General features: G+C 45.0%; 27 protein-coding genes and 2 pseudogenes. 20 read left to right on the top strand and 9 right to left on the bottom strand.

From position 1 onward, the window contains the following. Positions 1 to 14 precede the first annotated feature (14 nt). Positions 15 to 236: pseudogene (locus tag DW096_RS14525) on the bottom strand (carboxypeptidase-like regulatory domain-containing protein); the annotation flags it as partial. Positions 237 to 765: 529 nt separating this feature from the next. Beyond that, positions 766 to 2004 (bottom strand): VapE domain-containing protein, encoded by a 1239-nt coding sequence (locus DW096_RS14515; RefSeq protein WP_369904492.1) that lies wholly within the window; start codon positions 2002 to 2004, stop codon positions 766 to 768. A gap of 351 nt (positions 2005 to 2355) precedes the next feature. On the opposite strand from DW096_RS14515, the gene DW096_RS14510 reads away from it, so the two are divergent. The 5 genes from DW096_RS14510 to DW096_RS14490 all read left to right on the top strand — a co-directional run bounded on the left by DW096_RS14510 (position 2356) and on the right by DW096_RS14490 (position 8963). Beyond that, positions 2356 to 2994 (top strand): DNA-binding protein, encoded by a 639-nt coding sequence (locus tag DW096_RS14510; RefSeq protein ID WP_025836403.1) that lies wholly within the window; start codon positions 2356 to 2358, stop codon positions 2992 to 2994. 139 nt (positions 2995 to 3133) lie between these two features. Further along, entirely contained in the window at positions 3134 to 6178 is a 3045-nt protein-coding gene (locus tag DW096_RS14505) for a SusC/RagA family TonB-linked outer membrane protein (RefSeq protein WP_255421218.1), read from the top strand. A gap of 18 nt (positions 6179 to 6196) precedes the next feature. Further along, on the top strand, positions 6197 to 7705 hold the full coding sequence (locus DW096_RS14500; RefSeq protein WP_120028808.1) for a SusD/RagB family nutrient-binding outer membrane lipoprotein: 1509 nt from the start codon (positions 6197 to 6199) through the stop codon (positions 7703 to 7705). A gap of 35 nt (positions 7706 to 7740) precedes the next feature. Continuing rightward, the gene (locus DW096_RS14495) at positions 7741 to 8445 is read left to right on the top strand and encodes a BT_2262 family domain-containing protein (protein ID WP_158589302.1); all 705 of its coding nucleotides are present in this window, start codon (positions 7741 to 7743) and stop codon (positions 8443 to 8445) included. Between the two features lie 5 nt (positions 8446 to 8450). After that, positions 8451 to 8963 carry a lipid-binding protein gene (locus DW096_RS14490; protein ID WP_025836286.1) on the top strand — a complete coding sequence of 171 codons (513 nt, stop codon included), beginning with the start codon at positions 8451 to 8453 and terminating at the stop codon, positions 8961 to 8963. Between the two features lie 172 nt (positions 8964 to 9135). On the opposite strand, the gene DW096_RS14485 is transcribed toward DW096_RS14490, so the two are convergent. Continuing rightward, on the bottom strand, positions 9136 to 9966 hold the full coding sequence (locus DW096_RS14485) for a hypothetical protein (protein ID WP_118931082.1): 831 nt from the start codon (positions 9964 to 9966) through the stop codon (positions 9136 to 9138). Between the two features lie 129 nt (positions 9967 to 10095). On the opposite strand from DW096_RS14485, the gene DW096_RS14480 reads away from it, so the two are divergent. Further along, positions 10096 to 11526, top strand: coding sequence for a CCA tRNA nucleotidyltransferase (locus DW096_RS14480; RefSeq protein WP_118931096.1), 1431 nt, complete (start codon positions 10096 to 10098; stop codon positions 11524 to 11526). Between the two features lies 1 nt (position 11527). On the opposite strand, the gene DW096_RS14475 is transcribed toward DW096_RS14480, so the two are convergent. Then, on the bottom strand, positions 11528 to 13780 hold the full coding sequence (locus tag DW096_RS14475; protein ID WP_118931095.1) for an inorganic phosphate transporter: 2253 nt from the start codon (positions 13778 to 13780) through the stop codon (positions 11528 to 11530). Positions 13781 to 14501: 721 nt separating this feature from the next. Here DW096_RS14475 and DW096_RS14465 point away from each other — a divergent pair. The 7 genes and pseudogenes from DW096_RS14465 to DW096_RS14435 all read left to right on the top strand — a co-directional run bounded on the left by DW096_RS14465 (position 14502) and on the right by DW096_RS14435 (position 22601). Beyond that, a complete protein-coding gene (locus DW096_RS14465) occupies positions 14502 to 15443 on the top strand; it encodes a helix-turn-helix domain-containing protein (RefSeq protein ID WP_055205176.1) in 942 nt (313 codons plus the stop codon). 126 nt (positions 15444 to 15569) lie between these two features. Then, positions 15570 to 16691, top strand: a complete 1122-nt coding sequence (locus DW096_RS14460; RefSeq protein ID WP_055205177.1) for a site-specific integrase — start codon at positions 15570 to 15572, stop codon at positions 16689 to 16691. A gap of 236 nt (positions 16692 to 16927) precedes the next feature. Further along, positions 16928 to 17749 carry a hypothetical protein gene (locus tag DW096_RS14455; protein ID WP_055205178.1) on the top strand — a complete coding sequence of 274 codons (822 nt, stop codon included), beginning with the start codon at positions 16928 to 16930 and terminating at the stop codon, positions 17747 to 17749. Between the two features lie 197 nt (positions 17750 to 17946). Next, positions 17947 to 18321: a helix-turn-helix domain-containing protein gene (locus tag DW096_RS14450; RefSeq protein WP_055205179.1), complete on the top strand. Its 375-nt coding sequence runs from the start codon at positions 17947 to 17949 to the stop codon at positions 18319 to 18321. Between the two features lie 5 nt (positions 18322 to 18326). Next, complete coding sequence (locus tag DW096_RS14445; RefSeq protein WP_055205180.1) at positions 18327 to 19466, top strand: AAA family ATPase; 1140 nt, start codon at positions 18327 to 18329, stop codon at positions 19464 to 19466. Between the two features lie 195 nt (positions 19467 to 19661). After that, positions 19662 to 20761, top strand: a pseudogene (locus DW096_RS14440) (DUF6371 domain-containing protein). A 373-nt stretch (positions 20762 to 21134) separates the two neighbouring features. Beyond that, complete coding sequence (locus DW096_RS14435; protein WP_182422626.1) at positions 21135 to 22601, top strand: mobilization protein; 1467 nt, start codon at positions 21135 to 21137, stop codon at positions 22599 to 22601. Positions 22602 to 22609: 8 nt separating this feature from the next. On the opposite strand, the gene DW096_RS14430 is transcribed toward DW096_RS14435, so the two are convergent. From DW096_RS14430 to DW096_RS14410, 5 genes are read right to left on the bottom strand one after another with little or no spacing between them, the layout of a single operon-like run. Further along, positions 22610 to 23260: an MgtC/SapB family protein gene (locus DW096_RS14430; protein WP_055205182.1), complete on the bottom strand. Its 651-nt coding sequence runs from the start codon at positions 23258 to 23260 to the stop codon at positions 22610 to 22612. Positions 23261 to 23284: 24 nt separating this feature from the next. Next, positions 23285 to 24433: a hypothetical protein gene (locus DW096_RS14425; protein WP_055205183.1), complete on the bottom strand. Its 1149-nt coding sequence runs from the start codon at positions 24431 to 24433 to the stop codon at positions 23285 to 23287. Beyond that, positions 24434 to 25321 (bottom strand): glycine betaine ABC transporter substrate-binding protein, encoded by an 888-nt coding sequence (locus DW096_RS14420; protein WP_055205184.1) that lies wholly within the window; start codon positions 25319 to 25321, stop codon positions 24434 to 24436. A 25-nt stretch (positions 25322 to 25346) separates the two neighbouring features. Further along, positions 25347 to 26162, bottom strand: coding sequence for a proline/glycine betaine ABC transporter permease (locus DW096_RS14415; protein ID WP_055205185.1), 816 nt, complete (start codon positions 26160 to 26162; stop codon positions 25347 to 25349). A gap of 20 nt (positions 26163 to 26182) precedes the next feature. Continuing rightward, positions 26183 to 27418, bottom strand: coding sequence for a glycine betaine/L-proline ABC transporter ATP-binding protein (locus tag DW096_RS14410; RefSeq protein ID WP_055205186.1), 1236 nt, complete (start codon positions 27416 to 27418; stop codon positions 26183 to 26185). 510 nt (positions 27419 to 27928) lie between these two features. On the opposite strand from DW096_RS14410, the gene DW096_RS14405 reads away from it, so the two are divergent. The 7 genes from DW096_RS14405 (at position 27929) to DW096_RS14375 (ending at position 41985) form a co-directional block, all read left to right on the top strand. Continuing rightward, positions 27929 to 29047: a peptidoglycan bridge formation glycyltransferase FemA/FemB family protein gene (locus DW096_RS14405; protein ID WP_055205187.1), complete on the top strand. Its 1119-nt coding sequence runs from the start codon at positions 27929 to 27931 to the stop codon at positions 29045 to 29047. 491 nt (positions 29048 to 29538) lie between these two features. Next, the gene (locus DW096_RS14400) at positions 29539 to 31197 is read left to right on the top strand and encodes a DUF6377 domain-containing protein (protein WP_035449344.1); all 1659 of its coding nucleotides are present in this window, start codon (positions 29539 to 29541) and stop codon (positions 31195 to 31197) included. Between the two features lie 296 nt (positions 31198 to 31493). Then, on the top strand, positions 31494 to 34529 hold the full coding sequence (locus DW096_RS14395; RefSeq protein ID WP_117680579.1) for a TonB-dependent receptor: 3036 nt from the start codon (positions 31494 to 31496) through the stop codon (positions 34527 to 34529). A 42-nt stretch (positions 34530 to 34571) separates the two neighbouring features. Beyond that, a complete protein-coding gene (locus tag DW096_RS14390; protein WP_022401142.1) occupies positions 34572 to 36371 on the top strand; it encodes a RagB/SusD family nutrient uptake outer membrane protein in 1800 nt (599 codons plus the stop codon). A 116-nt stretch (positions 36372 to 36487) separates the two neighbouring features. Continuing rightward, positions 36488 to 37882, top strand: coding sequence for a C4-dicarboxylate transporter DcuC (gene dcuC / locus DW096_RS14385; protein WP_118931267.1), 1395 nt, complete (start codon positions 36488 to 36490; stop codon positions 37880 to 37882). A 15-nt stretch (positions 37883 to 37897) separates the two neighbouring features. Next, the gene (gene iadA, locus DW096_RS14380) at positions 37898 to 39043 is read left to right on the top strand and encodes a beta-aspartyl-peptidase (RefSeq protein ID WP_118931266.1); all 1146 of its coding nucleotides are present in this window, start codon (positions 37898 to 37900) and stop codon (positions 39041 to 39043) included. Further along, a complete protein-coding gene (locus DW096_RS14375) occupies positions 39040 to 41985 on the top strand; it encodes a M14 family metallopeptidase (protein WP_118931265.1) in 2946 nt (981 codons plus the stop codon). Before iadA ends, DW096_RS14375 begins: the two co-directional genes overlap by 4 nt. Positions 41986 to 42019: the final 34 nt, after the last annotated feature.

Genomic DNA, 42019 nt, shown 5'->3' with positions numbered 1-42019 from the left:
GTCTGCTACAGTTGTTGCAGAGTCTTTGCGGAACTTGGTACACCGGGAATTGTGAACTTGCCATCAATATCCGTTACGGTTCCCAAAGTGGTACCTTGAACTAATACTGATGCTCCTACAACAGGTTCGCCATCTTCCTCGGAAGTCACAACTCCCGAAACGGTAGATGTCTGCGCTGTCACAAAGCCTATGCTCACGAAGAGACAGACTAACAACAACATTAATTTTCTTTTCATAAATTCTCTCTTAAATTTAACCTATTAATATCAATTTTAAACCTAACACGGTGCAAAGGTATTTAACTTTTTTAAATAGCAAAAGAAAAACAGATAAAACATGTCACAAAGATTACGTTTTTAACAATAGCATGGATAAAAATCAGTTATCATATATACAAAATATCAAAATGTCACACTTTGTAAATTCTTTAATACAAATTGGTTTGTTCGACTACCGGATAGATACTGGCTTATTATAGATATTTTATGCCTTTTCATGGTATTTCTATTCTTTTGTCCGTACACTGCAAAATATTTGTAATAGTCAACGATAATTTTAGTTTTAACATCAATTAGTAAGTCCGGACAGCCTTGATGGATAATTATTCTACTGAACACGATGACAAATTGCATGAGGTTCACCGCATTCATCAACCTGCCGCAAACGCCTTGTAGCAGCAGGATTCAGGGTGAAGGAGGAATGCTTGGGGATGTTTCCTGAAGCATTCATCGCCTTCACCTCGGAAAGTCAAAGGAAAAATATCTGCTACTTCCGGACTACCAAATAAACATTTCCATATTTGGTATGCTTCCGTATCGCTCCGGTTGCCGACAGAACTTGTCCGAAGGTTGCCGGGTTACTTCCACGCATCGCGGCGGAATTATAGCTCTTCAGAACCTTATAGATGGTGGCTGCGGAAAGCGATTCGCATTCCTCGCCGGGTTTGGCCGGACGAAAGCATGCGTGAAACACTTCCCCGGCAGGACACGTCTGATAAAAAGCACTGTTGCGGTGTTGCAGTTCGCGTTCTTCCTCTCCCGTGAACCAATATCGAGCACCCTCATGCAGTTCGGCTTTCAGTTGGGCATATATCTGGTCATGCTGCATGTTGTCGCAATCTATCACGTGCGTCACTTCTATACAGATGAACCGCCGGCTGCCACTGGGGTCGCTCAGTAAGTCCGAACGGTTGGACGTTCCGATGAAAGAAGCTATCCGGGGCAAGTTGCGGAAATTCCTCTGATAAGCCTTGCAGATGTTGAGGCTCGACATTTGCATCAGATTCTTCAGCATCGGCATCTTCTGTGCACCATATTTATCAAATTCATCCATATTCAGCAAGCCCATTTCCGCCAATAACCGCTCCGGATTACTTTGTGCGGACAGCTTCAGGTTGTCGGAATAGTAACGTCGGAGCGCCGGAGGCATCAGCGCCCTGCAGAAAGTGGATTTCTGCCGTCCTTGTTCACTGCTGATGAGGATAGGGGCAACGCTGTTGGCATGTATGTCCTGCATACCTGCCCATTGGGCAGTCAAGGCAAGCATCCAGAGATGGAAACTTTTTACCCAGAACGGATCTGATGAAACACGATTTGCCAAGGCTTCCAGGCGGTCGTGCCCATCCCATGCGGGCAACTCTTCCATATAAAGAAGGAACGGGTGATAGCCGGGTATATAAGCGGAGTTGACATATCGGCTCAAGTCTTTGTCCCAGCAGGAAATGCCCTGCTCGTGAGCTTCGATGCAGAACGTGTTCAATTCCCGCTTACCGACGGGTAGAAACGGAGTGTTGCTTTCTCCGGCAGAGCGATACTCGTTTTCTTCCGTCAGCAGGTTGTAGCGGAAATCGTAGTTCGATTTCAAGAAATCACTCACTTGCCGTGCCAGCAGAGCAGGTTGGCCGACGTTCTTCCGGCGTTCTGTTTTCAGTTCTCTTTTGTCCGGCTCCGAATTTGTCATCAGCCGTTTTACTTCTCTGAAGAGGTGATGTTGCTCCAATGTCATTGTTTTCTTTTTCATTTCAATTAGTTTTTTTTAATGAGTGTGTAAAATTAGTTTTGTCGGTACCGATGCCACGAAGTTACTATTGCCGGGAGGCGTTTTGCAAGTGTTTCCCCAAGTTTTTCCTAAAAAAAGGCGTGCATGAAAAAAAAGGCTTTTTAGGGTGCCGGGCATTTGTTTTTATTGTATCTTTGAAGGCAGTTCAAGAATGACTCACCGGAGTGAGTCGGACGAATCACTTAAGTTATTCGGCTGAAACACTTGAGTGCGCCAAGTGAATCACTTGAGTCATCCGGGTAGAAGAAACTCCGGAGAAGGCAGGGAACAGTAATCTTTTAAACGACAAACAATAGTATGGCTATAGTATTCGACTGGTACGAGAATCCCAACGCTTCCGAAGAGGAGGGAGAGAAAGGTTTGCATCCTCGCATCTTCCTGAACGGGAAGGTGGACACCGACAAACTGTGCAGCATGATTCATGCCCGCAGTTCGCTGACGGTGGGTGATGCGCAAAGTGCCATCAGCACCTTGGCAAAGATTTGCAGTGAAGAGCTGCGCGACGGACGTGTGGTGCACATTGACGGCCTGGGCTACTTTGCACCCACACTGGAAAGCACGCAACGGGTGACGCGGAGTACGCCCAACAAAAGCGCGAAGCTGAGGCTGAAAACCATCAGCTTCCGTCCGGACATCAAGCTGAAAGCGGAACTGGCAGGTATCAGTGCCACGCAAGCCAAATACACACGCCATTCGGCACAACTGTCCGAAGTGGAAATCGACATCCGTCTGAAAGAGTATTTCGCGGAGCATTCCATCATGGTTCGTTATGACTTTCAAGAACTATGCGGGCTGACGCGTGCCACTGCCAACCGTCACCTCCGTCGCCTGCAGGACGAAGGCAAACTGAAGAATGTGGGAAGGCGCACACAACCCATCTACATGCCTGCACCGGGATACTACGGAGTGTCGAGGGATGCCGTGCAAGAGCGGTGAAAGTATTGAACGCTTCCACTGGAATCGTGCTTTCACCCTGCATCCCCCTTGTACACGGCAATACCGGTACTCCGGTGAATGAGTGAATGCAACAGAAAGCAGCTTTTTTTCCGAAGGATTGTCATTATAAGTATTACATATTGAAAGCGAACGACTTCAACCAAGTTCCGCAAAGACTCTGCGCGTTTCGTTCGTAGGAATGCAGCAGCAAGAAGTTCCAATTAAACAGGGATTAATGAAAATTACCTTGAAGCCGGACACCGAAGTGTTGGACGAGGTCGTGGTGACGGCGATGGGCATTTCCCGCTCGGAAAAGACATTGGGCTATTCTGCCACCACGGTGAAGAGTGACGAGATTATCAGCGCACGTACAACGAACGTTGCCAATGCACTTTCCGGCAAGGTGGCCGGTCTCCAGGTAAGTTCCACTTCTTCCGATCCGGGTTCGGTAAGCAATATCGTTATCCGTGGCTTCAGTTCCATCAATGGCAACAACCAGCCGCTGTATGTAGTGGACGGGGTGCCTTTGCAGAACAATATGTTCTCCGGTTCCGGCAAGAATGTGGCGACGGGCGGTATCGCCAATGTCTCTTCGGAAGACATTGAGTCCATGACTGTGCTGAAGGGTGCTGCTGCCACCGCATTGTATGGTAGCCGTGCAGCCAACGGTGTCATCATCATTACTACAAAGACCGGAAAGAAGGGAGATGGCCGGAACTTCTCCATCAGCTATAATGGAAGCTTGCAGGCACGTCAGGTCTCTTTGCTGCCCGAAATGCAGAACGAGTTCGGACAAGGATGGAACGGCGGCCAGACATTCATCGAGAATGGCTCCTGGGGGCCTGCCCTTGACGGTTCTCTGCAGGTATATGGCCCGGTCTGGAATCATCAGCAACTGATTCATGAATATAGTGCCAAAAAAGATAATGTGAAGGATTTCTTTGATTTGGGATGGTCTCAAAACCACAATATCGCACTGAGTGGTGTTTCCGGTGACAGCAAGATGAACTACTACCTTTCTTATTCTTACTCCAATGATGACGGTATCATGCCGAAGGACTATGATACATTCGAACGTAATACCATCGCTTTCCGTGGCAGCTATGATGCTGCCGACTGGCTGAAGGTGTCTTCTTCCCTTAACTTTGCACGCACGGCTACCGATGCCGTCGGCAGCTTTCAGGGAACTTCCGTTATTGACGGCTTGTTTGAGATGCCTCGTGATATCTCCATTGTGGATATGAAAGATACAAGTTCGCCTTTCAATACTCCGGAAGCTTACTTTACTCCTTACGGCATCACCAATCCTTATTGGTCATTGGAGAATAACTACAATCATACGGCTTCCAAGCAGATTTATGGTAAAATCCAGGCAGACATCAAGCCAATCAAAGAATTGACATTCTCTTACCGTATGGGATTTGACTACACCGACTATGATGTGAAAATAGGGTCACCGCAGATTGCACTGGATGATGCCTTGATTGACAATGACTATGGTTACGCACCTTCTAACATGAACCAAAGCGGGTATGTGTATGCGCGTTATGGACGTCATCTGGAGTTGAACCATGACTTTCTTGCCAACTATGCCGATAAGTTTCTGGACAACAGACTGGATGTAAACATCAATGCGGGTGTCAACATGAATGAACGTTCATTTACCAGAATAACCGGACAGACGGATGATTTGACTTTCCATACCGGATTTTGGGATTTGAGCAACGGTGCCACGAAAACCACTCTTGGAGAAAGCCAGAACAAGCGCCGTTTGGTGGGACTCTTTGGAGATGTCACGCTGGGATGGGACGATATGGTTTACCTGAACCTGACTGCCCGTAACGACTGGTCTTCCACATTGCCCATCGACAAGAACAGCTTCTTTTATCCGGGCGCTACACTGAGCTGGATTTTTACAAGGCTCATTCCGGAAAACAAAGTGCTCAGTTTTGGTAAATTGCGTCTGGCATATGGTAAGACGGGTAATGATGCCGACCCTTATCAGACGGGAGTCACTTACATTCAAGGCGTGGCAAACGGCTATTATGGAAGTGGAATAGCGCAATTCCCGATGAATGGCTCCAATGCGTTCCAGGCCTCCAACACGAAGGGCAGTTCCACGCTGAAACCGGAAATGACTTCAGAATTTGAGGTGGGCTTGAACTTGCAGTTCTTCAACGGTCGCCTCGGTATCGATGCTTCCTACTACAACCGTACTACGAATGACCAGATTTTCACATTGCCGGTCGACCCCTCAACCGGTTACAGCTATATGGTGACCAACTTCGGTAAAGTCCGTAACAGCGGTGTCGAACTGGTGCTGAATACAGTGCCCATCCAGACAAAGGATTTCCGCTGGAATCTGGACTTTAACTTTGCCAAGAATAATAACAAGGTCATCGCACTTCCGGAAAGTCTTGAGGGTGGCAAAGTGTCCATTTATAGCTTCTCGGCCGGAAATGATGCTGTCTATATGTATGCGGAAGAGGGCAAGCCAATGGGACAGTTCTATACTTACTTGCCTAAATATACAGAATCCGGACAACCCATTGTGGATGCCAACGGGCAGCCGGTATTGGGGACTTCGGTTGAAGATACCGGAAAAAACATGAACAATGACTGGACCGGCGGTGTAAATACAGCCTTTACTTACAAAGGCTTTACCTTGAGTGCCGCACTTGATATCCGTAAGGGCGGCTATATGTTCTCACGCACCAAGAACCTGATGCAGTTTACCGGCAATGGAATTGCTACAACCTACAACGGCCGTCGTCCGTTCATCATTCCCAATTCTGTTGTGGACAACGGAGACGGTACTTATTCGGAGAACACCACTCCCATCTATCAGCACAACGGCAGTTACCAGACCTACTTCAATGACTATGGATATGGCGCCGGCGGCGAAGCCTACCTGCTTGACCGTTCTTTCGTCAAGTTGCGTAACATCAGCTTGACTTGGGATGTGCCCAAGGCATGGGTACGTGCCATCTCACTGAGCAGCCTGGCACTGACCGTATTCTGCAATAATGTATTCACATGGACGGCTTCGGACAATAACTTTGTCGATCCGGAGTCGACTACAGTTTCCCAGGCTACTAACGGTGACTTGGCTACGCAGTTCGGTGAGCTTTACACCAACCCGTCTTGCCGTACATTCGGATGCAGCCTCAGCGTTAAATTCTAAAAATAGGAGAAATCAGATATGAAAAGAATATTACTAATATCGACTGTGGCATTGAGTATGACTCTTGCTTCCTGCGACAGTTACTTGGATATCAATGAAGACCCGAACTCGCCTTCGGTAGACAATATCGAAACGGGCATGCTGATGCCGGCCATCGAGATGAACGTGGCGGCAAGCTATGGCGATTTCCTGCGCATTGCCGGTGGCTATCATGCACAGCAGTATGCCCAACTGAACGGTACGAGCAACTATGTGGACTATTCGCAGTTCAACATGTCTGCTACCCGCAGCAGCGGTACTTACACCCAGTTCACCCAAAAAGCGTTGCTGAACTTGAAGACGGTACTTGAAAAGTCGCTGGCAGAAGAGGATTGGGGGACTTATCTGGCTGCCACTACCTTGCGTGCCTTTGTCTACGAAGCTTTGGTGGACTGCTATGGTGAAGTACCCTATACGGAAGCACTTAACTCTGACAATGCTACTCCGAAGTACGACGACGGGCAAGTGGTTTATGAAGGGGTGGTGGCCGAACTTGATGCTGCCCTTGCCAATGCCTCGAATTCAAGTCCGGTTTGTGCCAACTTCCTTTATCCGTCTGCTACGGCAGGCCGATGGATACAGTTTGCCAATGCACTGAAACTGAAAATGCTGATGCGTATGGCCGACGTGAAGAACGTGCAGGCTGAAGTTGCCGCTTTGATTGCTGAAGATAACTTCCCGACGGCGGACGTGAGCTATGTGGATTGTTGGAGTAACGAACCCGGACAGATGAATCCCTTTTACTCCGAGGAATTCAGCTCTGCTTGGGGCTCTACCCAGACAAACGTTGCTGCCAATCTGGCCATCATCGGAACTATGCAGGTGAAAGATGCTGAAGACAACATCATATATCAGGATCCGCGCCTTGCCGCATTCTTTGCACCCAACAGTACGGGAACATATATCGGCGGCATTTCCGGAACCAACTATCCGGGTTCTACAAGCAAGCTGCAAGACTGGTGCCGCCCGGTAGTGAACTACAACTCTCCGGTCTGCTTGATTTCAGTGGCGGAAGTCGAATTCTTCATCGCTGAATACTATGCACGTTATGGCACGGCTACCGAGGCCGCTGCCCATTATGCCGCTGCTGTAGAAGCTTCGTTCTCATCAGCAGGTGTAGCTGGAGCCGCAGAGTATATAGCCCGTTATCCTTACGACCAGAGCAACTATAAGCAAAGTATCGGTATCGCCAAATGGGTGGCACTGTCCGGTGTAAACACTTTCGAGGCATGGTGCGAAATGCGCCGTCTGGATTATCCGACTTTCGGAACAGCCAAAGGCAGTGACTTCTATTCCATAGGCGATGAGGACTCTTACAATGTATCGAAGTATGTGGCAGGTACGCTTTACACTCCTATCCAGGTATTCGGACAAGTGGGCGACAACAAGATTCTGGAGCGTTATCCGTATGCGGAAAGCTCTTCTGCACGTAACCCCAATACTCCGGATTTCCCGGGTTATACATCACCCGTATTTTGGGGCAAGTAACCAATCATTTCAATATGCATAAATTGAACAGAACAATGAAAAGTAAATTATTATATTTGATGATATTCGCGCTGGCCGCTGTTTCGATGGTTGGCTGCGATGATGAAAGTACGGCAGGCATGACACGCATCACGTACTATCCTGAGTTGACCCTGGAAGGTGAGACGACTCTTTATCTGGATAAAGGAGCCGGTTATACAGAGCCGGGTTATAGCGCTATCCTGAACGGGGAAGATGTGACGGCTGATGTAAAGGTGACATCCAACGTGAATACTGCCAACTCGGGCGTGTATTCCGTCACTTACTCCATTGTGAATGCCGACGGCTTTGCTTCCACTGCTTCGCGTACAGTCATCGTTACCGATCCGGCAGATGCCGTTGAAGGTGTTTATGAGGTGGATCCTGCGAGTTATAGACTCCGTGCAGGCGCCCAAGTGGCGTACGGAGGCAACTATACGGTATTGATACTGAACAACGGTGACGGCACTTATGCTGTGGATGATTTGTTGGCCGGGTGGTATTGTGTACGTGCCGGTTATGGCACGACTTATGCCATGCAGGGCACCATTTCAGTATCCGGTGGGGTTGTATCTTTGGTGGACAGTTTTCTGGCAGGTTGGGGCGATTCGGCAACAAGTCTGACTGACGGAACGTTTGATATTGCTACCGGAACCATGACTTATAATCTTGAGTATACGGATACTCCGATGAACTTCTATGTAACAATGTATAAGAAATGAAACGTATGAAAAAAGTAGTATATTTATTGATTATGGCAGCAGGACTTGCTTTGGCTTCCTGCGAAAAAGATGAGGTTGGCAATACTGCCACCAAAGCGCTTGCTGGAGAATGGTATGTGACGGTGGATGGCGTGGATGCAAGCGGAGCTGTGCTCTACGAGGATGTCTTCGGATTAGGACATACCATGCTGTATACTTATAATACGGCTGCCAATGTCCCTACTGAGATGTATGTAGATGATGCGGGCAATGTCTGGGAATATAAAGTAAGGGTGAAATCGGATGTCAACGCACTTACTTTCAGCACGGAAGGCGCTGTCGCCAACGAGGCTTATGACTGCAACGTGACGATTGAAAGCGGCAAGGTGCTGCCGGGAGCAGCAACCACCCCTCATGGTACGCCGGCTGACAGCATTGTATTTTATGTAACATTCAGTGATGACGATAATGTTCCGGCGGCTTATTCCAAACTTAAAGTTGCGGGTTACCGCTATACGGGGCTTGCACAAGACAACTGATTGTGAAATAAAACTTTCCCCTATGGTAGCGGCTGTAGGGAAGTTTCTCTCTTACCGGAATTTTCTAACATTCCGGTAAGTTTAACATTGATAGTTTTCTTGTTGAAAGGAAACACTGCGGGGTGTCTTCGTGAGAAGATATCCCGCAGCTATTTACAGTTAATGGCATCTTTTATTCTTGTGCATTGCCTTTTCTCTCTTCCATCTTCTTTTTTACAAATTCGATTTTGAGATTGGCTTCTTCCATATTCTTCTTTATTTCCGTCATGGATGACAGCAGTTGTGCCAGTTCGTAGACGCTGGCAAGGGCCTGGCGGTCGGCGGCAGTCATGGTGATGGAATAGGGGCGTTCCCCTTGATAGTTGACTTTGATATTCTTGTCCTTGTTCAGATAAAGGAACCCCATGACGTTTCCGTCTTCTCCCAGTTTGAAGTCTGCCTTTTCAATCTTTTCACCGAGGTCAGTGGTTTCGTAGCTGTCTTTGGCGGCGGGTGTTTCGGCAAAACTGCCGTCGGGAGCGGTGACTTTGACGGCCACATGGTGGATATTATGGGCTCCGCAATAAATGGAAGTCATGCTCATGACTCCGTTCTCGTCTACCTGGAAGCGAAGGAAAGAGCGGTGCAGGTTTTTTTCTATCACTTGGGAAGGGTGCAGGTAATGGCCGATATTCTGGTATTCGGCATCTTTTTCAAAGGTGTATTTCCCTTTGACGGCATCGAAATCCTTTTGTTTGGCCTGAAGCATGCTGTCCAGATAGACCAGGCTCTTTTCCTGCTCTTTCAGTTCCACTTCCTGCATCAGGCCGATGCCTGCACGGCGAGTCTCGAACGCTTTGGGATAGAGTACCTTGATACTGTCAATCAGAATCTTCGCTTCATTGTAGTTGCCGAGTTCATACGCTTCGCGGGCAGCTTGTAGTTTTTCACCGGCCTTCTTCTCCACATCTTCGCAAGAGAAGAGTGTACAGCATAGGCATGCAAGGAGTATTACTTTTTTCATATTTGTTGTTCTTGGAGTTAGAGTCCACAAAAATAGAAATAATATCTTTATCTTTGCAGCATTTTAATGTGCAAATGTGCTAATAGGCCATTAACACATTTGCGTATTCATTACATTAGTGCATTATTTATGATAGATTTGACGGCAGAAGAACTGAAGCAATATTTTAGTGATGATATATTCAAGCGGATATCCGAAACGGCTGATGAATTGGGATTGGAATGTTACGTAGTCGGTGGATATGTACGTGATATTTTCCTGCAACGTCCTTCCAAGGATATTGATGTGGTGGTGGTAGGCAGTGGCATTGCCATGGCCGAGGCGCTGGGTAAGCGTCTGGGGCGTGGGGCGCATGTTTCCGTTTTCAAGAATTTCGGTACGGCACAATTGAAGTACCATGGTACGGAAGTTGAGTTTGTGGGCGCCAGAAAAGAATCGTATACACACGATTCGCGCAAGCCTATTGTAGAGGACGGTACATTGGAGGATGACCAGAACCGCCGTGATTTTACCATCAATGCACTGGCTGTTTGCCTGAACCGGGTGCGTTATGGCGAGTTGGTCGACCCCTTTGGCGGTATTGGAGACTTGAAGGAAAAGACCATCCGGACTCCCCTCGACCCTGATATAACTTTCAGTGACGACCCTTTGCGCATGATGCGCTGTGTCCGTTTTGCCACCCAGCTGGGATTCTATATTGACGATGAGACATTCGACTCTCTGGAGCGTAATCGCGAACGCATCTCCATCATCTCCAAAGAACGCATTGCAGACGAACTGAACAAAATCATCTTGTCACCTATTCCGTCTAAGGGATTCATTGAGCTGGACCGCTGTGGTCTGCTGGAACTGATATTCCCGGAACTTGTCAGGCTGCAAGGCGTGGAGACGCGCAATGGACGCGCCCATAAGGACAATTTCTACCATACGCTCGAAGTACTCGACAACATCAGCAAGAAGACCGACAACCTTTGGCTACGCTGGGCGGCTCTTCTGCATGATATAGCCAAGCCTGCCACCAAGCGTTGGGAACCCCGTGCGGGCTGGACGTTCCATAACCATAATTTCATTGGCGAGAAGATGATACCCGATATTTTCCGCAAGATGAAGCTCCCTATGAATGAGAAGATGAAATATGTGCAGAAAATGGTGAGCCTGCACATGCGTCCCATTGTGATAGCGGATGATGTAGTGACCGACTCGGCAGTGCGTCGTCTCTTGTTTGAGGCAGGTGATGATATAGACGACCTGATGACACTGTGCGAAGCCGACATTACTTCCAAGAATATGGAGCGTAAGAAACGCTTCCTTAATAATTTTCAGTTGGTACGCCAGAAGCTGAAGGATTTGGAGGAACGCGACCGTATCCGTAATTTCCAGCCTCCGGTCAGTGGTGAAGAAATCATGAAGACTTTCGGCCTTTCTCCTTGCCAGCAGGTAGGTGTCTTGAAGAGTGCCATTAAGGATGCCATTTTGGACGGCATCATTCCCAATGAATACGAAGCCGCCCGTGCATTTATGTTGCAACGGGCGGAGAAGATGGGGCTTAAGGAGTTATAACTCATAACTCTTCTTTTTCTGCCTGGAACTTGCGGCTTACTTTCATCAGGTTGATGGTGTAGGTCACTACGTTCTGGGCTTCTTGTATCATAGTCAGGTATACCATGCTGACTTTGATGCTGCCGCTCTGGCTTTGGATGCGTTGCAGTTCTTCGCGTTTCAGGTGGGACAACTGGCCGTTGAGGTCGTTGGCTTTGCGGATTTCTGTTTCCAGTTCATCAAAATTGTTCGTTTCCAGCTTGTGGCGGCATACTTGCAACAGATAGCAGATGTCTTCGGCTACGTCTGTAAATTCTCCTTTCTGAATGGCATCCAGCGGCTTGAAGTTATTGTCTATGTGCTCCAAGCAAGGTTCGCAAAGACGACCTACGCTGTACACCAGTTCGCTGGCAAAGTCGTTGCCTTGATAGTAATAGAGTCCTTTTTCCAGTACGGTATTGTTGTCGAGGCGGCACATGGCAAGTGTTCCGGTACGCTTCATCTGCTTGATGAGTTGTTTCTCGAATTTTACTGAGCCCATGGCACGACGCAGTCCGCGCAGGTTCTCGTGCAGGAAGGAAGTGACGGTGCGTTCAAAATTCTCTTCTGTGAATTCCATAATCTTCACCAGTTCTTCACGGGTATGCTTACGGAGCAATTCGATGACTTCGTTGTTGTCCGTACTCTTCATCAATTGTTTCAGAGTCTCGTTGCCTTTTTCTTTCTCCTTGCGCTTTTTGTACATCACTTGGCTACGAATCAGCATGAAGACTGCCAGACCAATCAGCGCCAGGATGGCAACCGTACCACCGAAATGGATAATCAGTGCTACGAAGAAACAGATGGTGAACGCTGCTCCGGCAGTGATGAACCAACCGCCGATAACGCTGAGCACACCCGTAATGCGGAATACCGCCGAATCACGTCCCCAGGCACGGTCGGCAAGCGATGTACCCATGGCTACCATAAAGGTGACGTAAGTGGTGGAAAGGGGAAGTTTCAAGGAAGTTCCCAAGGCGATGAGCAGACCGGCCAATACGAGATTGACGGAGGCGCGAACCAAGTCAAAAGCGGCGCCGTCGGCTATGATGGCTTCATCCTTCTGGAAACGGGTATCAATCCAGCGTTTGCTGCTTTCGGGCATCGTTTTGGATATTCCGTTAGCCAGAGTCATGCTGAAGCGTACCAGCGTACGGGCTATCGGGGTACTTCCGAAGTTCTCTTCACCGTCATCCTGGCGGGCAAGGTCCACGGAAGTCTTGATAACGTTGTGGGCTTTCTTGGATGTGCAGAGTGCATAAACCATAATGGCGCCTGCACCGATAAGGAAATACCACGGGGTTTTGGCTGCACCGAGGAGTGAGGACATCAGGAATCCGTCGGGGCCGGCGGCCGTACCATTGGCTGTATAGTCAATAAATGAGGAATATCCTGCGAGGGGGACACCGATAAAGTTCACCAAGTCATTGCCGGCAAAGGCGAGGGCGAGGGCGAAAGTACCCATCAGAACCACTACTTTGAAGACGTTTATCTTGCACCAATGCAGTATCTGCATCAGTATGGTGAAGAATACAAAGAAACCGGTTATTAGCAATGCGGTATTGTCGTGTATCCATTGCTTATTTTCAGGAGTCATGAATGAACTGTCTTTCAGCCCCTTTATCAGCATGAAGTAGATGATGCTGGTGGCAGCTATACCACCGAACAGCGCGATGCTGTATTTCATGTTCTTCTTGTAGTTGAAGGTGAACACGATACGTGCCAGCCACTGTACCAGCATACCGAAGAAGAAGGCAATGGCTACGGATACAAAAATGGCCATGATGACAGACAGCGCCTTGTCTGTATTGATGAGGTCGCCCAGTCCCAATGTATCGCTGTTATAGACCTTGATGAGCGCCAGTGCGAACGTACCTCCCAGCAGCTCGAACACCATGGATACAGTGGTGGAGGTAGGCATTCCCATAGTGTTGAAGACATCTAATAGCACGACGTCCGTCAACATGACGGCAAGCAGAATGCACATGATTTCGGCAAAGTAGAAGTGCTCCGGTTGATAGATGCCGTGTCGTGCAATGTCCATCATGCCATTGCTGAGTGCCGCACCGATGAAGACGCCAATGCCTGCAATGAACAGTATGGTTTTGAAAGATGCTGCCTTTGCTCCGACAGCCGACTGAAGAAAATTGACCGCATCATTACTGACACCTACCACGAGGTCGAAAATCGCGAGTACGAACAGAAAGATGACGATACCCAGATAAATTGTTTCCATAGACATGTATTTTATTTCCGGCTGCAAAGGAAAGAGTTTGGTGTTGCAGGGAAATGTCATACATGTTACAGAAATGTTACAAATGTTTTGGAATAGAATGGTATTGTGTTAAGAGCGATTGCTCTTATTCTCCTAATAATCATTAATGTTAAGCATTTAAGAGTAACAATATAAGTATAATAGAAGAGTGGATGCTTTTGTGTTTCGTATTTGGTTATTTCTATGTTAAGCAGCCAAATTACTAGTTAATTGTTTGCAGATGTCGAGAATTCTTGCGAATATTGCATACAAGTTGTGTGTAGAATTGATTGTAATTAGAACTTTGATATTAAAAATCAAAGATGTATGTAACTTTTTTACATATTGTATTTAGAACGCCCCAACAACCAAAACCAATCAGAAATATCCAATCATAAACCTTTAATTGTCAATACATTCCAAGATTTAACACATTTCGGCTGCTTTTTGATGCTTCCCAAATTTCCACATATTTTTGAGACATATTTCTGACGTGGAGAATTTGCGGGGCTTATTTTTTGTCACATCGTGCATAGAGTTGACAAGGGTTTACAACTGTTTACGATGAGCGACAATTTCCGCTCCGATATGCAGCGACAGTCACATCGTGTGGAAATGCGACAACGGTTGACTGCTGTTTACGACCGTTCACCACTTCGGGGATATACAAAGTGAGAAGTGAACAAGTAAACGATAAAGCAGTATGAAAGCAACAAAGAAATGCCAATTTTGCGGCAAACCGTTTGTAACCCGTAGCGGTATGCAACGGTATTGCAGCGAGGCTTGTCAGACGGAAGCCAAGCGAGCCAGAACAGCGCAGAAGAACAACCTCTTCAAAGTCGCCCTGCCACTCATGGAGATACAGCATCAGGAGTATCTCACCTTTTCCAAAGCAGCCACACTCATGGGCTGTTCCCGACAGTACATCTATAAACTGGTCGCCATCGGCAAGCTGAAAGCCTCACGCATCAGCAACCGTATGGCTATTATCCGCAGAGCCGACATTGAGCGGATGCTGGAGGGCAATCCCTATCACCGTATCTTACCCGGCAGCACCCCTGCACCGAAAAAGTCCGCTTCATCTTCCCAATCCCCCAAAAGGGAGATAAGGGAAAAGGAAAACGATGAAGTGCTGGACTTCTATTCCGGTGAGGAGGTGATGACCCTTTATAAGGTAAAGCAGTCGTGGCTCTATACCTCCGCCAAGCGCAACCGCATCCCCATCTGCCGCATTGCAGGAAAGAACTATTACAGCAAAAGGCATATTGACGAGTTCTTCGGTGTGTCAGTCGATATAAGCAAGATTACCGACTGGCTCCTGACCGAAGAAGCGGAAGAGGTGTTCGGCATGAAACCGTCCGCACTACGTGCATACGCCTATCGCCACAGGATTCCCACCAAAAGAGAATACGGGCGTACCTACTACTCCAAATCCCATCTGGACGAGCTTCGCAGAACCGACCTTGTGAACGATGAACGCTACTACACAGTGGAACAGGTGCAGCAGATTTACGGACTTTCTTCCGCCAACATCTGCCATATCGTCAAGGTGAAACACATCGAAAAGGTAAAGGTTGGTGTGAAAAACCTGCTTTTACGCTCCGATGTGGAGCGAGTCATGGCAGAGAGGAACAAACAACCGTGAACAACCTGCATTATCGGAAAATTATTTCAAAATGATTGTCCGTGACGTTTCTCACGGTTGTTTCACGTTGTTACTTTGCCCCCGAAACGGGAAACTCCCACAAACGTATTATCAATTAAAATCAGAATGAATATGAAATGCAAGACTGTAACTTTGCGCAAGCGCAAAATCAAGAACGGGACACAGTATTCACTATGTCTGGACTATTATCCCGGCTACCGCGACAACACCACCATGAGGGTGATTACACGCGAATCCTTGGGCATCTACCTCTTCGCCAAGCCAGCCAACCAGCAAGAGCGGGATTTCAACACACGCATGATGAAGAAAGCGGAGATACTGCGTAACCAACGCTATGAAGCCATTTTCAACGAGAACCACGGCTTCTTTGACAAGGCGAGGATGAAAGGCGATTTCCTTGCCTACTTCAAGGAGCTGGCGGACAGGAAAAACACCAAATGGCAACACGTCTACAAGCACTTCGAACGGTTTGTGAACGGCAGATGCACCTTTGAGGAGGTGGATGTGGACTTGTGCCGCAAATTTATGGAGTATCTGCTTGATGCTCCACAGTCCATACACACCAACCGGAAACTGCATATCAACTCCGCTGCCGGGTATTGGTCAACTTTCCGTGCCGTACTCCACACCGCCTATCGGGACAGGAAGATAAAGGAAAACCCCAACGGATTCTTAGACCGCATCGAGAGTATTCCGACCATGAGGGAGCACCTGAGCCAAGAGGAACTGATACGGCTTGCCGAAACGCCCTGTGAGGAAGAAGTCTTGAAGAGGGCGTTTCTTTTCGGCTGCCTTACCGGATTGCGGAAGAGCGATATCAAGCAGCTCACTTGGCAACAGATACAGCCGTACACCAACGGCAAGATGTTCGTGACCACCCGTATGCAGAAGACGAAGCAGATAGTACACAACCCCATCAGCGATGAAGCATACAGACTGCTCGGGGAACGGTGCGAGGGGCTTATCTTTGACGGCTTCAAGGACAAGATGCTACAAGGACCGCTGAAACGGTGGCTCTCGACAGCAGGAATAACCAAGAAGATAACATTCCATTGCACCCGGCATTCCTTCGGAAGCCTGCATGTGGAAATGGGTACGGATATGGCTGTCATACAAGCCTATCTGGGACACAAGAACATTACCACCACACAGATATATTCCAAAATGGCAGCGCAGCAGATGTGTGATGTGGTGGACAAGATAACCCTGAAACGCAAGGAAGCATAAGGCGGTTATAAGCAGACGGAATTTCGGAGGGAGCGGTCAAGGCATTATTACGCCCACCGCTCCCTCTGTTTCCATCCCTACAAGCCATCAGAGTATGATAATTGAGTATGATTTTGGCAATTTGGTGAAAAACGCTGAAAAAGAACCCTCTGACTACGGGTAATGAATAATAATCAGAAGAATAGCATTAACTTTGCACAAAATTCAGACAGTAACCAGTAATACCCGAACAGAATATGGATTCATCCGTCAAAGACAAACATATCATTTTAGGCTTCATCGGCTTTACCATCTGCCTAATCTCATTCTTTATAACGCTTATCGTTGCCGAGAGTTTCAACCAGGACAACTTTGTAAGGCTGATAGTATTCTTGTGCAGCAATCTGTTGGGCTGGCTGTTCTACTTATCCTTCCAGACAATTATCTTTGACACTTACCAGCTTTACAAAATCAAATCCGGCAAAAAGGAGGCAAAAGAGATTACTACGGAAGCCGTAGCCTTGCAGGAAAAAGAACCGCAGAATACAATAGAACCTGTAACGCAGATAGCGGAAGAGGCAAGCTCCGATGTCCACCCCATAGAGCTGAACATCGATCCGAAGCGTCACGAAGAAATCCGTTCAAGTTATGAAGATGAGCAGGACAAAGAAAATAAGAGACGCATCCGCATGGTCGTGGAGTATATACATTTCTACATGCCCCGTATCGCTGACGAAGAGACCGTGAACCATGTCTGCAACGAGGTGAGCAACTGGATGAATAAGAACAACTACAAGCCGAAGCCGATAAAAAGGCGGCTGACACAGGACATCTCCAATATTCCGCTCCGTCATTTCATATGGAACATAGCGGAGCGTTGCATGTACAAGAGATATTACAATGGGGATAACCGCGCCCGTTTCGTCAAAGAGCTTTTCCCTCGCGAGTTTGCCGAAACGGATATAGCGACCATCAAGAACTTTAGGATTGACCCGTTAAAGCCACCGATTCCCATTGACGAACTCGAAGACGGCAAACTGGATTTCCATTATCCGAATGGTTACTTGCAAAAAGAGTAAAAATCATCCCGTCTTTGAGCAATAACGACAAGTAGCCGACACTACTTAACAGCCTGTTTAATAGCGTTTCCCGAACAACTTTACCCATCATTCACGGTTGGGTATCGTTATTCGGGAATTATTTTTTCGTGGAGGTATTCACGACCCTATCATTGCAGTCCTTTGCGGCAAGTCTTACAAAAGAGACGAATCGCAAAATGGAAAAAGTAAATCTTACATTCAATGACCTTCCGGAGGTCGTGGCTCAGCTTCGGGACGAAGTGATGAGCCTGAAAAGCCTGCTTACCGAGCAGAACAGTGTGAACAATGCAAAGGCTGTGGACACCCATGTCCCCATGTCGGTAGACGAAGCAGCAGAGTATCTGGGTATTCCCAAAGGCACGCTCTACATGAAGCTGTCGGACGGGAGCATCCCTGCCACCAAGCCCGGCAAACGCTATTGCCTCTACCGTGACGAACTTGACAAGTGGCTGGAATCCTCCCGGAAGAATCCCGTGCCACTGTCCGATGAGGAACTGAACGAGTCCATATCCTCATCGCACCGTCGCAAACCCAACAAACGTAACTGGTAAAAGAGATGGAAGAGGATAAGAATTGTATCGGCATGATACATGGCGACCTTGCGAGGGCTTCCCAAGTTCGGAGCGGTATGCCGGAGAGTATCGGTGTGATGAGTATCAAGACCGCCAACCGCACCATACTCGAAGCATCGCTGCTGCCCACGCCCCGTGCGCTGTGGGACAGTTTCTGGTACGAGGGAGAGCTGTCCTGCCTATTTGCCGACTCCAATGTGGGCAAGTCCATCCTTGCCGTGCAGATAGCCGACCGCATCGCCCGAACCGACAACGTGCTGTATCTGGACTTTGAGTTGTCCGACAAGCAGTTCCAACTCCGATACACCAACGAACACGGAAACCTCTACACCTTTCCCGAAAGGCTGTACCGTGTATCGCTTGACTGCAACTCGTTGTTGGAGGAAAATTTTGAGGAAGCCATTATCGGCAGCATTGAGCAGATGGCATTGCAAACCGCCAGCAAGATTTTCATAGTTGACAACCTTACCTACCTGTGCTGCGCCATGGAGAAAGGCGATGCCGCAGGGCGGCTGATGATACAGCTTAACAACCTCAAAAAGAGATACGAGCTGTCCATCCTCGTGTTGGCTCATACGCCCAAACGCTCCTTGGACTGTCCTATCACCTCCAACGACCTTGCAGGAAGCAAGCGGCTATACAACTTCTTTGACAGTGTTTTTGCCATCGGCAAGAGTGCGCAGGATGGCGGGCTTCGTTATGTGAAGCAGTTGAAAGTTCGCTACGGTACATACTCATACGATGCTGACAATGTAATCATCTATGAGATTGAAAAGGTGGATGCCTTCCTACAGTTCGTACATAGGGGATATTCCACGGAAAAGGAACATCTGAAAAAGTTGGGCGAAAATGAATCGAGCCAAAGGGACTGCCTGATATTACAACTGTCCCAATCGGGCAGGTCAGTAAGGGAGATAGCCTCACAGGTGAATTGCGGCAAATCCACAGTCAGCCGGATTATCCAGCGCAACAAGGATAGCGATAAGACGGCTGTCCCAAGTGTCCCACCGTCCCAACCCACGGCAAGTGGGACAACGGGACAGGATGGGACAGTCGGGACAATCAAGGAAGTAATGCAAGCGGAACTGTTTACAGGAAATGATAATACAGAGGATAAGCTATGAAAGGTCTTATTACACATACCGTTATAAAAGGTAATAGCTTCATTTACGGGATAAGCAACCCTGCAAACAGAAGCGTTATTTCTCAAAACATTCCAAGTGTCCCAAGGTGTCCCACTGTCCCACGCCCTGTGAGCCGGGACAGTGGGACAGGACGGGACAGCACAATAACCAACGGAAAAAGAAAGGAGGCAGACAATGAGCAACTATTCGTTACAGAGATATAAAGGAACGGCTACACGGCACATTTGCCCGAATTGTGGCGACAGACATTCCTTTGCCTATTATGTAGATGAGCAGAACATACCTCTTCACCCAACGGTCGGCAGATGTAATCATGAAAGCGGTTGTGGGTATCACTACACCCCCAAGCAATACTTTCAGGATCATCCCGAATGTCGTACAACAAAGGATTTCTCTTTTGGTGGGCAAAGAGTGGAACAAAAGCCCAGACAGGTATCACAGCCGAGTGCCGTAGGTTACATACCATCCCATTATGTGGAGAAATCGAAAAGCGTTCACAGCAACTTCTTCCGTTTCCTTTCCACGCTCCTTACCGCCTATTACGGCAGCAAGGCAAGAGAAGTATTGACCCGGTTGTTGGAAGAATACCGTTTGGGGGCTACCCGTGACGGGGCTGTCATCTTCTGGCAGATAGACCGCAACAACAAGGTACGTACAGGCAAGGTAATGCATTACAATCCCGAAGACGGACACCGTATCAAAGGAGGGCTGACATCGGCAGTGAACTGGATACACAGCATACTGAAAAAGCAACAGATTTTGCCGGAGGAGTGGCAGCTCTCCCAATGTCTTTTCGGGGAACATCTGCTAAAAAGCAACCCCGGCAAGGTGGTAGTATTGGTGGAATCCGAAAAGAGTGCCGTCATAGGTTCGGCTATCTTCCCCGGCTATGTATGGCTGGCGACAGGAGGCAAAAGCCAAATGAGAGAAGAAAAGCTCCGTGCGCTGACCGAACGAACCGTGCTTCTCTTTCCCGATGCGGACGGATATGCAGAGTGGAAACAACGTGCCGGGAGCATGACATTTTGCAGGGTATTGTATCTGACATCATCGAAAGGAACGCCACACCGGAACAAAAGGCTGACCACATAGACATAGCCGACTGGATTATCTACCAGATACAGGAGTGCAAACTCATGTGCACAGCCAACCACTTGGTAGAAGCAGAAAGAATCCTCCAACGGATGATAGAGAAGAACCCCGTCCTGCAAAAGCTGGTAGACGATTTAGACCTTGTACTGGTCGGTGCAAGTCCAATCGGAAGCAGTGACTGAAACCCTCCCTGACGGCAGGAGAGCGGAAGCCAAAGGCTGTGGTGAACGGACAAGGGCTTGCCCTTGATATAGCCCACTATAACTACACGCTTCGCTTTCGTAGTTGTGGGCTCTCCCGAGGGGCTGGGCTTTGCCCCGTCCCACTCATGACGCTGCCCTGAGAACCCGGCAAGGGCTGTCAGCCCTATGCAACCCGACCAAAGAGTGACCCTCTCTTTGGAAACTCCGCTCAGAGGCTTCCACCCCTAAGAACCCGGAGCAGGAAGTGACCCTCTCCCTGCACCCTCCGATTAAGGCGATGCCCTAATAACCCATTGCGGTTATGAGCGGACAGCGGAAAAATAATTTCATCAACAAATCAAATTCTAAGAAAATGGCAACAAAATCAAGCATACATATCAAGCCTTGCAACACCAAGTCAAGCGAGGCTCATAACCGAAGGACTGCCGAGTATATGCGTAATATCGGTACATCCAAAATCTATATCGTGCCCGAACTCTCTGCCGACAACGAGCAGTGGATAAACCCGAACTTAGGCAACCCAGACCTGCAAACGCACTACGACAACATAAAACGGATGGTAAAGGAAAAGACGGGTCGTGCCATGCAGGAAAAAGAGCGGGAGCGCAAAGGCAAGAACGGAAAAATCATCAAAGTGGCAGGATGCTCACCCATCCGTGAGGGTGTTTTGCTTATCAAACCGGACACCACACTGGCAGATGTGAAGAAATTTGGCGAGGAGTGTCAAAAACGCTGGGGCATCACTCCGCTTCAAATTTTCCTGCACAAGGACGAGGGGCATTGGCTGAGCGGACAGCCTGAAGTGGAGGACAAGGAGAGTTTCCAAGTAGGTGAAAAATGGTTCAAGCCGAACTACCACGCACACATTGTATTCGACTGGATGAACCACGACACGGGAAAGAGCCAAAAGCTCAACGACAATGACATGATGGAAATGCAGACTTTGGCATCTGATATTCTCTCGATGAAACGTGGGCAGTCCAAAGCCGAGACAGGCAAGGAGCATCTGGAGCGTAACGATTTCATCATTGAGAAGCAGAAAGAGGAGATGAGCCGCCTTGATGCCACAAGGCAGTATCGGGAGTATCAGTTGGAAATGACCAATCAGAAAATGCAGGAGGCGGAAAACAGAACCAACTCTCTTATCGAGACTGCCAATCAAAAGGAACGCCAGAGTGAAGACCTTGACAGGGCTATCAAAGAAAAACGCTCCAAACTGAACAGGGAGAAAGGCAGTGAACTTCTTGATGCCGCTGTCGGTTGGGCTACGGGCAAGTCAAAGTCCCTAAAATGCGAAATAGAGGGCTTGCGCCATGAGATTTCCACGCATGAGGATACCATCGAGCAGTTGCAGGGCAGAATCCAAACCATACAGAGCGACCACTACCGTGAACTGATGAAGCTGGAAGCCAAGCACCAGTCCGAACTCAACCGTAAGGAGGCGGCACATACAGAGGAAACGGCGAGGTTCAAAAACCACATTTCGTGGCAGAATCAAATTATCGGCAGTCTCAGTTTCCTCTTGCTCAAAACAAGCGACATCTTCCGCAAGGCGGTAAACGGTATCATCCGTTTGGCAAGGGATTATTACAAGCCTCGTTTCGATGCGGAACAGGTGTCGGACATCAAGAGTGCCCTTAACCTGTTCGGTGACGACAAACAGTCGCACCAAGCTGCTGGGGATTTCCTGTATATCACAGCCACGCAGAAAGGCAAATTGGATAACCGAGAGCAAATCAAAGCCAGGCGGGAAGTGGATAACGTGGTGGAGGGACAGTATGACCAACAGCAAAGGAGGGGGTTTTCAATGAGAAGGTAAATTGTAATTTATTCAAAGCTTGCTATAGTCACATCATCAAATTCATCCATATAATCGATAAGGCGTTCGTTGTGATTACCACGTTTAACTTTCATCTCAATGTTAGCCTCGAAGATTTCACCTTGTGAAGTACGACGGTCACGCAGTTCATAAGAATAGAGTTCGATGCAATCATCCTTTATCTGATCCACTACCCGTTTCACGCTTTCCTTTGTGGAAGCGGTGAAAGTGAGTTGTACCGTGGTAGTACCGAAAGTAGGAATAAAAGAATTCATTACTTCAAGACCGAAAAGCACCATTGCAGTAGCAATGGCGGCTGCAATATACATTCCTGTTCCGCAAGCCAGTCCGATGGCAGCTGTCACCCATAATCCGGCTGCCGTAGTAAGACCACGTACCACATTCTTTTGGAAAATAATGGTTCCGGCTCCAAGAAAGCCAATGCCAGATACCACTTGTGCCGCTACTCGTGATGAATCTTTCAAATCAAAACCAAACCCATATTGTGACACAACACAAAAGAGGGCACTACCCAATGCCACAAGAAAATGTGTACGGAAACCGGCCTCTTTTGAACGGTATTCCCGTTCTATTCCAATGACTCCTCCCAGTAAAAGAGCCACAAAAAGCCTGAGTGTTATTTCTAAAATCATATTCATTACCTATGTGTTTTAAAGTTTTTATTAAAAATAGTATCCCATATTTATGTTGAGTCGAACATTGGTCGCATTATCAGAACTTTGTGCAAAAGCGTTGTTCCAATCGTTTCCTATCCATGCGTGGTTGTGCCCGACAGCATAATCAACATAGACAAACACCGGTCCCATTGAAAGTGAACAGCCAGTCACGTTCTGAAAACTGTCTGTATATCCTCTAACACGTTTATGCAATAAACTGAAATCATTGTAAAGGCATATCTCATCCAGAAAACCCTTTCGGATAGGAATGTGATAAGCCAATGCCACAGAATAAATGTCCGCTTTGGATGCCACTTGGTAAGTTGCCCCAAAAGCCGCCATAGTGACTTGATGACGGGTATCCGTTGCTTCGCCCGTCAGGTGGATGTTGTAGGTGGCGCACTGCGCTTTGAAATTCCAACGCTTGTAATCAAGCACATAATGCAGTGTGGCAGCCCATCGGTGCCCCATTGACCCACTGTTGAGATTATAGACTCCACCCGCCAAAATGGAAGCACCCGCTTGATGTTTCCATTTATTCCCCCAACGGTAAGCGGCATGAATGTTACCTTGATTCACCTCTTTATGGTCTCCTGCAATGTCGTATGAATATCGGTCGGCTGTCAGTTCGGATTTGTCTCCGAAGTCTGTCAATCCTGAATTTTTGAAGAAAGCAGCCTGCACTTCCCATTGCCGGTTACGGAAAATGTATTTCAACCCCATATCTGCATCGTCTTCCAGTCCCACATAATATTGGATATTGAAAAAATAGTTGTTTGCCGTATAGGGCAAAATGCCGAACGGCACCGTGACAAGCCCCATTTGTAGTTGGTGGTTTTCATTAAACTGATACCCTAACCAACCTTGTCTCAACATTCCTCCTCCCGAAGAAGAAGGATAAAAACGATAGTCGGCTGAAAGTAGGAATTTACGGCAGGAAGCATCTACATTCAACCGAAATACATCAAACCCGAAATCTCCGCCACGTTTTCGGCACCCCGATTTCCAGTCCGAATAATTGTAATTGAAGCGAAGTGCTCCACCTATTTTAAATGCAGGTTTCTCTTTTGTACTGCTATCGGGAGCTTTTGCCTCGACTGGGATTATCCATCCGGCCATCAAAATAGCCATCAATAAATATATCTTTTTTTTCATCTACACTCTTAATCTTCGGTAATCGTATTTATACATTTTCGTTTCCTTGTCTTTGGGTATCCAACTGTCCACTAAAGCTCTGTTTTGTTTTATCCATTCCCTTACAGCTTCGCGTTCCGTTCCCCTTGTCTGCTCAATGGCACTCATCAACGAACTGATCTGCCGGTCTGTAAGATGAATGTTTCCCAATAATTCAGCAGCGAATGGATGTTCCTTGCTGAATCCGGTACGGGCAATCGCGCGGATATGTTCCGAAGTTCCATAGATTTTTTTCGGGTCGTCCAATACTTTGAGTTCGTAACGGTCGAACATCCAATGGGGTGTCCACCCGGTTACTACAATCCATTCCTTCTTTTTAATGGCCTTGTCAAGAAGTGCGGTCATGGCCGGACCGCTTGAAATCATCAACTTATAATCCAGATCGTAAGCAGGTATGGCCGCCTCCGTACATTTCATGATACCCGTGCCTGCATCAATGCCTACAATTTCTTGTTTGAAACGTTCGGTAAACTCCGGCAGTTCCTCTATGCTGTTAATGGGGACATAAGCCGGTACTACAAGACCGATACGGGCACTGTCGAACACTTGCCCCAATATTTCAAATTTTCCTTGATACTTTTCGAAATAGGGCTCATGCGTAACGGGAAGCCAACTGTCAAGAAACACGTCCGTCTTTCCACGCGCAAGTGAGGTAAATATGGGGGCGATGTCCGCATTAAGCAATTCAACTTGAAAACCCTGCTCCACGAGAATTTCACGGGCTAAGTGGGTCACTGCTATACCTTCCGCCCAGTTGGGATAAGCGATGCTTATTTTATTGGGGTTGATGACACACGAAGCCATCAGGAAACTACTGATAATGATTGCAATATATCTGGATGTTTTCATAAATCTATTGTGTTAAATATGATGATTATTTCCTTTGGGCGATGCCCTGAGTAATACGGTCTAAAATAATAGCCAGTATCACAACGGCAATGCCGCCTTCAAAGCCGAGTCCGATTTTCATTTGTGTGATGCCTTTCAGTACCACCTCTCCCAAGCCACCGGCTGAAATCATGGCAGACACCACTACCATGGAAAGTGCCATCATGATAGTCTGGTTAATGCCGGTCAATATGGTGGGTAAGGCCAAAGGCAACTGCACCTTGAAAAGTAATTGGCGGGGAGTAGCCCCGAACGATCGGGCAGCCTCTATTACATTTTTAGGTACTTGCCGTATGCCCAATCCCGTAAGCCGTACCACCGGAGGCATGGCAAAGATGATGGTGGCGAAAGCACCGGGAACCGTACCCAATCCGAAGAACAATACCGCAGGAATCAGATAGACGAAAGCAGGCATGGTCTGCATACAGTCTAGAACGGGACGGAGTATCCGGCTGCAGCGTCCACTTTTTCCCGACCAAATGCCGAGTGGGATTCCTATCAGCAATGCCATGCAAGTGGAGGAGAGCACTAAGGCGAGCGTCTGCATGGTTTCTTCCCAAAATCCCATACCCCATATCAGTAACAGTCCCAAAAGGGTGAAAACACCCATGCCTTTACCTGTTTTCCACCAAGCTAATAAAGCAGTCAGTGGAATAAAAATATAAAACGGGATGGTGTACAATGCCAGTTGAAAACTGTCGATAAAACTTTCTACGCCTACATTCAACGCATCAAAAAATCCCGCACCTTTCTTGGTCAGCCATTCGATGGCTGCTTCTATATAATAACCTATGTCTATCATTGTATATATCGTTATTTTTATTATAAATCAATTGCTTGTTGGATAATGTCGTTTATCTCTTCCTTATCCTTGCCGGTCACTTCCACAATGAGCGATGAAAGTGGAACCACTCCCTCAAATTCACGTTCTTCATTCACCACCCAAATAGGAGAGTTAGTCTTAGTCATCAGCGGAAGGATGTCTTCCACCACCGTGTCTGCGGTAATAGAATGAACCTCGCTCTTTATGACCGAAGCGATGTCTTTCACTTTCGCTTCACGCAACTTCACAAGGTCGCCTAACCGAACCTCGCCTTGCAGAATGCCGTTGGCATCCACTACGGGAAGTACGGTAAGTTTGCGCTCCTTCATTTTGCGTATCAACACCTCTGGCCCCTCCTTTTCCAAGCGAGCTACTACGGGTTTATCCACCATAATTGAAGAAGCGGTGACAATACGGCTGCGGTCCACATTTTCCACGAAGTTCTGCACATATTTATTGGCTGGCTCTGTCAGAATCTCCTCCGATGTCCCAATCTGCTCGATTTCACCATCACGCATGATAGCGATGCGGTCGCCCAACTTAATGGCCTCCTCCAAATCGTGGGTAATGAATACAATGGTTTTCTTCATTTTCGATTGTAAAGCCAGCAGCTCATCCTGCATCTGCACTCGAATCAGTGGGTCGAGAGCAGAGAATGCCTCGTCCATTAACAATACCTCGGGGTCATTTGCCAAAGCGCGTGCCAAACCAACACGTTGTTGCATACCGCCCGACAGTTCGTTTATCATCTGGTTCTCGTAACCATCAAGCCCCACAAGTTTCATGCTATCCAATGCTTTTTGTTCGCGTTCTTCCTTGCCTATACCTTGCAGCTCAAGGCCGAAAGCAATATTCTGCAACACGGTACGGTGGGGCAACAGCCCGAAATGTTGGAAGACCATGGCCAGTTCCTTGCGACGGACAGTACGCAGTTCCTCGTCGGTCATGGTGGCTATATTCTTGCCATTGACCGCAATTGCTCCAAAGGTGGGCTTGTTAAGTCGGTTGATGCAACGTAACAAACTGGATTTTCCACTTCCACTCAGCCCCATAATGACGAATATTTCACCTTCGTTGATGGTAAAGTTGGCACCGTTTACAGCGACAGTACATCCTGTTTCTTTCTTGATTTCCTGTTTGCTCTTTCCTTTCATCAGCATTTTGAACGCTTTGTTCCACTCACGACCGAAAATAAGGTAGAGCTTCATTACTTCTATTTTCTTTTTCTCATTCATAAATAAACCTTTCTTTCATTCGTTAATCTTTTCTCCGTCTGAATACAAAAATGATTTGAATGCCTATCTGTCAAACAAACAGGCACACGGAAATTTTATTGTCATTCCATGTGGAACAACAATCATTTCTTTTTTATTTTTAAAGAAAACAACCGCAATAGGGGCGATACTGATGAGCTTGAACCATGTGAGATAAACGGAACTATTTCCAACAAAGATTTGTCCTAATGATTCTGCCCTCTAAAGGCCTTTGTTGTACGGTATTTTGCAAAGATACGGAAAAATATGCAGTTAAACAAACATTATTGGCAGGCATCTGGGACTTTTACAAGCCCATACATAGTATGGATATTTCCTTAATATTTTTCAACGAATGGCAAAAGATGGCAAATAACCTGTATTTGTCGTTTTTTTCTTGTTTGTCAATCCTTTAAAGGCTAATTTTGCATTTTTATGTTAATTTGCTCTGTTCGTTTCATCATCAGAAAGAGCACAAAACCTATTTCAAAAATGAATATCCGACTGGAACCCAAAGAAATTACAGACGCTTATAGTACACCCATTGTTCAGCAAACCTCCTTTTGGTCAAAGGTAAAAGAACAACTTGGCATAAATTCCTACGCTTTTGATTACAGCGTGCGCAACAGTGACCTTTACACCCATGTAGGAGGTTATGCGCATACACAAGCGGACTTCATCATGTTTTTTCAGTACCTCAATCGTGAGGATTATATCGCTTATCTGCCATACGGTCCCGAGATAGAACCATCGGAAGAAAATCAGGGCGCTTTTCTGGAAGAACTTTCCGAATCGCTCCGTTCTTTCCTGCCCAAGCATTGCATAGCACTGCGTTATGACCTTAATTGGGAAAGCCATTGGTGCAAAACCGATGATTTTGACGAAGCAGGCCGTTGGATAGGACTTCCCAAGAAAGAGTTTCAAGAAATAAAACTCAACTATGGCACTTGCTGCCACAACTTGCGTAAAGCCAACACCAATATTCTGCCGGCCAATACCATCGTACTTGATTTGTTTGCCACAGAAGAGAAGATACTCGCACGGATGAAGCCCAAGACACGCTATAATATCCGGTTAGCATTGAAACGTGGAGTGGAAGTGCGTTCGGTGGGAATTGAAGGATTACGGATTTGGTACAGCCTCTATCAAGAAACTGCTTTTCGCAACGGGCTTCATTTGAACGACATCCAGTATTTCTATTCCATATTTGCTTCAAAGATGGAATGTGACGACCCTAAAGTAAATGTAAAACTGCTCATAGCCTATCATGACAACACTCCGTTGGCAGCGATGTTCCTGGTGCTCTCATCCCATCGGGCTACTTACCTCTATGGGGCTTCTTCGTCAGCTCACCGCAACCTGATGTCCACTTATGCCTTGCAATGGAGGGCTATACAGCTGGCGCGTGAGAACAATTGCTTGGAGTATGATATGTTCGGTATCGCTCCGTATGCCGATACCTCACATCCCATGTACGGGCTTTATAAGTTCAAACATGGTTTTGGCGGAGAAATCTATCATCAGTTGGGATGCTGGGACTATCCGTTAGAAGAGGATAAGTATCAATATTTTACAGCAAAGGAAATGAGTATGCAGGGATACTATTCTTAAAAAGTAAATCTCTGTGCGTATTTTACAAAAGTAGTTTTTAAGCTATACGTAATTTGGGGAACTATACGAAAACTGCTTCTTCAATCAAGAAGTATATACCTTCTCTATTCGGCTAAGTATAGTGAAATTACACTGCGAAATGTCACACTTGGAACCAATGAAGATTTACAAGCAAAAAAATTAAATGACAGAGCACAAGGTTAGAGAAAAATAATAGAACAAATATAGTACCTTTGCAGTGGCTTAGGCAGTGAGCCAAAATAGAAGTGGAATATCGGAAACAAACTGCACCGAAAAAGAAGAAACCGCTCGTATTGACGCCCCAAATGGATTAAAAATCAATAAAAGCGTTAAATCTTCACTCTTTAGAATGTACCCTTAAATGTTATGACCATATTTCTGACTTATTACTTTTAAATTATTGAGTAATAATCGGTTATAAATACAATTCATTTATTAAATAAATGAATTCTACCAACGAATATAGAAATATGAAAAACCATTTTTGTTTAAACCTATTCTTCTTACTATATTTGTTTTTTTGTGCTGGATGCAAGCAGCATATCTCAGATAGTGCTGCTAAGGCAAATGAGGCATTGTTTACTCAATTAGATAGTCTGATAGATAATTCTGATAAACTTATTTTGCAGAAAGAGGAGCGAATAGAGGCGTTGAAGCATTCACTAAGACAATCTAAGGCATTTGAGAAACAGTATGAACTTAATCAGGCTATTTATCAAGAATATCGCGTGTATGATGCAGATTCGGCTATGAAGTATACTACACAAAGCCTTGATTTAGCACGACAATATCATGATAAGAATCGTGAGATTGAATCTTTATTAGGTATTGGTTTTGTTTATACGGCTAATGGCTTGCTTAGTCAAGCCTCTGAAGTAATGCATTCACTCTGTTCTTCCAGTATGCCTCGCTACTTACGTTCGCGTTATTATGGTCAGATGCGTACTCTCTGCTCGCGGTTGCAACTCTATTCATTAGGTGATGATGCATTACATGAGCATTATGGTCAACTTTATGCGTTATATTCAGATTCAGTATTGCAGACGGCCACTCCTGACGAGCCACGCTACCTTTATAGCCGTGTGTGGAAATATCAAGATGTTCCCGGTGCACAACGTATTGCCATTAGGGATGAGTTGGAAAAGGAAAAACAACGTCTTCTACCTAATAGTCGTAATTATTCTATTTTAGCTTATAACTTGGCTCTACTTTATGAAAAAGAACACAACCATACCAAGTGGCTGGAAAATATGATTCTCTCAGGTATTGCTGATGTATATGCTGTGAATCGTGATATTGGTTCGTTGTATGCATTGGCTTCCTATTTATATGAACAAGGTCAGTTGGACCGAGCCTATCGTTATAGTACTTATTGTTCTGATATCGGTATAACTTTTAAGAGCCGTGTACGACTGCTTCATCAGCAGAAGTTGCAGAGAAGGATACATCAAAGCTACATTGAACGTGATCATATGCAACAGAAGCAGCTAAAGCTATTCCTTTTATTTATTAGTTTTCTCACTATTGTATTGCTGATAGCTCTTTTCTTTTTGAGAAGGCAAACAAGAAGACGTAGGAAAGCTTTGGTTGAGCTACATGTGGCCAATGGTAGATTGAAGAGTCTTAATAGTGAACTGCAAAAGCTCAATTTGGTTCTACGTGACACAAATTATATTAAGGAGGAGTATATTGGTCAGGTATTCAAACTTTGTTCATCCTATATTTGCCGTATGGAGGAGTATCGTAAAAAGTTAAACCGTAAATTAAAGGCTGGGCAACTTGAAGATTTAAAGAAGATGATTAGTTCTACTTCTACCATGAGCGATGAAATGAAGGATTTTTATGAGAAATTTGATTCCATTATTCTACATTTATACCCTGATTTTGTAGAGCACTTCAATAGTTTGCTACGTCCCGAAGAACATATTGAAGTGAAGTCTGGGCGGCTTAATACAGAACTTCGTATTCATGCTTTGATACGAATGGGGGTAACGGATAGTGAGAAGATTGCAGAATTTTTGCACTGTTCACTGCAAACCGTATATAATAATCGTTCTATAACTTTAAATAAATCTTCGCTCAGTAAGGAGGAATTTCTTCGAGCTGTGAAAGAGGTTTGTAAAAAGTAATTTGAAGACTGAGCGTTTCTCTCATTTTTTACCCACATGTATATAGATAATTGCCATTCAATAGCTTAATACTATCGAATGGCAATTATCTATATACATGTTTTTGATTACCGATTTAATTTAAATCACTACTGAAAATCTATTGAGTCTGTCTGTAATTGAAAGATAATCAGTGATATATAACTTTGTGAATTTACCAAATCCTCTACCTGTGAATATAATCGGTTGTTACATTGTCTAATTTTGCTCTCGAGATTTTTTACACACAAGTTCCTATTAACTTAAAAATGTAATTTATGAAAACCAGACAAAAATCGAGAGACGCAAGTGGTATTTTGCTTGTCTGTCTTATGTGGATGCTGTCACTTTCAAGCTCACTTCATGCACAGACATGGAATATTAACGGAAATGTGACAGATGAACAAGGAGAACCGATAATCGGTGCCAATGTAGTGATACAAGGTACGGGTACGGGCACCATTACCGATGTAGAAGGAAACTTTAAACTCGCTTCAGTGACTAAGGGGGCGGTAATGGAGATAAGTTTCATTGGGTATATATCCAAGACATTGCAGGTGAAAGACGCATCATCGTTAAAGATTGTACTGAAAGAAGATAACCAGGCACTGGATGAGGTGGTAGTAGTAGGTTATGGTGTACAGCGCAAAAGTGATCTTACAGGTTCGGTTGCTTCAGTTAACTCGGATGTACTTGAAAGTCGCCCACAAGCTAATTTGATTCAATCTTTGCAAGGAGCAGTTCCAGGATTGAATATTAGTGTGACGGGTAGTAATGCTGAAGGTTCGTCTACTACTACACGTATTCGTGGTAACAACTCCATTACGGCCGATAATAAACCTCTTGTTATTCTTGATGGAATACCTTTTGATGGTCCATGGTCGGAAATCAATCCCAATGATGTAGAGAGTATAGAAGTATTGAAGGATGCCTCTTCAGCAGCCATTTATGGTGCTCGCGGTTCTAACGGTGTAATCCTTATTACTTCTAAGCGCGGTAAGAAAGACAGATTGACGGTATCATACGATACTTATGTTACTATTGACCAGCCTATCAATTTACCTCGTATGATGAATGGCAAAGAATTCTATAAGTATAAATCTGAAGCTTTCAAGGCTACCAATACTACTCCTCCTACAGAAGAGAATCCTGAACCTTGGTTAGATAACTTTACTCCTACTGAATTAGCTATGTATGCTGCCGGTCAGAGTACTGATTGGATGAAGTTGGCAACACAGACCGGTATAAAACAACAGCATAACCTTTCTTTCCGTGGTGGAGCTAACAAAACCAGCTATTTCATTTCATTGAACTATACGGATGTGAAAGGAACTGCGGTAGGCAATGAGTTCAAGCGTTATAATGTACGTTTCAATCTTGATCAGGAGTTTAATAGTTGGTTGAAATTTTCTACTACTACACAGTTAGGTCGCTACGATCGTAGTGGTAGCAGTGCTTCTTTTTGGCGGGCTATAAAACAAGTTCCGTTGGGACGTGCTTATAACGAGGATGGTTCACTTACACTTTCTGCTACTGAGGACTCCTCTTCAGCTTTCAGCATTAATCCGTTGGGATCTCTTAATAATAAGACAAAAGATATTCGTGCAAAGGTTATCACTAATAATGTGCTTGAGGTAAAGTTTCCCTTTATTAAAGGGCTGAGCTATAAATTGAATACAGGCTTCACTTACCAAAACAGCTCCTATAAGAATTATCAAGGTTTGGATACCTACGAAGGAGCTAGTGCTAATGGCGTATTGAATACTGATGACTGGCATTCAGAAGAATGGATTTTGGAGAATATTATTTCTTATCAACGTGAATTTGGCAAACATCGTATATTTTTCACAGGATTATATTCTGCTCAAAGCAAGGAATATGAACAGAATACAATGGAAGGTAAGAATTTTCCCAATGATGTGATGTATTATTACCAGATTTCTAAAGCTGCCACAATGTCTGGTAATTCCAATTATTATAAAGAAAATCATATTTCACAAATGGGGCGTTTGAATTATACTTATGATGATCGTTACTTGTTGACTCTTACTGCTCGTCGTGATGGTTACTCCGCTTTTGGTGAAAGTTCTAAATTCGGCGTTTTTCCTTCAGCCGCTATTGGATGGAATATTTCCAATGAATCTTTTTTTAAAGACAAGCCTATAAGTGAAACCATTAGCAATCTGAAATATCGCTTGTCATGGGGTAAAAATGGCAATGAGGCTATCAGTGCTTATAGTACACTACCTAATCTTTCAACTTACAATTATCTGAATGATGATCATACTGCACAGTTTGGTTTCTATCCGTCGAAGTTAGCTTCGCCCGGTTTAGGTTGGGAAACTACTACATCTATTAATACTGGCTTTGATATTGCACTTTGGAATGGACGTATTCAGAGTTCATTTGATATTTATTGGTCTAAAACCAAAGATTTGCTGCTTTCCCGTTCTATTCCTACCATTAATGGTACTGGCTCTATTACTGAGAATCGTGGACAGACCCGTAATCGTGGTTTTGAATTCCAGATAACTTCTAATAACATTACACATAAGAGTTTTAGCTGGAGCACCTCTTTCAACCTCTCACACTATCGTTCGGAGATTGTAGATGTTGGTTTGTATGATGCTAATGGAAAGCCGGTTGATGATGTGGCTTCCAAGTGGTTTATTGGTGAACCTATCAATGTGAACTATGATTATAAAATTATCGGTGTATGGCAGATTGCTGATCCGTCTAACCCGACAGGGCAGCAAGATCCTAACTATCGTAATTCGTATCCTGGATATGTGAAATACCTTGATGTAGATGGTAACGATATTACAACGGCTGATAAGACTATTATAGGGTCGGCTATTCCTAAAGTAAATATGAGTTTGATGAACACTTTTGAGTACAAAAACTTCACTCTGAGTGTGTTCTTAACGGCTCAGTTAGGACAAACCCATCTGAATGCCTTGTATGATACAAGCCATAATTCATATCGCCAGAACCGTTTTTTGGTGGATTTTTGGACTCCAGAGAATCCTACGAATAGCTATCCGAAAAATAGTTTGAATAGTGATGTGAATCCAGAGGGAGCCAGTTTCTATGAAAAGACAGATTTCTTACGTATTTCCGACATTACATTGGGTTATAATTTCCCACAACAATGGTTGCGTCGTACTTTCATCAAACGGCTCAATCTTTACATGAACATTAAGAATTTGGCTACAATAACTGGCTGGACAGGTATGGATCCGGAATTTCTCAATGATCAATTGGCTGCTCCTCCAGTACGTTCGTTCACTTTTGGACTAAAGTTAGATATTTGATGAGAGTAATATATCATAAAAAGCTAAAATGAAATTGCACATATGAAAAAAATAACATATTTCAATGTCTTAGTGTTTACAGTATTATTGCTCACTATGGGCGGCTGTAATGAGGATAAGTTTCTTAAGGAAGATCCTCGTGATGCACTTTATCCTGAAAATTTACTTGTAGATTACAATGGGTTTAAATCGATGATAACGCCTCTTTATGGTCTTATGCGTGCAGAGTATCGCCGTGCTGATGCAATGGGAGGAAGTATTGCGCTCTGTCTGCATTCTGCCTGGGGTGGAGGGGTAGATAATTCATGGGCCAATAATAGTCATGCGGAAATGAAGTTCCTCTACAATCCCAAAGAGATAACTTACACTGATCTTGCTATTTGGAATAATATTTTCCAGTGGGGATATCGTATCATCAACACTGCCAATATGGTTATCTCAAGAGCTGACAATGATGGCATTAACTGGGGAAGTGGTGCTGATGCTGAAAATCGTAAAAATGAGGTGTTGGCCGAAGCTCGCTTCTTCCGTGCTTGGGCTTACCGTCACCTTACCTATTCATTTGGTGCAGTGCCCCTTTCAACACAAGAAATTACAGGATTGAATTATCGTGATGATTGGGACCGTGCTTCCTTGAGTAGTATTCGCGAAGTGATGGCAGAAGATTTCCAGTTTGCAGTCGATAACCTTCCTTTGCGTACATCTAATAATAGTAAAGTCTCTGGTGCTGTGGCACGTCACTATTTGGGTGAACTTTATTTGGCAGAAGGTAATGCTGAAAAAGCAGTTTCAGTACTGAAACCATTAGTGGAAAGTGGAGAATATTCCCTTATAAATCAACGCTTTGGTAGTAATGCTTCCAATGATGGATGTCCTTTTATTGACGTATTTTATACTCCTATGTATGCTGATGGAAATACGGAGGTGTTACTGGCTTTCATTAACACAGAAGAGGAGAATAGTGCCTATGGTACTGCAAATGTCTATATGACTACAACTTATAAGAACTATTATGCTAATGATGGCGATTGTAAAAAGACAAACCAGCATAATCCGGACTATATCAATAACGGTGGTGAAGGTTCATTTGCACAAGTCTTTTGGCAAGCTAATGGTGGTAAGGGAGCCGGACGTGTAGTTCCTTCCAGAGGAGCACTTCGTTTGTACAATTATAAAGGAATGGGAGAACAAGATGACCGTGTATCTGCCAATGCTATCGTATGGAGTATTAATGATGTAGATGCTGCCGGCAATGTAACCAAGGTATTTGATTTAGGTGGTACTGCACTTATTGATACTACGGTTAATGCAGCCATGCTAACTTCTACTTCCATTAAAAAATATGATTGGCCTACTACTCGTAAATGGGATTATACTCCACCTATTTTGGCTAATGCAGCTAATGATGGACACTATGCGGACATTGTTTATTTACGTTTGGCAGATACATATTTACTTTATGCAGAGGCTCTTTACAAGAGTAATCAAGTAGGCGAGGCCATTAAATGGATAAATAAAGTACGTAATCGTTCCAATGCTGTAAGTATTACTGAAGATGATCTTAGAATCGGTGGTATGGATTTCATTCTTGATGAACGCAGCCGTGAACTGCTTACGGAGGAAGAACGTCGTCATACATTGGTACGTGTTTGCCAAGAAAATGGTGGTGACGAACGTGATACCAATAACTATTTCAAACGTCGCATGCGTGAACTCAATGAGATAGCTGGTATTGCAGGACGTGGTATGGATGAATATGAAACTCCTGTCCTTTTCCCGCTGCCGCAATCATTCATTGATGCCAATACTGGTAATCCTTTGGAAAATAATCCGGGGTATTGATAGATAATAGTCAGATATAAATACCGCATATAAACGGCTTTGTATATATCGGTGTTTATATCTGATTTAGATTCATATATTCAAAAGAAAACAAAAACTTAATATCTTGATACATCATGTCCGAATTGGCTTTCATTTTTAGTCTTCTTATGGTAGGGATTACAGCGGTAGGTCTTTATCGTAAGCTCAATCCTCAAGGTCTTTTGATGCTTTCCGGTTTATTAATGCTTACAGCTGCTTTTTTCATGCAAGTGCATTCGGTAGTACCTAGTGAAGCTACGGGAATGGTGGTGTTTGATTTGGTAAGGATGATAGAGGAAGTTTTTCTTTCTAATTTGGCGCGTGCAGGGTTTATGATAATGACAATTGGCGGTTATGTAGCTTTCATGAATAACATAAAGGCTACTAATGCATTGGTCTATATTTCCATGAAGCCATTAGGTCTTTTTCGACGTTATCCTTATTTGGCGGCTACTATAGTTGTTCCTATTGGACAATTACTTTTTATTACTACTCCTTCAGCTGCCGGATTAGGATTGTTGCTTGTGGCTTCGGTTTATCCTGTTTTAATTAGTTTGGGAGTAAGCCAACTTACAGCATTGTCAGTCATTGCCGCTGCTACTCTATTTGATCAGGGACCGGGGTCGGCAAATACTGCTATGGCTGCCGAATTGATAGGACAATCCAATGTGGAATATTTCATCACTCATCAACTTCCTTTAGTAATTCCTACTTCCTTGGTTGTAATGGTACTCTTCTATTTCAATAACCGTTATTTTGATAAAAAAGATGCAAAGAAACAGCAGGATGGCATATTGCAGGTGTCAAAGGTGACTGCAACCTCATCAGTAGAAAAACCGGATGTTCCATTGGCTTTTGCGCTGCTCCCGGTATTACCTTTGGCTCTTCTCATTTTCTTTTCACCTTTTGTGGGACTGTTTCAGCCTACTGTAACATTGGGTACCACTACTGCTATGCTTTTTTCTCTGTTCTTATCATTGGTATTTGTGTTGTTTCATACTCGTAGTGTGCGTACTACTTTTAACGCTTTTGCAAGTTTTTGGAAAGGCATGGGAAATGTGTTTACTTCAGTTGTAACATTGATTGTAGCTTCAGAAGTTTTCTCTAAAGGACTGATTGGTTTGGGATTTATTGATTCATTGGTGGGTTATTCCTCTCATATCGGACTTTCGGGATTAGCTATTGCCGCAGTCTTTACTCTCATTATTTTTGGAGCTGCCATGCTGATGGGAAGTGGCAATGCAGCCTTTTTTTCATTTGGTCCTTTATTGCCGGGTATAGCCACTCAGCTTGGTTTGCCGGTTTTTTCATTGATACTTCCTTTGCAGTTGGCGGCAAGCATGGGACGTGCCGCATCTCCTATTGCCGGAGTCATTGTTGCCATTGCCGGGGTAGCCGGTGTGTCATCAGTGGAGTTGGCAAGGCGTAATACATTTCCTTTAATAGGAGGAATTGTTTTCTTGATACTTTATCATCTTATTACTTTCTAAAATTAATCGATAGCTATGTTTACATTGATAAAGAATGCAAATTTATATGCTCCTGCCTATCTTGGTAAAACAGACATTTTGCTATGCGGAGAAAAGATTGCGCATATTTCAAAGACAATTGAACTGAATGAATCATTTTGCCATACTATTGATGTACAAGGTAAAATTGTTACTCCGGGATTTATAGACCAGCATGTACATATTACTGGTGGAGGAGGGCAACAAGGTTATGCCTCATTAGTCCCCGAGGTGACTATGAGCGAACTGGTGGCATGTGGTACTACTACTGTATTGGGTATGCTTGGTACTGATGGATTTGCCAAAGAACTTACTACGCTTTATGCCAAGGCCAAAGCTATTGACGATGACGGATTGTCGGCTTATATGCTGACAAATTATTACGGATTGCCTACCAAAACATTGATGAATAGTGTGGCTGACGATCTTATCTTCATAGATAAAGTTATTGGCTGTAAGCTGGCGATGAGTGATGACCGTAGTCCGTTTCCGACAGAGCAAGAGATATTGCGTATTATACATCAGGTACGTTTAGGGGGATTTACATCTGGTAAAGGAGGAATTCTCCACATTCATTTGGGAGCACTTCCGGAAGGTATTGAGCCCTTACTCAATATTGCTCGTCACTATCCTACACTGATATCTTATCTGTCTCCTACTCATCTGATACGTACTGAAGCTCTTTTTATGCAGGCTGTAGAATTTGGTAAATTAGGTGGAATGATTGATTTTTCGACTGGTGGCTCAAAGTTTGATACTCCCCATCGTTGTGTGATACGTGCATTGCAAGCTGGTGTCCCCCTTGATCGCATTACTTTTTCTAGTGATGGCCATGGTGGCGTACGCAGAGTGAATCCTGAAACTGGAGAAATATCTTATCGTCCTGCTCCTTTGAATTTAAATTTCAAGGAGGTAGTTGCATTAGTCAATGAGGAGGGGGTACCATTGGAACAAGCGATTACATTGATAACATCCAATCCGGCTCGTAATCTGAAATTACGAGCTAAAGGTATTGTGGCACAAGGAGCAGATGCAGACTTGTGTTTTTTGGCGGAAGATTTGCAGCTTACAGATGTCATTGCCCGTGGTAAATTTGTAATGCAAGATGGTACAATAGTAAAGAAGGGAAGGTACGAATTATGAAGAAGCTGATTATATTTTATATTGGATTCCTCTGTATTTGTTTATCTGCAATAGCGAAACAGACTTTGGAAAGGCCAAGAGGTGAACATTTCTTCACTTATAGTCAATACCCTCCTTTTGCCGATCGCCCGGTAGATGTACATTATTATATACCTTCCCAGGGGGATATTAAACAAATGCCTATTGTATTTGTCTTTGAAGGAGGAGACCGCGGTTATCGTTATCTTTTGGACGGTTGGAAAGAAGAAGCGGAGAGAAAGGGTTTTATGCTTTTTATACCTCACTTTGATTTGAAATCTTATCCTTTGGCAGACTATCAGGAGGTGGGGGTGATGAATGCTGCCCATACAGTAGCTAATGCTCCCGAAAAAATTACACCAGTGTTGGTTGATAAACTATTTGAATATGTGCGTCAATTTACGGGAAGCATGCGCAAAGGATATATGATTTATGGTCATTCTGCTGGTGGGCAATTCGTACAGCGTTTCATGCTTTTTCACGATAGTCCTTATGTGGAAAAAGCTATTATAAGTTCTCCCGGTTGGTATACTTTTCCAGATTTGGCCCAGACATATCCTTATGGTACGGCTGGTATCCCCTATATTTCATCTGAACAGATAAAAAAATACTTGTCAAAACCTATCATACTACAGCTGGCTTTGGGAGATACGATACGTGAGTCTTTTCTACGCAAGACTCCTGAAGCTGAACGACAAGGACGAAACCGTATGGAGCGTGGGCGTAGTTTCTGGCTTTATATTCACCAGTTGGCTGCATCCCGTGGTTGGGAATGTCATTGGCGCAAGATAGAAGAGTGCGGCATCGGGCATGAGGCTGTCCCTATGGGGAAACAAGCTGTGCCATTATTGACGACAGATTCTTTACGGGTACTTTTTATAGGTAATAGCTATACTTTTTTTAATCGTTTGCCATGGCAAGTCCAATCGTTAGCATCCTCATGTGGAAAAAAAATATCAGTGCGCCAGGTTGCTAACCCTGGTTGGTACTTGAGACAGCATGCAGCCAATACGCAAACATTAGAGGCGATTCGTGAAGGAGGATGGGATTATATGGTGATGCAGGAACAGAGCAAGGCACCTACTCGTGAAAAGGAATGGGTAAAGAAGAATGTATTCCATCCTGCGGCGCAGTTAGATAGTTTACGCCGTCTTTATGCCCCAAAAGGGAAAAGTGTCTGTTATATGACATGGGGGCGTAATAATGATACTTATGAAGGAATGCAGCAGCAACTTACGGAAAGCTATTTGGAGATGGCTGATGTCCTTGATGCTTATTGTGCTCCTGTGGGTGAGGCATGGAGACGTGTACGTAGAGAGTGTCCAAGTTTGCAGTTGTATAATTCTGATGGCAGCCATCCTAGTCCTGCAGGCAGTTATCTGGCGGCTTGTGTCTTTTATGCAATTTTTTTTGGTGAGCCTTTTAGCAGCGATTATTATGCAGGTCTACCGTCTGAAACAGCTCTTTATTTACAGAGGATAGCACAAGAAGTGGTATTAGCTAATCTTGTGTTATGGAATAGAAATCAGTCGAAGCAACCTGCCGGAGTAACTGCAAGTTTCTATCCTAACCCCAAATTTGACCGTGAGACACCTACTCTAAGTAAACCTTACGGTAGCGGATTGGCATCGGTTGATGAGATAAAGGACTATTTACAACAATTGGTTGTACGTTCTCCGGGTTTGGCATATATGGAGAATATTGGTGTAACCAAACAAGGACGTACCATTCCGGTACTTTATTTGGGTACTCCCGACAAGAAGAAGGTAAGGGTATGGATTCAAGCGGCACTGCATGGTAACGAGCCGGCAGGTGCTGAGGCTGTATGCATGCTTGTCCGTTACTTACTTTGTGAAAAAGAAGGACGTGAATTGCTGAATCATATAGCTGTGGCTTTGGTTCCTATAGCCAATGTTGATGGTTATGCCATTCAGCAACGTCGTTCAGCCGATGGCTACGATTTGAATCGCGATCAGAGCAAATTAGAGGATGCTGTCACTTTGCTGTTGAAGCAGTCCTACCAGCAATGGAATCCGGACGTAGCTCTTGATATTCATGAATATGCACCTTTACGTCGTGAGTTTAACTTATTACGTGGAGTGCCGACAGCAAATGCTGCTGATGTACTTTTTTTACCTACCGGACATCTTAATGCGCCTTTAGCTTTACGTATGCTGTCTGAAGAACTTTTTCGTCGTGAGGCAGAGGTCGTTTTAAATAGTGCCGGTTATACTTCCGGTTTCTACTTCACTCCCCGTGTGGCAGATGGTTCCCTTGTTCTTGTAAAAGGTGCCAAAAGTCCGCAGTCCAGTTCTACTTTTCAAGCATTGACGGGGGCTGTATCGCTTTTTGTCGAAATAAGAGGTATTGGATTGGGACCGGAGTGTTTTGCACGTCGTAGTGAGTGCGGTTTCTTGGTGGCACGGCAAACGTTGGTTACTGCTGCGCAACATCGTGCTTCAATTAAACGTAAGATAGAACAAGCCAGGAAGCGCACCTTGAAAGCTACTGAACCGATATATGTTACTTTCACTTCGGATACTGTACGTCATGTAGTCTCTTTTATCGATTATAAGGCCAATGAACTGTTTAAGACTGAACTGCCAACCCTTGATGCCATGCAAGTAACACCTCAATTGGTGCGTACTCGCCCTAAGGCTTATCTGCTCGATGCTCTCTGTACAGAAGCAGTATGTAAGCTTCGAGCGTTGGGTGTACACATTGAGCAAGTTACCCGTGTACAAAAAGCAAAAGTTGAGCGTTACAAAGTAACCCGTCTGTATCGTGCAGAGAAGGAATGGGAGGGGATTCATCCGGTAAATGTAGAAACGGATGTCTATGAAGATAATGTAGAACTTCCAATAGGTAGTTGGTTGGTACCTTTGGCACAACCTTTAGGAAATTTGGTTGCCACGTTGCATTAGTGTCCCGTTAAAATGGGACGAGTTAAACAATTAA

Source organism: Bacteroides sp. AM07-18, assembly GCF_003602695.1.
Taxonomy (GTDB): Bacteria; Bacteroidota; Bacteroidia; order Bacteroidales; family Bacteroidaceae; genus Bacteroides; species Bacteroides uniformis.
The sequence above is the reverse complement of the archived record's forward strand: the minus strand, read 5'-3'. Positions and strand labels throughout refer to the sequence as shown.

What these genes read in the sequence shown, in the direction of transcription:
- DW096_RS14515 (WP_369904492.1), bottom strand. Translation starts at nt 2,004, where the DNA reads ATGACATTGGAGCAACATCACCTCTTCAGAGAAGTAAAACGGCTGATG.
- DW096_RS14510 (WP_025836403.1), top strand. Translation starts at nt 2,356, where the DNA reads ATGGCTATAGTATTCGACTGGTACGAGAATCCCAACGCTTCCGAAGAG.
- DW096_RS14500 (WP_120028808.1), top strand. Translation starts at nt 6,197, where the DNA reads ATGAAAAGAATATTACTAATATCGACTGTGGCATTGAGTATGACTCTT.
- DW096_RS14495 (WP_158589302.1), top strand. Translation starts at nt 7,741, where the DNA reads ATGAAAAGTAAATTATTATATTTGATGATATTCGCGCTGGCCGCTGTT.
- DW096_RS14490 (WP_025836286.1), top strand. Translation starts at nt 8,451, where the DNA reads ATGAAAAAAGTAGTATATTTATTGATTATGGCAGCAGGACTTGCTTTG.
- DW096_RS14485 (WP_118931082.1), bottom strand. Translation starts at nt 9,966, where the DNA reads ATGAAAAAAGTAATACTCCTTGCATGCCTATGCTGTACACTCTTCTCT.
- DW096_RS14480 (WP_118931096.1), top strand. Translation starts at nt 10,096, where the DNA reads ATGATAGATTTGACGGCAGAAGAACTGAAGCAATATTTTAGTGATGAT.
- DW096_RS14475 (WP_118931095.1), bottom strand. Translation starts at nt 13,780, where the DNA reads ATGGAAACAATTTATCTGGGTATCGTCATCTTTCTGTTCGTACTCGCG.
- DW096_RS14465 (WP_055205176.1), top strand. Translation starts at nt 14,502, where the DNA reads ATGAAAGCAACAAAGAAATGCCAATTTTGCGGCAAACCGTTTGTAACC.
- DW096_RS14460 (WP_055205177.1), top strand. Translation starts at nt 15,570, where the DNA reads ATGAATATGAAATGCAAGACTGTAACTTTGCGCAAGCGCAAAATCAAG.
- DW096_RS14455 (WP_055205178.1), top strand. Translation starts at nt 16,928, where the DNA reads ATGGATTCATCCGTCAAAGACAAACATATCATTTTAGGCTTCATCGGC.
- DW096_RS14450 (WP_055205179.1), top strand. Translation starts at nt 17,947, where the DNA reads ATGGAAAAAGTAAATCTTACATTCAATGACCTTCCGGAGGTCGTGGCT.
- DW096_RS14445 (WP_055205180.1), top strand. Translation starts at nt 18,327, where the DNA reads ATGGAAGAGGATAAGAATTGTATCGGCATGATACATGGCGACCTTGCG.
- DW096_RS14435 (WP_182422626.1), top strand. Translation starts at nt 21,135, where the DNA reads ATGGCAACAAAATCAAGCATACATATCAAGCCTTGCAACACCAAGTCA.
- DW096_RS14430 (WP_055205182.1), bottom strand. Translation starts at nt 23,260, where the DNA reads ATGAATATGATTTTAGAAATAACACTCAGGCTTTTTGTGGCTCTTTTA.
- DW096_RS14425 (WP_055205183.1), bottom strand. Translation starts at nt 24,433, where the DNA reads ATGAAAAAAAAGATATATTTATTGATGGCTATTTTGATGGCCGGATGG.
- DW096_RS14420 (WP_055205184.1), bottom strand. Translation starts at nt 25,321, where the DNA reads ATGAAAACATCCAGATATATTGCAATCATTATCAGTAGTTTCCTGATG.
- DW096_RS14415 (WP_055205185.1), bottom strand. Translation starts at nt 26,162, where the DNA reads ATGATAGACATAGGTTATTATATAGAAGCAGCCATCGAATGGCTGACC.
- DW096_RS14410 (WP_055205186.1), bottom strand. Translation starts at nt 27,418, where the DNA reads ATGAATGAGAAAAAGAAAATAGAAGTAATGAAGCTCTACCTTATTTTC.
- DW096_RS14405 (WP_055205187.1), top strand. Translation starts at nt 27,929, where the DNA reads ATGAATATCCGACTGGAACCCAAAGAAATTACAGACGCTTATAGTACA.
- DW096_RS14400 (WP_035449344.1), top strand. Translation starts at nt 29,539, where the DNA reads ATGAAAAACCATTTTTGTTTAAACCTATTCTTCTTACTATATTTGTTT.
- DW096_RS14395 (WP_117680579.1), top strand. Translation starts at nt 31,494, where the DNA reads ATGAAAACCAGACAAAAATCGAGAGACGCAAGTGGTATTTTGCTTGTC.
- DW096_RS14390 (WP_022401142.1), top strand. Translation starts at nt 34,572, where the DNA reads ATGAAAAAAATAACATATTTCAATGTCTTAGTGTTTACAGTATTATTG.
- dcuC (WP_118931267.1), top strand. Translation starts at nt 36,488, where the DNA reads ATGTCCGAATTGGCTTTCATTTTTAGTCTTCTTATGGTAGGGATTACA.
- iadA (WP_118931266.1), top strand. Translation starts at nt 37,898, where the DNA reads ATGTTTACATTGATAAAGAATGCAAATTTATATGCTCCTGCCTATCTT.
- DW096_RS14375 (WP_118931265.1), top strand. Translation starts at nt 39,040, where the DNA reads ATGAAGAAGCTGATTATATTTTATATTGGATTCCTCTGTATTTGTTTA.